The following is a 57,671-nucleotide window of genomic DNA, read 5'->3' on the forward strand; positions in this document are numbered from 1 at the left end:
GAATTCATTCGCACTATTCGCACGCTATGAATGCTCTGCAAATTTTACTCGTCAGAACAAGGTTGACTGAGTACTAGCGAGGTTTCAATCCCTTTCTTGCGCAGTTACCCCAGGTCGCGCTTCAGAAAGGAGCGGCCCCGGAACAAACCGGAGGACAGAAATGAACATCAGACCTTCAATATTCGTTGCAGTTGCTATGGCCACCATCATTTTACTGATAGGGTCCGTGGATGATGCTGTCGCCCGTGGTCGTGGCGGCGGAGGCGTTGCCCGGGCTGGAGGGGGCGGTTTCTCCCGAAGCGGGGCGGCGGCTAGCGGCAGCTTCGCGTCGCGCGGTTCAAGCTATCAGGGCGGCAGGACAGGCGCTGCATCCCGCCAGGCTTACGCCGGCTCAGCGCAACAGAGACGGCAGCAATTACAGCAGAGCCCCCCGCAATACGACAGGCAGCAATTGCAGCAGAGCCGGCAACAATACGGACAACAGACGCAGCAAAGCCGGCAACAATATGGACAACAAGCGCAACAGAGCCGCCAGCAATACGGACAAGAGGCACAGCAGAGCCGTCAAGCTCAGCAGCAACAGGCGCAGGACAGACGGCAACAAGCCGCGCAGTCTTATCCTCGTGGTTACTATCCACCTTCAGGCTATTATCCGCCGTCAGGCTATTACTATGACCATGACGACTGGGACGACGGCGAAGTCGCGGCCGTGGCGATCGGCGCGGCGGCGCTGGGCGCTGTCGGCGGCTATGCGGCGGGCGAATCATCGGAGCAGTATGCCGAGCCATCCACGATAGTGGTCCAGACCGCCCCTCCGCCCTCGGGCTATGCGAGTCTGCCTTGCGCTGCCACCACCAAGGTTGTTGTCGGTGTGACTTATTATCAGTGCGGCTCCACCTGGTATACCCAGGCTTATAGCAACAGCGGCGTCATTTATGTGCCCGTGCCAGAGCCACGCTAGATAACCCGAGCGGGAAGGAATTACCCTCTGCAGAAACGAATTGAAATTTATACCTCTGGACCTGCGTATTTAGCGCTTCTGCTACCGGTAGAAAGTAGGATTGGGCGATCTAAAGCCGTTTTAAAAATGTGGGGGCGACTTGTCGCTTGGACATAGGCGCCTACCAACAGTAGGCGAAGTCGCCCCCACAGGCATGCGTAGGTCCTATAACCCTGTGATCGGGCCGGGGCAATGTCCCTAGCCCTTTTTTCAGTTCATTGCATTTAATCTGTCACTGGAGGATTGTCATGAGACGGCTTAACCTTACTGTGCCAAGTTTATTTGCCCTGACCGTTCTGGTCGGATGCGCATCCGGCCTCCCTGTGGCTGCACGCCAGCCGTACATGGGCGAAGAGATCGACCGGCCCGACCGCATCATTGTTCATGACTTTGCCGCGACGTCCACCGATGTCCCGCCCGAATCCGATCTCGCCGGCCGAATCGCTGGGTACCTGGTGCCGCAAACGGCTGGGCAGATCGAGACAGGCCGTACATTGGGCGCTCAAGTTGCACTGAATCTGGTGGCGGAGATCCAGAATATGGGACTGCCTGCCGTACGGGCTGGGAGCCAACTGGCGCCGCAGCCCGGTGACCTGGTGATCAGGGGGTACTTCGTTTCCATCGATCAGGACAGCGCCGGCGAGCGTATGCTGGTTGGGTTCAGCTCTGAGACGGCTGATCTGAGAACAATAGTCGAAGGCTATCTGGGGGCGGATCAGGGGCAGCGCCGGCTTGAAACGGGACTGACCGGGGCCGGGAGCGAGAAGGTACCGTATAGTCTGGCAGATTTTACAACCCTTGCCGCGACCGGAAGTCCTCTTGATCTTGTCACGGGCGGCACGTCGAACTTAAAAAGAGAAAGGAAAGACCCGCCGACGATCAAGGACGCCGCTCAAGCGACCGCCAGTGAAATCGCCGATCAACTGAGGATGAAATTCAGAGAACAGGGTTGGATCTAACCGGATGACTGATGCTCATTTATCGCTCCGTAGCCTGACAGCCCAGGAAAACAAGACCATTCGAAAAAAGGACACCTTCCATGACTATAAAAACCTGTTTTTTCACGTTTTTCAAAACCCTGATAATGCTCGCAGCAGCCTTGGCGGCGACGTCCGAGGCTGCTGAGGAGGGCGCCGTCAAAAATCCCTGGGCTTTCAATCTCACGCTGTACGGCTGGCTGCCCGGCGTGGACGGCGACTTCTCCGCAGGCCGGTTTAGCAAGTCGGTCGATACCAGCTTTATCGATATTGCCGAAGAGCTAAGGAACTTCCCGCTGGCTTTTATGGGCAGGCTCGAAGCCCATTACGAACGGCTGGGGTTGTATGTGGATGGCAATTACATGGATCTGGATTTTGAGCCCAGATTCGACCAGGGAATCAGCAAGGGCTTGTCGAGCCAACTGGGAGTCATGGAGTACGGGGTCATGTACCGGCTGTTCGGCGCGCCGGCGGCGGAACAAGTCGGGCGCTGGACGGAAAAGACGCGGTCCAATGGGCTCGAAGTCTATGCAGGCGGGCGGACCATCTGGCTGGACAACCAGGTTGAGTTCAGGGGTGTAGGCAAAGCCTCGTCCAGCGAGAGCCTCACCAGTCCGCTCATCGGCGGGCGGTTCACGGTGGAATTCAGCCCGGAATGGTTCGTGCTGGTGGACGGCAACGGCGGCGGCTTTGGCGTGGACGACATCGAATTCGCTGGCTCCGTAATGGGCATGATCGGCTATCGCACCACTTTGTTCGGTGTACCTGCCTCGTTGGAAGCGGGCTATAGAGCTCTGCGCCTGGACTTGAAAAAACGTCTCATTGAAACCAACGTCACCATAAACGGGCCGTTCATCGGGCTGACAGGCTATTGGTAAAGGTCGACGTGGTTGATTCAAGGCATTGGTGCCGAAGTATTGAAGCAAGACTGTCATGCTATCGGTGGCACTGGATTTTAAGGAGTTTTGCAATGATCAAATTGATTGCTTTACCGGTGCATTGGGTCTTGATTATGACATTGTCCGGCTGCGCGGCCCTCCGGCCCCATTCTCCGCCGCCGCAGCAGGTCGAGGCGCTGGTCCGGATGCCGGGCATGCCGGAAGTGCGGGCCTGGGGCGATGAATTCAGCCCGGTATTCCAGAAGGACTTGATCGAATCCTTACGTCAGGAACAGCGAAGCGGCCTGTTCCGGGAGGGCGAAACTGTCGACATCCTGGCGATCTCAGGCGGCGGCGGGGATGGCGCTTTCGGTGCGGGAATGCTGTGTGGCTGGTCTGCCACCGGCAACCGCCCGAGCTTTAAGCTGGTTACCGGCATCAGCACGGGGGCATTGACCGCGCCGTTCGCGTTTTTAGGGCCGGCCTATGACGATAAGTTGAAGAAGGTGTACACGACTATTTCTTCGAAGGACATTTTCAAGCTGAAATCCTTCTTCGGTATGGTGCAGACGGACGCCATCGCTCTGAATGATCCTCTCGCCAAGCTCACCACGGAATATATCGACGAGAAGATGCTCAAGGACATCGCCGCCGAGCATCTCAAGGGGCGGCGGCTCTATATCGGCACTACCGCCCTCGACGCCCAGCGTCCCGTGATCTGGAACATGGGCGCCATCGCGGCGTCGGGCCGTTCTGATGCGCTCGAACTGTTCCGTAAGATCATGATTGCATCCGCCGCTGTGCCGGTAGCTTTTCCGCCGGTTTATATTCCGGTCGAAGCCGGTGGGAATAGCTATGACGAAATGCATGTCGACGGAGGCGTGACCAATCAGGTGTTTCTCTACGGTCCTATGTTGAACTTGCCGGCTGGCAGGAAAATATTGGGATATGACCAGCCCCTCCGAAAACCGCGGGTCTTCGTTATCCGCAACACGCGAATCAAATCCAATTGGCTTGCCGTGAAGCCGGTTATGCGTTCCATCGCCCCACGCTCTGTCGCTTCGCTCATCAAGGCCCAGGGCGTCGGAGATATCTACCGCATTTACGTCATCACCCAACGGGACGGGCTCGATTTCAATTTGGCCCATATTCCCGATGAACTGGATACGAACCGGAGCGATGAATTCAACAAGCAGGTGATGAACGTCTTGTTCGATACCGGCTACAACCTGGCTCGCTACGGCTACCGCTGGCAGAAGACCCCGCCGGAGTTCTTTCCCGAGAATGGGGCCGGTTATGAATAGCAGCCAGCCTGGTTCAGGAGCAACCAGTTAATTTCTTTCGATAAAGCGCTGAATCATCTGGGCAAATACCATGAGAAAGTGTATCGGCGAATTATCCTCATCCCCTTGATGTCGGCAGATTGTGATAATGATGGCTGAAAAAGCGATCGGAAACACTGAGTCCAGCAGCGGGCGCGCCGCTGTTTCACTTTGTCAAACAGGGCGGGATTAAACGCTTGTCGGTAAATGCTATCAGGTGAGGTTTGCCGTTTGATCCCGAAAAAAGGATTGCAACGACAATCCGCATCAATAGCCTTAATCAGTGAAATTATCCTTGATACTTGTCTGATGTTTAGTGGCGATAGGGATAGTATTTTATGGAATATATTATTACTTTATAACTGATGTTACGCATTAGTTGAATTAAGACAGGTTTAACAAAGTACCTCCAGCGCGGTGGTTATTTGAATTCAACTGTAGGGTCGAATTCATTCGACCCGAAACGCTTGCTATTCAGTTTAGTGCGAATAAATTCGCACCTACGCGTGCATGAACATTCAGGCGATGAGGTCACTGTCAGTTGAATAAAGATCGGTTTAACAACCTATCGCCAGCGCGGCAGGCAGGATAAAAACGGCCCATGCGTAACATCAGTTTATAAAATATCCTGAAATCCTTTGGGCAAGCCCGCATTAAGTTTTCAAAATAAAAGTGTATTTAAATAACTCAGATTAAGCATAATCGGGTTATTGGATGAAACTTTGTTGAATTAAGCTTATCCAATGTTTGCCAAAAAAAAGCATTAAAATCATTGGTTTATTGTTTTTAAATGCTATTGACGAGAGAAATTGGTAAAGACAGGCGCTGAACGAGGAAAACATTAAAACTGTTTAATAGATAAAATTTTATTAACGTTAATCTTCAGTAAGGGGAAATGTATGAAAAAAATAATAAAATTATCAATGCTTACCCTGGTTTTCAGTATGATTGCGGCTTGCTCGACTACTGGCAATATACAGTCGCAAATCGATGACTTGAATTCTAAAATTTCTCAGATATCATCCGATGCGGCCAGCGCGCAAGCTTCGGCGGCTGAGGCGACGGCAAGTGCCGAAGCCGCGGAAGCCGCGGCTAATAGGGCGGCTCAATATGCTCAAGATTCCAATAGAAAATTGGATAGCGGTTACATTAGGCCGACGATGAAATAACCTTGTTGTTCAAATAGCCCGATGAGAGCCTTTCCAGGCCTTCGGGCAATTTCTGGCCGCCTTCCGCAAATGCTGTCAAGTCGCATTTGCGGAAGGCCCGGTTGGTCGGAAACATCGGTTATTTAATTGGTTTTGTTATTTGAGGCGGCCTGTTTTTTATCGAGCTCCACGAAAACGTCCTTGGCTACCAGAATGGCATTGATGGCGGCAGGAAATCCAGCAAAAACGGCCATTTGCAGGATTACTTCGACAATCTCCCCGCGACTGCACCCGACATTGAGTCCGCCTTGAATATGCGCCCTTAATTCAGTAGTTGCATTACCCAGCGTCGTAAGCGATGCAATGGTAGCTATTTCACGTTCTTTAAGCGACAGAACACCGCGTGAATAAATGTCGCCGTAGGGAAATTCGATGATATAGCGCGCCAGGTCGGGCGCAATATCCTTAAGTGCATCCATAACGCCTTCGCCGATAGACCCATGAATGCTTGAGAGTGTTTCCTGGCCGCGTGTATAGCGATTCGTATCCATCAGCTTTATCCTCTCTATGGTTGATCATGCAAATTTGATATTTTTTTCCGATGCATAATTCATTTGAATGATTTCCAAGCCCGTCATTGTTCCGGGTAATTGGCGCCAACGCCGCCTGATTCATGCCCGGTTATAGTCTGTTAGAGGAGGGTGGCGATGATCCTCATCAGCACGTCCTTGATCGGGATCTGGATGGAGAACAAGGCGATGATGGGAATCAGGGCCGGGATCGCGATGACGAACAATGAGGTCTTGCCTATCGGTACCAGGCGCATCTTCCTGACCGCCTGATAAAGGGACAGAGTGTCGGCTACCGGCCCGAGTTCCGGCGCCTGCAGAATCGAATCGTCAACTTCAGTTTCGCCCAGAATCCAGCGCCGGCGCACCAGGCGCCCGTGGTCACCGACCAGGATGCCGTATTCCAGCAAGGCGCGGCGCCTGGCGATAACAAGCGGCCGGAAAAACATCAGCAGCGGTGCCAGGCAAATGCCGACGAGAGCGATCAGAAAAACCGTGAGCAGGGTCTTTAAGGACTGAACGTCGGCTCCGTGATACAGGACCTGATGAGCCAGGCGCGACGACAGCACGGCCGAAACGGCGAAGGCGAACAGGCTGAACGCCTTCGGCAAGTGTTCCAGGAAACCCAGGCCGCCGGCACTGTCCGGATGGGTGGGCACGATGTCGAGGTCGAGCCGGGCGATGCGTTTAAGCAGCACGAATATCAGGAACAGGCGCCAAAGCCAGGCCGCCAGGAAGGCGACGAAAACAGGGCGGCTTACATAGATGAACCACCAGCCGCCAAATCCGAGATGGTCGCCGATGGCGGCCCAGTTGACTTCATGTTCGAATTCAAATCCGCCGGCGGCCGTGTCCAAGGCGGTCCAGATAACGATGAGCGCGATGATCGCAAGCCAGGGCAGGGAGCTGTCGCGCAGGCGGGTCAGATCCCCGATGATGTCGGCGAAATTCTGTTTCTGGGCGGCCGGCACCACGCCGGAGCTCAGAAAATAGGGAATCAGCATCGTGCTCGTCTGGTGTGCTATGCCTTCGCCCGCTATGAACAGCGGTACGGCGAGCAGAAAACGCACATGCACACCGAAGTGCCGCAGCAGCGGATCATCCACGGTGCCGGACAGTATCCGGTCAGTCAGCAAAGCCCAAATGACGATCGGCAGCCAAGTGAGCACGGTGAAAAACACCACCCGCCGCATGATGCCCAATCCCTGTTCGGGAATCAGCCCCACGCGGCGCTGGAGCCGAAACGGCAGGTCATCCCGGATCAGGGAGAACGCCAGCGATGGGTCGACGCTTTGTTTCATGTTTGGCTCCTTATCCTGTATGTCCCAATGACTGTCGACGATGCAATAGCGTTCCATCGCCGACAATGACCGCGGCACTTGAGGCCGCGTCGGAAGGCGGCTTAATCGGACAAGTAATACTCCACGGTGGATACCACTCGGATTTTCTTGATATGCGGATTGTTTTTGTCTCTAGGCTCTATGGAGAACTGTCCCTGGGAGGCTTTTTTTATCTTGCCCAGCCTGCTGTTGGAGTCTTCAGCGAATTTGAGCGCCACTTCTCTCGCCTTCGTCGTGGTTTCCTGGATCATTTCCGGCTTGATTTTATTCAGATCGGTGAAAAGATATTCGGTCTGGTTTTGATAGCCCTCGCCGGTAAAGGCGATGCCGCGTTTGCCTAGTTCGGACAGTTCATTCATGGCTTGACGGACGGTGGAAACATTCGATGAATAGACCGTGACCGTCTGGATAGCCGCATACCGGAACTCGGCCTTTTGGCCGTTACCGTATTGCTGGGCCGATTTGTCGGTAATCGAGGGCAGGGAATGGGATATCTCGGCCGCCGTGATGCCCTTGGACACCAGAAATTCCTCGATGCTTTTTTTCGCGGCTTCGATCGAGTTATACAGGGCGCTGAGGTCGTTGCCGCTCTCGGTGAAAACGATTGGCCAAATCACGACATCCGCTGGCAGTTCCCGCTCGGATAACCCTTTAACGGTAACGCTGCGTTCATATTCCTTAAAATCGATGGCGGCCTGGCCCAGAAGGTATCCGAGCGCGGTCAGGCCCAAAAAAAACGATAACCCCAGGATCAGGGCGTTTGTTCTATTTGTTTGGTTCATCTGCTTGATTCAGGTAATTATCCAGGTCCGCTAGTTTATAGGATGATTACCGTCAAGCACCAATAAAACCTTGTTCTTCGTTATCGGCCAGAATTTACCGGCTGCGCGCCAAGATTGCCAAACAATCCTGGCCGGCAGTTTGTTACTCAGCCGGTCAGGATTGTTTAAAACGGCTGCAAATTATTCCGCCGGCGTTGAATGGTGCTGGATGTGTTCCGGTACGACATCGTTGCCGTGCTCGCTTATCTGGGCATCGAACCATTCGTGGAGCGCCTGGACATACTGGGGATATTCAGTGGAATAATGAATCTGAGCACCGTTCTCCAAGGCTTCATATTTAAATTGTATGTCGTCGGTGTCCGCCTTTTTTAATAGGGCGAGACCTGGCATATCGGGGCCGTGCATTTGTTCCGTCACGGAAAAATCGCCCTTTCTGAAGTCATTGGCCAGTTTTTGCAAATAGGCCTGGATCGATTTGATTTCGCGGGTATCGTCCGCCGACTTGGCGACAACATGCTGTACGCCGCCATGAACGGTTTTGGTAAACGTCTGTAGGGTTTTGTCAGGGGAATAGGGCACCAGTTGCTTCTGGCGTTGATTCACTTCAGCCATCTGGATAGGGCTGGCTTTTTCAAGGGCTGGCGCTGTTGCAGAAAAAAGCACAAGTCCAACAATCAATAAGGAGTAATGTTTCATAGTCGCACTTCACGTTAAGTTAAAACCAAATGAAAGACACCGTATCTTAAAACCGCACTATAAGAGACAGGGTTTTTATTGCTCAGGTTCAATATTCGATGCTGCTTAAAGATATAAAGATCAGCGAAAGAGCTCCGAATGCAGCAGGGCGGATGAAATTGGCTCATAGCCGGTAAACGCTTCCGCCGCCATCATGGCATTATTAATGCTCACCGATAACTTCATGAACTCATTATGAAATATTTGCAAGTAATTGAATTGCTAAGCCTTCGTGTGCTTCGTGTCCTTCGTGGTGAAATATTCAGGCTAATTCGTATTGCACGCTTTCGGCTTCGATCAAGACCATTGCGGTTTCTCTCTTGCTGAAGTTTTCATCGATGATCAGCGCACAGATCGCGCGCGATCATGCCCCACATGCCGTCGGTATCGGGTAGGGGCGCAATGAGCCTGCCTTTGCCATTGTGTTTGTTGATTTTGATCAGCAGGGGCTGGCCGTTCCCGTCCGCGACGCCTAAAAGTTCATCCCGGGGACCGACCGCCAGGCTGAATACTTGTTTGAAGCCGATATCGCCGATGATCTCGGCCTGACCCGAATGCGGATCGATCCGGATCAGCAAGTCGGTCGCTTCCTCAAGCGTATTGAGCTGCCTGGCGGTGCCGTACAAGGTTCCGTTCGGCAGGAAAACCAGGTCGCCCGATGAGCCCAGGTCATTCCCGTAAACGCCCACTTTGTTGCCTTGTCCGGTTTCAGTATCAATCGTGAGCAGCTCGCCATCCCGCGTCGCGGCGTATAACTGGCCGTCGACACTTGCCGCCAGGGCATTGATCCAGCGCTCCTCGCTCAAATACGCCTCGCCGATAATGTCGCCGACAAACTCGCCTTGTCTGGTAACGGTATCGATGGCGACCAGCCGGGTGAATGTCACGCCGAATAGTTTGCCATCGGGGAGAAAAGCGATATCGGTCATTTCCCTGATGCCGGTTTCGCCCAGGTTCAGAGGATAGGCCAGCTCAGTATTTCGCAGGTAAAGGTTAAGCACGTAAAGATTGCTGGAATCATCGCTCTGGCTGTGATCGTTGGCATAAAGAACATAACCGCTGCCGGGTTTGCAGCCGCTAGCTTCGGCGCCGAAACCGGTGCTTATCGTCTGAGAAAACAGGCTGGCAATAAGCAGGATGCGGGCTGAACACAGTAAATTGAACATGGGCGTCTCCTTTTCAAAATACTCGCAGGCTTGTAGTTCTTGTCAATTCATTTGTCGGCAAGACGCCGGATTCGCTGGTTGATGCGATTATTCATCATTTTGACTGACTGTCCATTCGCGCCATTACCTACGAGCAACAGCTCAGGAACGCGCATAAAACATTTTCCTCAAGTGCGTGGATGGATTTCCGGTGCAGGTGCGGATTTATTTATGCCCTATGGGTACTTGTGCCCTTCAGGGTATCCGCACAGTGCGAATAGTGCGAATACCCTTGCAGGGCACAAGTGAATTCGCACCTACAATTTATCCGTCATAATTAATTAAACAGGACTTACGCAAGCCTGTGGGGGCGACTTCAGTCGCCCCCACAGGTTTTAAACCCGCTTGTTTCGGCGGATGAACAGGCAAACTGCGTGAGCCTATTAAATTGACTGACTACTATGAGCGGGAGTGGGATGAAAATGGCCGCCAGACGGATTCAGGATGACTTTTCCATTTCATCCCGAAGCCAGCGCTCAAGTACGTTGATGATGTAAGCTTCCTGTTCCGGCGTTAGGGGGCGGCCTTTCGGGATTCTGTGCCATTTTTCCAGGCAGCCGCGGCAGCAGCAGGCGGTCGCATGCTGGGCGACAAAAACGGGGTGCCCCCGGAATGGGGTTTGTTTGCCGTCATTGGCAATCACGGCCGGGGCCAGGCGTTTGGCGATGAAGTCCCGGGCGTGATCGATGATCGTGGGCAGGCCTTTGGTCCGCAGATAAACGAGGTCCTTGCCCTGGAGGTGGAATTTGCGGCGGAAGGCCGACTTTGAGAGTGCCTCAAAGATTTTGTCTAAGTCTCGCATGTTGTGAATTTAAACCGCGAGGAGCACAGAAACAAGAAATTTCGGGACTGACGCACGCCTGTGGGGGCGACTTCAGTCGCCCCCACAGGTTTTAATACCGCTTGTTTCGGCGGTTGAACAGGCAAGCCGCATAAGACCCTGGTTTTTTACTAGGACTTTTCTCCGTGAACTTCGTGCTCTTCGCGGTTCATGTCTACTATAAATTTAACTGATGTTACGCGGTCAGTTGAAGTTAGTTTGATTTAATAAAGTGTCGCTAGCGCGACGATTATTTGAATCGGGTTTATCGCACCCGAAGGCGAGTTACGCTGAGAAGCCCATCCTTGGGCTTCTCCCTTCGGGTCAGCTAAAGCTGACCAAATTCGCTCCTGGCGAATTTGTCTTTGCGCGGCCAAAAGAAAGTAACCAAAGACAAATCTGCCTGGAGCAGATTTGGATGCGAAGCACGCGCAGCGTGAGTGCCTGGATGGCACGAGTCAGCAGGCCGCCCGTTGCCGCTTGCTCCCTGTGCTCCTCGCTTTCGCCGAGGGTTGCCAAAAGGGACTCCTGTCCCTTTGGCAACGCGCTTCATCCATGAAGCGCCCCTTCGGGCTGCTCACTCGGCACATCCCTGTGCCTCGCCCTTTGGGTGCGATGCATGCAAATCGGCTATCCTGCCGATTTGTCTCGGCGAAAGCTCCGGTGCTCGGCGCGGCAAACGGGATGAAACCGCCCGTGCGTAACATCAGAATTTAATGCGCCACGGCTTCCACCTGCACCAGGTTATCCGAAAACGTCGGGGCATGGCCCATGTTGACGAACTCGGCCGAGCTGATGATGTTGACCGTGCCTTTGTTCAATTGCCGCCAATAGCCCAGCGTGGCGACGACGATGCCGGGATTGACGTCGTCGGTGATGCGGGCGTCGCCCTCGAAGCCGCCCCGGTCGTTGAAGACGCGAACCTTGTCGCCGTCCTTGATGCCGCGCTCGTCGGCATCCACGGCATTGATCAGTACGAACTGCTCGCCCTGGCCGCGGATTTTCTGTTCCATGTTGGCATAGCAGGAGTTCAAAAAGCCGTGGCTTTTCGGCGAAATAATATTCAACGGGTATTTTCTGGCCAGCTCCGGGTTGGTCGCGGCGGTTTCCCGGGACGGCACGTAGTCGGGCAGGGTATCGAGCGATTCGCCGGGCTGGAAGCTGTCATACATCTGCCGGAAAGGTCCGGCCACGAAATTGCCGCGGGCGGCGGACTCGGACTTGAATTCGCACTTGCCTGACGGCGTCGGGAAATTGCCTTCTCTGTGCGGCGCGCGCGTATCGGGCGCGCCGATCTTCAGGCGCGCGTAGCCGTGCTTGCGCAGGTAGGCCAGGTCAATGCCCTCGCAGGCCGGTGAATTCCAGTCGATATAGTGTTCGAGACATTCCGCGTCGGACCATTTGAACTGTTCCTCCTCAAAGCCCAGGCGCGCGGCCAGGCGCCGGAAGATTTCGTTGTTCGGCACGGCTTCGCCGGGCGATTCCACGCACTTGGCATTGTAGGTCAGATAGAAATGACCCCAGGACAAAATGATGTCCTCCATTTCGGCGCCCATTGACGCCGGCAGGATGATGTCGGCATAGGCGGCCGTGTCGGAGATGAAATGCTCGGCCGAGACCAGGAACAGATCCTCGCGCAGCAGCCCCTGGACGATCTTGTCGGTCTCCGGCGCCTGGGTCACGGGGTTGGAATTCCAGCACATCATGGATTTGATCGGCGGGTCCAGCGGCAGTTCGCCGGTCAGCGCGCGGCCGATCTGAAGATTGTTGACCACGCGCGTGCCCTTGGGGATGAGGTCCGGGCGGCAGATCTGGTCGAATTTGTAGGGATGCTCCCACACCGGCATCTGGTAGATGCCGCCGCCGACATCGCGCCAGGCACCGGTCAGGGCCGGCAGGCAGCAGACGGCGCGGATGGTCTGGCCGCCGCCGTAATGGCGTTCGAGGGCGACGCCGATGCGCATGGCGGCCGGTTTCGTGGTCGCGTATTCGCGCGCCAGCGTCCGGATGTCCTCGGCCGCGATGCCGGTGATTTCGGCGGCCCATTCCGGCGTGCGCGTCCTGGCCCGTTCAGCCAGTTCCTCGTAGCCGACGGTGTAGTTGGCGACATAGTCCCGGTCGATCAGGCCTTCTTCGATGATGGTGTGGATCATGGCCATGGCCAGGGCGCCGTCGGTGCCGGGCCGGGGCGCGATATGCCAGTCGGCCTGCTTGGCGGTCTTCGACGCATAGGCATCGATGACCACGACCTTGGCGCCTCGCTTTCGCGCTTCCACGACAAAATGCCAGTGATGCAGGTTGGTGCTGACGCTGTTGCAGGCCCAGATCACGATGTATTTGGCATGGACGAAACTTTCCGGGTCCAGTCCGCCGCTCGGGCCGTTGGTCAGCAGCCAGGCTGTCGCCGAACCTTCGCCGCAGAACGTGCGTTCGCAAACCGTGGCGCCCAGTCGGTTGAAGAAGGCATCGCCGCCGTTCAGGCCATGGACAAGGCCCTGATGGCCCAGATAACTGTAGGGGATGATCGCCTCGGCGCCGTATTCGGCAATGATGGCTTGCCAGCGGCTGACGATTTCAGCTAGCGCTTCATCCCAGCTGATGCGCTCGAACTGTTTGCTGCCCTTGGGACCGGTGCGGCGCAGCGGATACAGTACGCGTTCGGGGTGGTAATGGCGTTTTTCGTAATCCTTTAATTTGACGCACAGGCCGCCGCGCGTCATCGGGTGCCCGGCATTGCCCGTGACGCCGGCCAGTTTCCCGTTCTCGACTTCAAACACCATGGCACAGGTGTCGGGGCAATCGTGCGGGCAGGCGCCCGGATGGGTTGTTTTTATTACTGCGGCCATTTTAAAACGTCCTCTTGCGTTATTTAAATTGTATCGATTCACGACAATTTCGGGATGCTATCACGAATCTTTCTAACGTCTCAACGATCGGCCGGACAGGAAGGCGAATTGCCCGAGACCGACCGTTCGTAAACCGCGAGGTCGCGGATCCAGGCATGGAGTTCCTTGATGGCAAGCGGCACCGTCCAGCCTATCTGGCTGAGCGGAACGTAACCGCCGGCGACTTGCAGGCGATCGCACCAGGAGGTTTTCTGGCGGCACAGATACCGTTTTGCCCGGTGCATGTGCAGATTGTCCGAGGCGATAATAATGCGTTTATGGTTTTCCAGGTGATGCAGGGAGCAGCTGATGTTCTGCCAGGTATTGCGCGCCCGGTCTTCGATGATCAGCTGATCCTGCGGAACGCCGAGCTCGCGCGCGAACGCGGCCATTATCTCGGCCTCGACATGGCTGTTATGGACGGCCGCGCCCGATACGATCAGCCTGTCGCAGGCCTGGTTCCGATACGCCGATACGCCGACTTCCACGCGCATGCGCTGCATCGGATGGAGGCTGCCGTCAGGATTCGCGGGGAACCCCGCCACCAGCACGGCGCAATTGCCCGGATCGGCTCCGGCAGGGGCAGGGCGGGAAGCCAGCCAGTAAGCCAGTTGCGAGAGCGCAAACAGGCCGATGAATACGGCTGAAGCCCGCTTCAGCCATTTGTTCAAGGCCGTGACGATCACCGTTATTCCTTGTCGGCATACAGGTCGTCAATGAGTTGTTTGAACCAGGCGGGCAGGAAAATAACGACAAACAAGCCGATGGTGCTGGTAATCGGAATGGGGCCGACGCCCAGCACTGAAAAAACCAGCAAGATCAGGGCGCATATGATTCTGACTCGGGTTGAGGTGTTCATAATGGCGTTTTCCTATGGGGGCCGATCGGGTTAAGGTTAAAAAGGTTTTACCACGAAGGTTAAGGAAAGCACGACGTTTTTTCTTCGTGACCTTCGTGGTTTAAATCAGTCGTAGGGTACGCAGTGCGTACCTTTTTAAAAAGCCGTGATGCGCTGGCAGATTTTAACAGGTCCGCAGTGCGTACCCTACGGCACGGGCAAATATTCACAATAAATTATTTTATCCCCAGCCGCCTGGCGAGACGGTGCAGGTTGCCGCGGTCCAGGCCCAGGCGGCGCGCCGCTTCCGACCAGTTTTGACCGGCTTCGGCCAGGGTGGCGAGAATGCGTTCTCTCTGGAAGTGATCGACCGCCTGGGTGAGTGATAGCTCGGCGGTTTTATTGACTGTCTCGTTCATCGGTTTTTCGTTGCTGGCTGTGATATCGAGGTCGCAAGGTTCAAGCATCACCGAGCGTCCCTGGATCGACGAGGCGCGCAGGACGGCCCGCAGGATGACATGCTCCAGTTCGCGGACGTTGCCGGGCCACGGATAGGTCCTGAGCCGTTCGATGGCCGCCGGCGCCATGCGAACCTGATCGAGGCCAAGGCGCGCCCGGGCCTGGGTCAGGAAATAGCCGGCCAGTATCGCGATATCGTCGATCCGCTCGCGCAACGGCGGTACATGCAGCGGGTACACGCTGAGCCGGTGGTAAAGGTCGGCCCGGAACCGGCCGTCCCTGACTTCCCCGGCGAGATGCCGGTTGGTCGCGGCAATGATTCTGACGTCGGCGCGGTGACTTTTGTCCGATCCCAGGCGCTGGATTTCCCCGAACTGGACCGCGCGCAGCAACTTGGCCTGGATCGCAAGCGGCAGTTCCCCGACTTCATCCAGAAACAGCGTGCCGCCGTTGGCGAGTTCGAACTTGCCGGCGCGATCGCCATTAGCGCCGCTGAAGGCGCCGCGTACATGCCCGAACAGCTCGCTCTCGGCCAGCGCTTCGGGCAGCGCCGCGCAGTTGACATAAACCAGGGGCTGGCCGGCTCTCGGCGAGCGGGCATGGATGACGCGCGCCACCACTTCCTTGCCGACGCCGGTTTCCCCCATCAGCAGGACAGTCAGGTCGGCTCCGGCGACAATGTCGATTTCGCGGTTCAGCTTCTGCATGGCCGGGCTTTCGCCGAGGGCCTGGTTGCTGCGCTGCAAGGTCTCGTTGACCAGTTCGCTGGTCACCAGTTGCCGGTGTTTCGCCAGGCGTTCCAGCGTGCTGATATAGGTTTCGTAGCGCAGCGACACGGTGGCGAGGGCAGCGAAAGTCTGGAACACCTGGTCATCGATATGATCGAAGGCGCCGGGTTCCATGGCATCCGCCGACAATACGCCGAACAGCGTGTTCTCGTTATAAAGGCTGCAGCCGACGCAGGCATGCACGCCCAGTTGGCCGCCGGGATCATTGGCCAGCATCGTATCGTAAGGATCGGGCCGGTTATCGTCGGCGGGGAACCGGACCGGGGTGCGCGACTGGATAATGGCGGCCAGGCGCGGATGCTGTTCCGGCCGGAATGCCTGTTCCTGGACTTCCGGCAGTAGGCCGAAGGTGGCGACCGGAATCAGCACCCCGTCCTGATAGCGCAGCAAGGCACAGGCATGATTGCCGGTGATTCTGGCGAAGATGTTCAGGAATTCGCTGTAACGGTCCTTCATGGAAAGGTTCGCGGTCAGGCTCAGCACGACCGCGCGAATCGCCTCTTCCATGGTTTCAAATTCCAGGGATTGAGTCATTTGTTCAGGTTGCTTGTAGTCAATTTGATACTGAGTGTGTCAATAAGACATCGTCATGTCCAGTTTTATTTAACCGGTGTTTACGCGCTCTTCCTCCTGTTTCCTTCGTAGTATATACACTGCGTGCGTTGTGCAAAGCCGTCTTCAGTCGGGCGGGGCATGCCGCTCCGTCCGAAACGATTGAAATTGAGTAAGCGCCTCCCGCCATTGGACGCAAATCTCGAAGGATTGTTAAGGACGGGGGCAAACCCCGCCCCGCCTGAAGGGTATGCAATGCAGATCCCGCGGCATTCGGCGCCCTGGCTAATCAGGCTGGCAACACCGCTTTTTTGAAAATTTTGCTGTCATTATGACAGCATTGCAATCTAAATATAAAAACAATACAACAAATTCAATAACTTATAAAATGGCATATATATTGCAATACCTGTGGAATCATCTTCACCGGCTTTTTACCGTGTGCATTATGTCTAATGTTTCTCGAACAGAGAATTCCTCAATCCTGCCTGGAGAAGAACAATGGCTTCTAAATTGGTGAACAAAACCGCAGAAAAAGTATTGGCTAACAGCCCCGGCAGCGTCTTTATCATGCTGTCGATGTTGCTGGTCATATTAAGCGGCTGCATGGCGGCGACAATAAAGCCGCCAGTTGCCGAGCTCGATCACATACGCACGGTGGTTGTCGTGCCGGTGGAATCGCCGCCGCTCGAGGTGACGCCCGATCTGATCGAAACCCGCATGCCGGTGTACGGGCATTTTAACAATATGGTGTTGCCGGCATTCCTGGAGGAAAAAATCTACAGCAACCCGGGCGGTATATTGATCGCGGGTTTGATCGGCGGCGGCGACGTTGTAACGGCCGCAACATTGCCGCGGGGACACGGCGCGGGCCTGGAAGCCGCGGCAACCTTACAGGAGCACTGGACGCCGACCCTGGAACTGGCACGGGAAGCGGCTTCGCAACTGAATGCGGGCGGCATCAACGCCACTCCCAGCAAGGACTATTATCGCCTGCCCATGGCGGCGGGCGATCGGAACGCCTATCTCGGTCACTGGCAAGCGGCCATCCAGCAATGGTACAGGCAAAATACATCGCCGGTCGATTATAGCGGCGTGGCATCAGCCGATGCCGTGCTGGAGATCGGCATCGGAACCTACAAAATTTTTGCCGGGCAGACCTCGCTGCAGGTTTTGATCAAACTGGTCGATCCAAAAAGCGGGCGTGTAATCGCAAGAACCGACAAGAAAATGTTCTCGGCCGAGGATTCCGCGCAAACCTTGCTGAGTCGTGAAGGCAAAGCGTTCAAGGGCTTGATCGCCGAAACCGGCGCGCGGCTTATCGATCAAGGCTTCAGCGAAATAGGCCTGACGCAGGCGCGTTTGGCTCAAGGATCTGGAGAATGAACGGCCTTATGACGACTGAAGCAAAGCCTGATACAACGCTTATGAAGCAGAACTGTAAAAACCATGAGGATATAGTTGTTGTATCGAATCGATATCTGTCGATACAATACTTAAGCACCGCCGGAAACAATGCCGAGGATCTTCAGCCCCTCGACTTGAAGGGCGGTGCGCTTGTACAGACGGAGAAACCGGGGATTCATGGCGATCATCTTCAGTAAACGGCTGCGAGGCTGGCGTTTTATCCTGTTCAACTTCTGCATGGGGGTCGGGCACGCTATCGTCATTTTCAATGCCGGCGCCTATATCGCCATGCTGCCCCGCGTGGCCGGCGGCCTGGGCATTCCGCCCAGTTTCGCGACCTGGACCCAGACCGATTACATGATAGGGCTGGCTCTGGCCTTTCCGGTGGGCAGCTGGCTGGCGCGGCGCGTCGGCGAGTACCGGCCGTTTGTGGCGGCCTTCGTCGTGTTCGCGCTGGCCTCGATGATCTGCGCCTACGCCACGTCGCTGTACAGCTATCTGGCCGGCCGCATCCTGCTCGGGTTTTCCGGCGGGCTGACGCTGCCCCTGGGGCAATCCATGATCCTGAAGGAATATCCCGACAAGCGCAAATCCCTGGGTATCGGGGTCTGGAGCCTGTTCACGCTGACGCCTTTTACCTTCGGTCCGCCGATCGGCGGCTGGATCGCCGACAACCTGGGCTGGCGCTGGCTGTTTATATTCAATATTCCGATTGCCCTGGCGATCGCCGGCATAGTCGGGGCGCTGTTGTACCAGCGTGGTTATCAGGCGATACAGCGCCGTTTCGACACGGTCGGCTTTGTGCTGCTGGTGATTATTCTGGGCGGCTTTCAGACCCTGCTGAATCAGGGCAACGATTGGGACTGGCTTAATTCAGCTTATCTGACCGGCTTGATCGCCATCATCGTCATTGCCTTGATGTACTGGGTCACCTGGGAATTGAACACCAAGCATCCTTTTGTCGATCTGACTTTATTCGCGCATCGGAATTTCACGATCGGCGTCTTGATCATGTTTACCGGCTTTCTGTGTTTTCAGGGGCTGTTGTCGCTGTTGATCATACAGCTTCAACTGTCGCTGGGTTATTCCTCCTGGCTGGCGGGACTGGTATTTTTGCCGATGGCGATTTTCGCGAAACCCGTAGCCGGGGTATTCCATGAAATCGTCAAACGCTTCGATGCCCGCCTGCTGGCCTTTTTTAATCTGCTGGGCTTTGCCGCGACTTATTTCTGGCTGAGCCGCTTCGATGTGCACGATGCGTATGACCAGCTGTTCTGGCCCAAACTGCTGGAAGGCGTCTGCCTGGGCAGTTTTTTCGTGCCGCTGACGGCGCTGCTGCTGCACGGGCTGCCGCCGGAACGCCAGTGGCGGGCCGTGGAACTGGCCAGTCTCATGCGCATCGCGGCCGGCGCCATCGGCATTACGCTGCAGGGCATTATTTTCTACCGCCGGGCGCCCTTCCACATGACCCGCTTCGCTGAGACGCATACCGTCTTTGACCCGCGTTATGACCAGTCGCTGAATATTCTGGTCGAGGCCGGCTTCACCGAGTCCACGGCCCTGATCAAGTTCGCGAAACTGGCGGCCCGCGATTCGGCCATTCGTGCCGTCAACGATGCCTACTGGATCGCCGGCTGCATTTTTGTCGGCCTGGCGATTCTGGTCTGGTTTGCCTATCCGACCAGGCGCCCTGTCAAACGCACGCCGGAACAGGCCCTGCGGCGCAGGGCTCAGGAACTACTCGCCGAGGAACCGTAATATGTTTATTTTTCCGCGCCGCGCTGCAAGCCGCGGCATGCTGTTTACTGTCTTTTTATCTATGCTGCCCGGCTGCGCCTGGTTTGGGGAAGAAACACGGCGCGCCGAGATGATCAGCCTGCCGTCCATGGAGCGGACCCTGTCGGCGGCGCATGACGCGCTGACGACCGACGGCCAGTGGCCTGAACAGACCTGGTGGCGGGTTTTCGGCAGCGCGGAACTGAATCGTCTGATCGAGACGGCCGTGGCCGACAACCCGGATTTCAAGGCCGCGGCGGCGCGCCTGCGGCAATCCCAGTCCATGGTCGATGCCCAGGCGGCCGAACTTTATCCGACGGTCGACGCCAATGTCAGCTTCAGCGCGCAGCGCTTCTCGGCCAACAGCACCGAGGCCAAGCTCGCCGGCGAACACTTCCGGAAACTGGTGATCAACCCATTTGTATTGCGCTATCACATCGACTTCTGGGGGCGGGACAAGGCGGCCCTGGAAGCGGCCGTCGGCGAGGCGCTGGCCGCCCAGGCCGAATTGGCCGACGCCAGGCTGTTGCTGTCCGTGGCGGTCGCGCGCGGCTATTTCGATCTGGCGGCCGCCAGCGAAAAACAGCGTATTGCCAGGGAGGTCGTGGCTTATCGTGAAAATCTGCTGAAACTGGAGCAGGTACGTCTGGATACGGGCCTCGTTTCCACGGCGCCGTTGCTGTATGCGCAGACGCTGCTGAGCGCGGCGCGCGAGATCGAAGCCGCCGTTCGCGCCGAGGTCGATCTGCAAAAGAACCTGCTGGCCACGCTGGCCGGCAAGGGACCTGACTGGGGGCGGGACATTGTGGCCGAACGCGGGTTTTTACCCAAACCGTTGGCGCTGCCCCGTGATTTGCCGTTGCGCCTGCTGGCGCACCGGCCGGACGTCACGGCCGCGCGACTGCATGCGGAGGCCGCGGCCCAGGACATCAAGGTCGCCGAAACCGCCTTTTACCCGGACGTCAACCTGATCGGTTTCGCCGGTCTGCACAGCGTCAGTCTGACGGACGTATTGCTGCAGGGCTCCAGCCTGGCTTATGCGGTCGGTCCCTCGATCGATTTTCCGATTTTCGAGGGCGGCCGGCTGCGCGCCAATCTGAGTTACCAGGAAGCGGCCTATGACGCCGCCGTGGAACGTTACAACGGCAGCCTGCTGCACGCGGTCCAGGAAGTGGCCGATTCCCTGACCCGCTGGCGCGATATCGACACGCGCCTGGCCGAACAGCGCCAGGCCGTGGAGGCCATCGCCGAAACCAGCCGACTCGCGCAAACGCTGAATCGTACGGGTCTCAATGACCGCAGCGAGTTGCTGGAAGCGGGCGCCGCCGAATTCGAGCAGCGCTTCCGGCTGGCCGTGCTGGAAGGCGAGCATTTCAAGGCGGCCGTCCATGTCATCAAGGCCCTGGGCGGCGGCTATGTCGATGGCAAGTCTCATTAAAACCCGATATGCAAAATCATAGTCATTCAAAAGAAATCATGCGCCGACGGAATCGCCGGCTGAAGCTGACCACCTTGTTCATACTGAAGGGCGTCCGTCCTCGCCATCAGGGAACCCGACGGTGGCTGACCCGGCGTAAGGCTCGTTAAAATTCAGATATGCGGAACAATACTATTCGACCCAAAGAAATCATGCGCCAGCGTAACCGCCGGCTGAAGCAGGTTACGTTGATCATATTGCTGGCCAGCCTAGGCTATTTCGGCTATCACTGGTACGCCAACCGGAACTGGGTGGCTACCGATGACGCTTTCGTTATCGGCCATCTGGTCACGCTGAAAGCCCAGACCGAGGGGACGGTCGTCGAGATTCTGGCCGAAAATACCCAACATGTGAAAAAAGGCGACGTACTGGTCCGGCTCGACGGCAACATCGCCCAAATCGCCCTGCAACAAGCGGAGGCGGAACTGGGCCAGATCGTGCGCGACATCGTCACCCAGACCGCGAAAATCGACACGCTGAGCCAGCGTATTGTCGCCAGGCAGGCGGCGTTGACACAGGTGCGGCACGATCTCAAGCGCTTTATCGTGGCCGCGCGGGACGGCGCGGTTTCGGACCAGCAGGTACAGAACACGCGGGACAAGATCCGCGAACTGGAAGCCGCGATCCAGGAAACCCGTGCTGAAAAGGCCGGCGTCGAGGCGCAGGTGAAAGGTGTGGCGATCGACCATCATCCGGCCGTTGACAAAGCCAAGAGCCGTGTGCGGCGCGCTTTTCTGGATTACCATCGCCGTAACGTGGTTGCGCCGGTATCGGGCTATGTCGCCAAGCGCCGCGCCCAGGTCGGCGATAACGTCAAGGCCGGCGCCACGCTGCTGGCGATCGTGCCGCTGGAAGATCTGTGGATCGAGGCCAATTTTCTGGAAACCCAGATTGCCGGAATCCGTCCGGGGCAATCGGCCGAGATCAGGGTCGATGCCTACGGCAGCGAGTTGGTCTATCATGGCACGGTCGAGGGCCTGAACCCCGGCACCGGCAGTACCTTCGCACTGCTGCCCACCGACAACGCGACCGGCAACTTCATCCACATCGCCGAACGCGTGCCGGTGCGCATCGGCCTTGATCCCAAGGATTTGCAGGACAATCCCCTGCAGCCGGGGCTGTCCACGCTGACGCGCATCAACATCAGCGAAGCGGGCGAGCCGCTGCTGACGTCTTCGGCCCGCGCCGACGGCGACGCTTACCGGACCAGCATTTACGACAACGAACTGGACGGCGTGGAAGCGCGGATAGAGCGGATCATTGCCGAAAACAGTGCATTATTTCATCAGACGGGAAACAAGTAGGCTTTATGGCATGCGGGCAGGGCGGCAGGATTGCGTCTGGACCGGAAATCGGGGCACGAGAGGACCGTAGGTGCGATTACGCTGCGCTAATCGCACCTACGGGCTAAAAATAACATCCCGATGTCATTTTTTATGATCTCCTGTGGGAGCGATGCCCTCATCGCGACTTGCGGCGTCTTTAGTCGCGATGAGGGCATCGCTCCCACAGGCGCCGTTTAAAATAAGACAGTTATTGATTACCGAATCCTTAATCAAGGCTTATTTTTCCCCCCACATCGAAAAAGGGTGAGAATTTCCCGAAGCCGGAAAAAACGGGGAGAAAGAGGCTTATGGCAAAGGCGGTTTTGGGAGCGCTTTATCCGTGACGAAACGGATTATCGACAGCACGTCGATTACATCCATTGGAATCCGGTGAAGCATGGATACGTAAAATGCGTTAAAGAATGGCCTTATTCCAGCTTTCACAGCTATGTCGCGCATGGGATTTATCCTGAAAATTGGAGTGATGCGGTCGAGTTATTTCCGGCAATGGCTGGGGAATAACTCGATCGATGCGGTTCAGCGTAATTCGTGTCTTGCATCAGAGCATGGAATGCGAGCGGCATTTAGCTTGATGCCGCTTTGCCGCTTTGCCGCTCGCCGCTTTTGTAGCCAGCGGATCACGCCGGTGACAAACAACACTGGACAAATCAGCCCTGACAAAAACACCAAAATCCGCCCTGTCATACCAAACGCTTGCCCTGAGTGCAATGGCCATTGCCAATGCGTAAATACCTCGCCTGCCGTGCCAATTGCAGGATCGTCAACATCAAGGATTGTTCCGCTGTAACGGTCGATCACCACGCAACGCCGATGTATCAAACTGCCCGGTTCTTCCACGCCGTCCTTACAAACGGTATAAGTCCCGGTCGGTTCGGTCGCGCCATAAATCCAATCGGCTCGCCCTGTGGGATAGCGTTTTTCGGCAATGTTTACCGCATCCGCCATAGTAATCGAAGATTTCTCGGGCGTTGGCTTTGACTTAAACCAGTAACGATAAGTCACTGGCGAAAATAGCTCCAATACAGGTACGACATACTGAGGTATGTTCATATAAATACCGGAAAACAGTACCGGGATAATCACGACTGCCGAATAAAACCCGAAAGTCTTATGTAAATCGAAGTTCAACCTTTCAGTGCTGGCCTTGAATTTGATCGTGACGGCCTGCCGCCATTTTCCGGTCAGCGGCCACCAGACGATCAGTCCGGTCAGTATAGAAATGATCAACAAAGCGCCCATGATGCCGACAATCAGATAACCAGAATCTTCGCCCAAAAATAGGGCGTAATGCAGCTCGAAAATAAAGCCTATAAAGGTCTTTGGGAATGGGGTGTCGGAAGAACCCATCAAGCGTTTGCCAACGATTTGCGTGGTATAAGGGTTGACATAGACCTCCCAGCTTTCGATCACGCCTTCCTGTTTCCCCGTCAATGGCAGGGAAAAATGCAGTTTAAAAGCCGCTTCATTATTACGGGGATAATTGGTAAAGGTATGTACGGCATTTTTGGGCATCGCTGCCTGACCCGCCTGGAAAATCTCAGCCAACGGTTTGTAAACAGGGTTAGCTTCGGGCGCTTTCACTGTCAAAAGATTCGGATTCAACAGTTCATTGATTTCGGCATGAAAAACCAGGATGCTACCGGTAATGCCGAAAATGGACAAAAACAAACCCAACGCCAAACCCAACCACAAGTGTACGTCCAGCCAATGCTTGCGGCGGGCTTTAAGTTTTGTCAGGCGGTTTCGTTTGGCATCGGAGCTTTTCACAGCTTCGCCTTGCGGTAAATTATAGTCGAATAATTTCATGGTTTTGCTTATAGCACTAATATTCAACCCTAATCGACCCAATCGCCGTCAACGGCGCACCGGGAGCAATGGCTAGTCTTGGCGTAACATTAGAGTCGGGGTCGGTCGATTCGTAATACGTCTTATCCAACAAATTACGGATGTTGAACTGAGCAGTGACTTTGGTTGCCCCTACTTTCATTTTATAAGCTGCAAAAGCGTCCATCCTGACATAACCCGGTAATTGGAAGGTGTTGGCAAAATCGCCTTGCCGTGCTCCAGCAGCGACACCACCTACGCCGAAGCTAAGGCCATCCTGTGACTCGTAGCCGTTGACATCGTATTTAACCCACAAGCTACCTGCGTGTTCAGGCACGTTTGGCATTCTATTTCCGGCAGTATCTCCGTCATGATCGACAAGCACCTTTGCATCGGTAAAGGCGTAACTACCGATGAGACTAACTTGATCGGTAATCTGCCCCGTTACGTCTAATTCAATCCCTTGGCTGCGTTGCTTATTGGAAATCATGTCGAAAAGAAAAGCCGTAGTGTTATCCGGCACAAGTATGTTGTCCTTAGTCAAATGGTAATACGCCAAGGTAGCCAGCAGCCGGTCATCAAATAGCTGGGTTTTTAAACCGGCTTCAAACTGTTCGCCTTTTTGTGGATCAAAGGTCGAACCGTCAGCCGCCGGAGCATTATTGGCACTGAAAGAGGTCGTCCAATTACCATAAATCCCCAGCCATCCGACGGGTTGGTAAAGTATGCCGACCCGAGGGCTAAAACCTTCATCTTTATTGGAAGGCAGGGTAGCTTCGGATAGATCAAAAGATATCGTATAAGAAGAACCTGACTCTGCCCAATCGTAACGACCACCGCCTAAAATATGCAACTTGTCCCAGAGCGTAATGTGATCTTGGAAATAGACGCCGTACCATTGGTTATTGAAAAACGCAAAATTGGAATCAGCACAGCAATTAGCTGGGCGCGACAAGGTGTCTTGAATAAGGGCAGAATCAATGCCATAGCTGGGCCCGGGATTAAAAATATCAATATCAAGTGCTGGATTCGGATCGTTGAATTCACCAAAATAATGGTATTTGTTAGTAGACTTGAAATAGTCAAAGCCCACCAGAACTTGGTGCTTGGAAAATCCTAACTGGAATTTTCCGGTTAAATCGAGATTCGTAGCATAGTTTTCAGAATAAGCTTTATGACCAAAAACATTACGCCTAAGAATTCCATTCTGAAGTAATGCCTCCTCACTGGGGCCAAAAGCAGGAGCTGGATTGACAAAACTGGAAAAATCGTCTTTGAAGCCAGCAAGAAAACGGTTATGTATCGCCCAATCATCATTAAAACGATGATTTATCTCGGTGCTGACTAACACGTGGGATAAGTGATCCACCGGACTATTGGGATCGTCAAGCGAGCGGCTTATGGGTATAGGGGCGGGACGTGCGCCTATCGCGGGAATACCGAAATCCACCTGATAATCCTGATCTAAACCTTCGACACTCAGCGTCAGATCAGTATTGTCGGTAGGTCGCCAAGTGATGCTGGGATTGACCATAACCCGATCGGTAAAAACAAAATCCCTGAACGAATTATTGCTTTGATAGGCGCCGGTGAAACGATATAGCAACGACTTGTCATCAGTCACAGCCCCCGTTGCATCCCATTGGGTACGGTAGTAATCATAAGAGCCGAACTGTTGTTCAAGCGAATAATAAGGCATATCCAAAGGCTTTTTTGTGGTGATATTAACCAATCCACCGGGTTCGATACGGCCAAAGAGAACAGCCGCTGGCCCTTTGAGCACATCGATGCTTTGCAAATTGCCGGCATCAAATTCAGATGGATAGCCATCGGCGTTAGTCAATAAGCCATTGCGGTATACCCTGTTATTGAGAAATCCACGAATGATAAAGCCGTTGCCATACCCTAAGGTTGGCTGAGCCCGCACGCCACTGACGTTTTCCAACGCGTCTTTGACCCGTGTCGTTTTCTGGTCGTCCATTATTGTCCTTGGCACGACTTGCACTGACACCGGAGTCTCTATTAGCGGCGTGTCAGTTTTCGTGGCAGTAGAACTGTTGGTCACGGTATAGCTTTTGTTATAAGGATCATTCACATCTAGCTCCGCAGCCCCCATCACCATCATTGACGGCAAAGTCACAGGACTGGCTTGACTTTGTTGCTCTGCAACTTTCAATGTCACCGCATTACCCGCGGTAAAAACACGAACCAATCCACTACCCGCCAATAGCTTTTGGAAGCCTTCTTCCACCGTGTATTCACCATTCAAACCCGGACTGCTTTTACCATCGGTCAATCGGGCATCCGCCGATAACAGGATGCCTGCGCTCCCGGCAAACTGGCTGAGCGCATGGCTTAACGAGCCGCTACTGATGTGGTAATGGCGCTTGGTGGTGTTATCGCCATTGCCTTCCGCCATGGCGGAAGGTACGACGATCAAAGCAGAAGCCAATAGCAAGCCGTTGATGGTTTGCTGCAAGCGGGACGATTGTCGCCCGAGGCTCCGGTTGTTTTTTCGCTTTGACATGGTGTTTTCCCTTTTAAAAATGTTGCTCTCATCCCTATTGCCAATCGAAAACGAAAAAGGGGAACTCAAAAATGGAAAAAATTTTAAATAATTTTTAACCTATTGGTTTGGCTTGAAAAATAATTTCAATTTTTTGCCTGAAATCTTGGCTAACTGGCCGGTAAACCTGGTTTTAAAGAGTTGATAGCTCAGCAGAAGAATGGCAAAAAAAGTGTGAGCCGCCTGGTCCGAGACTGTCGGATTGATTCGCGGCAGGGATGGCGTCAAATTGTGCGCCTTAACGAGGCAACACGGATATTCAGAGCGGTAATGGTTTTGAAAGTGGATGGGGGTGCTATAAACGTTAGGCAATGGCTTGTCAGTTCAATGGCGAACTGGCGGCCATTGCCGCGCGGTATGAATCAAAGCCAAGATCCATACGGTTTTCTGCTGGATCTCATAGACTATCCGGTAGCTTTCGTGTGGAATTAACTCACGGGTTCCTGGGATTTTTCCTGATTGGCCTAGCTGAGGAAAATCGGCTAGCTTGGCTACCGCATTGCTAAAAAGCTCATCCATGCGAATAGCTGCTTGCGGGTTGTCCAGCACGATGAAGTCCCAAATCTGTTCACGATCTTGTTGGGCTTCCGGCGTCCAAAAAACCTTCACATTTTGCCTTCAGCTTGAGCGCGGCGTGCGGCAAAGTCGCTTTCAACGCTGTCATTGGTTGCGCCTATGCCAGCGTGCATCGACGCGCGGGCCGTTTCGACTTTATTGCGCAAAAACTCGCCATATTCCCTTGCTTCACGCTGGTGCTGAATAAACTGACGCATTAATTCGCGCATTATTTGAGATGCCGGCCGATGAGCAGCTTCTGCTTCAGCCATAAACTCGGCGCGTAACTCGGGTTCCAGTTTCATTGTAAAGACCGCTTCTTTCGACATCGGATATCTCCTAGGAAATTACATACTGACTTAGTATATACCTTTTTAGTATAAATGAATGCCCTAACGAGGCAACACTTTTACCCACAGCGGCAGTGGGTTTGAGATTCTGACCGGCAGCGTTTCTTCCAGCATGGCCAGAACACGCTCGGTATCGTTGAGCGGAAAGGCACCGACGATGCGCAGAGCGGCAATCCGGGGATCGCAGGTGATATAGCCGTGCTGATAGCGATTGAGTTGCAGGAGAAATTCGCTGAGAGGCATGTTGTCGGCCAACAGGAAGCCTTGCGTCCAGGTAGGACGGTCAGCACGCATGGCGGTTACGGCCTCGATCTGTTCCGTATTGAAACGCGTGGTTTGTCCGGCATGCAGGGTTAGTTTGTTTGATTCCAGTTTGCTCGGTTGAATCTCGACGGCATCGGCAAATACGCTTACTTGGCTATTGCCGGGTAGTTGCCTGACGCTGAAACGCGTGCCTAACGCACGAACTCGGCCTTCCTGGCTATCGACGACAAAGGGTCGATGTAATCCGGCATTATCCGGCGCGGTTTCGATGTAGATTTCGCCGGATACCAATTGCAGTTTGCGTAGGTCAGGTGTGTATTCCACATTGAAGGCGCTGTCGGTATCCAGGGTAACTTTCGAGCCGTCGGCCAGGGTAATGGTTTGTGTGGCGCCTACCGTCGTTTGGTAATCCGCTGTCCAGGCCTGTAAATAGCGGCCTTGGGAAATTTGCCAGCCGAACAGGCCAATAGCGCCAAATATTGCCAAGGCTTTTAGTGTACGTCGCCGGTAAAGGTCGGGCTGATTAAGGGCGGCAGAGGCTGCCTGCGATGGCAGGTTTTGCAATTTGTGGGTAAAAAACTCGACCTTTGACCACGCTGCCTGATGGTCGGGGTGGGCGTTCAACCATGCCTGCCATTGCTCAATTTCGGTTTTGGACACTTGGCCTGAACCTAATACTGCAAACCACTCGGCGGCTTGCGCAAGAATGCCGGGATGAATGTCTGTGCGGTCGGAATTCAACACTTGGTTTTTTAAAATGTCGTGGTCAGAAGATGGAGCATGGCGCTGGACATGTATTTTTTGACCATGCGATCCGTTACGCCCAGTTGCTTGCCAATTTCGACATAGGTCAGGCCATCCAATTGTGCCATTAAAAATGCCTTGCGCACCTTGGTCGGCAGTTGATTGAGCAGATCATCCATTTCTTGAAGCGTTGCAAGGATAATCGCATTCTCTTCAGGCGATGGCATCAAGGCTTCGGGATAGGCGGCGATCCTCTCCAAATAGGCCTGTTCTATCGCCGATTTGCGCCAATGATTAATGAGCAAGCCTTTGGCGATGGTGATTAAGTAGGCGCGCGGCTCGCGTATGTCGTGAACACCGTTTGAAGCGATAACACGCATGAATGTATCGTGGGCATGATCCTCGGCCTGCAAGCGGCACTGTGCCCGCTTCTGCAACCAGCCGAGCAGCCAGGAATGATGCTCGCGATAAAGCTGGGTCAGCGCATCATTGGCAACTAATTCAGTCGTCATTGATAATGCCCGTCCATGGTTGAAACACTTGATTTGAACGCATAATACCGATTATTGATCATGATTCTCGTTGTCCTGCTTCGTTCTGTTGATTGCTGATTTGGCTGTCCTCGGACAATTTGAATTTTGAGCAAAAAACATTCCATGTATTTGCTGTCGCGTTTTACTCTTGAGTGCGCCTTGGATATTTGTTTAAAAAATCAATTTATTACAATATTTTTGGCATTAAAGCGAATTGGCCGTAGCAACGATTTTCTAGTCACAGCCGAAAAAAATTAATAACGAAAAAGTGTGCCATATCCCCTATTTTTTATTTAAAAATAGGGGATATGACGCAAATGTTGAGCGAGGTAGGATGCCGGTGAGGCACGAACCGCATCGTTCGAGATGGTTTTTCACGGTGAACCTGGCCGAGCGCCACGACAACCGCCTATTGATAGGACCGTAGGTGCGATTAGCGCAGCGTAATCGCACGCATATTCAATCATCGCCATCAACGACAGCATTAATATCGCCACACCAATTAGCGGGATAAATGCCTTTTGCCACATAGCGGTGAAACGTTGAATAAGGCCAGTCAATTACACGCTCAACATGACCCTGTTTTAATGGGTTTACATGCACATAATCCACATGCTTTTGGTAATCCAAATCATCGCGGATGCGATGTTCCCAGTCATGTCGTTGCCACTTGTGCCCTGTGGGTAAATGCCCCTTTCGCCATTTTTAATCCGTACCTTGGAGCGATATTCCGTGTTCGGCATCGCCCTCGAAAATCCGCTTTTTATTAGCCGCCACCGGTTGCTGAAATCGGTATCGTTTGGCGGTAATGTCCAAACACAATGTATGTGGTCAGGCAGTACAACCCAAGCATCAATATGAAACGGATATTTGGTCCGTACTTTGTTGACAGTCTGCCTTAATGGGTCGATGTTGCGGATAAGTAAATCGTTTTGATGTCTTTGCAGGAGATTTACCGTAAAAAGCCACGCTCCACCATTAATATAGGCGCGTCTATAATTGGACATGGATTTGGGAGTTTACCGGTGCGGCTAGCATAACTGGAGGCATATTTAACCTGCGTTGGCGACGATAAAAACATGCGTGCGATTACGCTGCGCTAATCGCACCTACGGTCCTGTTCACTCTCGATTCCTCCGATTTCCAAATTGACTCTCTTCATCATTTTTCGATGCTTTTCCAAAGATATGCGTCGTTTTTGCAACCAGCGGATGATACCGCTGATATAAAGCACCAACGGTGCGAAACCCATTGCACACCATAAAATACGGCCTGCAAGCCCGAGGGCTTCGCCGTTATGAAGCGGCCACAGCACATTGAAAAACGTTTCGCCGGCGGTAAACTGATTAGGGTCTTGTACGGACAATACCTTACCGCTGTACTGGTCAACCCACACTTTGCTGCGCGCCCAACGGTGGTTGGCTTCTCCTGGTTGCCGCTTGGTAATAATGTAAACACCCTCCTCACCGCCGGGCGTTTCCACTCGGCATAGTTTGGCTTCAGGGAACACTGTGTCGGCGATTGAAACGGCCTCCGCTATGGAAATTGACTGTGCATTAGTCATAACCTTAGATTTAACGCCGGGATCTTTTAAATGTTTTTCCTTGACAGCGGAAAAACCGCGTATCAACGGCTTGATATAATCCGCATAACTAAACGAAAACCCGGTAAAGGCGATAATCAGCAAAATAATTGAACTGTAAAACCCCGTAGTTTTATGCAGATCATAATAAAACCGCTCAGGACTTGCCCCCCGTTTAATAGTCACTGCTTTTTTGAATTTCCCCCAGCGCGGCCACCACAAATAAAGCCCGGTCAATGCGGAAATAAATAAAAACAAACCAAGAAAACAGATCGTATCGTTTCCGATTTGCCCGATCTCGACACCCAATTTACCTGTCAGCAAACTGGCATGGACTTCATAAATGAACGTCCACAAGGTTTGCCCCCAAAAGTACTCCGAAATTATTTTTCCGCTGTATGGATCAACCAAAACCTGGAACGGCGCGAATAATTGATCGGCGGTTTCTTCAGGCTTCGGATAACGCGCCCAGACGTAATCATTGCCATAGCCTGGCGCAAGAAGCGCCCATCTCCCTTGTCTTTGAGGATGAGCGGCTTTAACGATTTGCAGAATTTCATCAAGGGGAAGCGGTCGCGCATTGGCTTCCTGACGCACAGGCGGCAAACTGAACTCTTCCAGTTCAACATAGAAAACATTGCAAATCCCCGTTAGTCCGAGAATGACAAAGACAAAACCTATCGTAAGGGCGATATACAAATGCACCGTTAGCCAGAAATGACGGAAACGCCTCCATTTGAGGGGGGTATAAGAATGTTGATTCATTATTTTCGAAAGCCTCGGTGCAACGGAGTGATTGAAGTCTGCATATGGCCTATCCGAACCAGTCTAATATTCCACTCGTATCGAACCAATTGCTGTCAACGGCGCCCCCGGATAGACTCCAAACCGTGGCGCTACATTGGCATTCGGGTCGGTTGATTCAAAATATTCCTTGTCGAGCAGGTTGCGAATATTGAACGATGTCGTCACTCGCGTTGGCCCCACGTTCAGTTTATAGGCCGTAAATGCATCCATCCTTACATATCCGGGGAGCTGGAAGGTATTTTCAACATCGCCTTCCCGCTTGCTGGCCAGAACACCGCCTAAACCAACCGACCAGCCCTCTTGGGCGTCAAAGCCGTTGAAATCGTATTTCAGCCATAGACTGCCGGAATGCTCAGGTACGTTGTTCAAGCGCTTACCTTCATAGCCGTTTAGCACGCCATTCAAGGTCCGGTTGTCCTTGGTAATCCGTGCATCTGTAAAGGCATAGCTGCTAATAATGCTAAGGTTATCATTAAGGTGACCTGTTATATCCAACTCAATGCCTTGGCTGCGTTGTTGACCGATTGCCGCACTATCGTTGGGATCAGGCGTTGTTAGATCGGGGGTGAGCAGATTATCCCTAGTCAAGTGATAGTAAGCCAGTGTTGTCAATAAGCGTTGATCGAAGAAGGCGGTTTTAATTCCGGCTTCAAATTGCTCGCCTATCTGCGGTTTGAAAGGTTGATTGTTGCTCGAAATTCCGTTATTCGCGGCTAGAGAGGTTGTCCAGTTGCCGTAAACCCCCAGCCACTGCCACGGTTGATAGAGAATGCCAACTCGAGGATTGAAACCTTCATCTTTGCGAATCACGGAAGGTGTCGAGTTTTCCAAAGCATTATCAGACTCTGAAAAGGAACCGCCGCGGCCTCTGCCGGTTTCTATCCAATCGTAACGTCCACCGCCCATAATGTGCAGTTTATCCCACAAGGTGATGTGATCCTGAAAATAAACGCCATACCATTCGTCCTTGAATGTCGAGAAATTCCGGCCTATTTGTGTGGGTTCGACTGCCAATATTGCGTTACTGAAAACGGAGGGATCAATGCCGTAACTCGGACCCGGATTATGAATGTCAATGGCGAATGCCGGATTGGCGGTGTTGAAAAATCCCTGAATGTTGTACTGGGTAAATGAACGCAGATAGTCAAATCCGAGCAAAATGTCGTGCTTAGTACCTGCAAGCTGAAACTTGCCGGTCAAATCGAGATTGGTGGTGTAAGCCTCGTTGTCGTAGCGCTGAGCAAAGACGTTGCGTTGCAGAATACCGGTAGCTTCATTTAGGGCATTGCCGAAAGCCGGTGCGGGATTAAGGAAGGTTTCTCTACCATCGCCCCAACTGGCCAGGAAACGGTTATGAATTGCCCAATCGTCGTTGAAACGGTGATTAAGCTCCGTACCCAATTGAACTTTAGAAATACTATCGATAGGATCGTTAGGATCACCGCCAACCGAACGATTGAGCGGAATGTTTGCAGGGCGATTGCCGACAACAGGAATACCGAAATCGGCCTGGTAATCTTGATCGACACCTTCGACATTGACGGTGAAATCCGTCGCATCGGTAAGCCGCCAGGTCAGGCTTGGAGCAATCAGCACGCGATCATTGCTTACGAAGTCCCGGAACGACTCGTTATTTTGATAGGAACCCGTGAAGCGATACAGCAAGGACTTGTCATCGGTAACCGGACCGCTAGCATCCCATTCAGTACGATACAAATCATAGGAACCGAAGCGCTGTTCAAGTGAATAATACGGTATATCCAAGGGTTTTTTGGTGGTGACATTAATCAAACCGCCGGGCTCACTACGACCGAACAACACGGATGCAGGGCCTTTCAATACCTCAACACTTTCAAGATTGGCTGTGTCGAACTCGGAGCGAAAAGAGTTGGGAACAGCCATCAGGCCATTGCGATAGATTAAAGGGTTGCGAAAACCGCGAATAATGAAACCGGTGCCGGTACCCAAGGAAGACTGGGCGCGAACGCCACTGACGTTTTCCAAGGCATCTGTGATGCGTGCAGTTTTTTGATCGGACATGACGGCCCTAGGTACCACCTGAATCGACACAGGCGTTTCCATAATCGGCGTATCGGTTTTAGTGGCGGTAGAGCTGTTAGTGACTGTGTAGTCTTTGTTATAAGGATCATTCGGATCATCTTCCATCTTGCCAACCACTGTCATCGCTTTCAACGTGGTGACTGATTCGGCTTCAGGTCTGCCGGCAACTGTAATCACCGAGTTATCCACCACTTTGTAGTCAAGGTCGCTCTCGCCCAGTGCAATAGCGAGCGCTTGCCGAGCCGTGTATCTGCCCTTCACCGGAGCTGCGGTTAAACCTTTCACCGTTGAGTCGGCATAAAGCAGCTGGGTATGGGTCGATTCGGCCAGAGTGTTCAGCGTCGTGGATAGAGGCTGTGCGGGCAGGTCAAAGATATGAGTTTCGTCGTCGGCATAAGCATTTCCCATCAGCAGCGGAGCGATCAGGACGCCATGCCGGATTAATTTACAGATTTCAAGTCTGTGCTCAATACGCCCGGCATTGCTGGTAGCGATAGTCGGTAAGCTTTTAACCATGTTATTTTCCCTGTTTTGGTTTGAGTCAAGATTCAACGTTTTTAGTCGTCTTAACTTTAATAACAAAGCAAAGCCGTCGAACTGGTCATTTTTTGAAATTATTTTCTGATGTTGCGCAATGCATAGGAAGTCCATGAATGTGCTAGTACTCAGTCAGTCTTGTTCTGACGAGTAAAGTTTGCGGAGTATCCATGGCATGCGAATAGTGCGAATACCCTGAAGGGCACAAGTACCCATGGGGCATAAATGAATTCGCACCTACAATTTACCCGCCATAATTAAATTGACTGAGTACTAGGCGTATCCTATGTAAACAGGGACATTGTTGACGACTAAATTCTTAGTCGCAATGAGGGTATTACTCCTGCCGGCCACCTATTAAACTGTGTTATTTAACGTATAACTATGTCATATGACATAGTTATACTGGGCCAGTCTCAAGATTCTGTTGGCGCAACGCGATTGTCCTCCTGGTTTTTGCCGACTAATGAGCATCAAAAATAATCTAGCGCATCACCTCATGCTTTAGGCTTTCGTTAATAAAATCAATGTGTCCTGGCATCCTGATCGAGTGTTAGCGTCGATGCTAAACAATAAAACGTTCCGCAATGGCAGCCGAACCCATGCTTGTGGTGCAAAAATTGCTTGGCTTAAGCGGAACCATTCGAAGCTTTTGCGATACAGCTTCGCAGCTGAGTAAAACAATTTTCTGAAAACCTGAGTTATGTCAACCCTGCCGCCGCTCACCAACGATCAGATTTGCCAACTGTTTCAAGACCATCGTAAATCGCTGTCCCAATTCCTGGTAAACAGGGTTCGCTGCCCTGAAACAGCCCAGGATTTATGCCAGGAAACATACCTGCGTTTGTTGCGCGATAATGCGGTGAAGCATGACGAAAACCTAATCGGCTTACTATTCCGTGTGGCCGACCGCCTGGCCATCAATTATCTGAAATGGCAGCAGCACCCGAGAAACAGCGGAATTGCTCTCGATGAAACCTTGGTTTGCCCAAGGCATCTTCCGGATGAAGTAACGGCGTTGCGTCAACAATGCGAGCTATTGTTGGATGCCATCCACTCGATGCCGAGAAAATACCGGGATGTGTTCTTGCTACGCAAAATCGACGAATTAAGCTATGCCGACATTGCCTTGAAAATGGGGATCTCTGAAAAAACGGTGCAAAGGCGTTTAGTCAAAGCCATGCTGCATTGCCACCAATACATGGAAAAATTCTGACAAACGGTTTGTAAAAATCCCTGATGAGTTCATCTTCTTCATACAACGAAAGGCAATTGAAACAGGCTATCGAATGGTTTGTGCGCTTGCAGGCAGAAAAATGTCCCGCGGAAGACAGGCTTCGCTTTGAAGCCTGGCTGGCAAAAGGCGAAAGCCACCAAGCGGCTTACGCGGAAGCCGAAAGAATCTGGGCCAATATGGATGATATCAAGTTTATGCCGGTGTCCGGATTGGCTGAAGCTCGCTCGGCAAAACCGCGAAAACCGGCATCCGTATTGACATCACTGGCTTTTTTTATTGTGACGACTGCCTTGCTCGGCGGCGCATGGCTAGAATATAGCGCAGAGACCGTTAGCTATGTGACCGGCATGGGCGAGCGCCGGCGCATCGATTTAACGGATAATTCTCATATCGACTTGAATACCGATACCCTGGTTTCGGTCAGAATCTCTTTATTGCAGCGTAGCGTTGTGTTGACACAGGGCGAGGCGCTGTTTGAAGTTAGTCACGACCGTCTGCGTCCATTTACCGTACAGGTAGGCGATTTGCATATTCGCGATGTTGGTACCCGCTTTAATGTCCTAAAACAACCGCAAGGCGCGACCGTTTCGGTATTGGAAGGCGAAGTGGAATTGAATAACGGTCAAGATGTGGTCGATGTACATCTTAGCGCAGGCGACGAGAGTCGTTATACAGAGGCGACCGGTTTAGGCCGGCTGCAAGCTGTGGAAGCCGATCAACTGACCGCCTGGCTGCATGGGCGATTGGTCTTTAAACGCACGCCATTGCGTGAAGTTGCGCTTGAATTGGAACGTTATCATCCGGTCCGATTTATTTTCGCCGATCCCAAACTCGCGGAAGAGACGCTCAGCGGGATTTTTAATTCGGATGATATTGATTTATTTCTGCATGCCCTTGAGGATATTCTGCCTCTCCAGGCCAAGCGGGACGGCCAGCAAATTCAGTTGCGGCGAACACGGAGAAAATAAACGGGGCGGTGTTGAACCATCACTTGTTTACGATGTTTGGGCGAACTAAAAGGCGACCAGGAAACCGGGGGGCGGATTATGACGAACGCAAAGGGCTTTTCCCAGGCGCCTGGTTTTGCGGGTGGCGCGAGCATACAAGGCTATAACAGTTTATTCAGGCATTTTCTTGCTCGGCTACGTCGAAAATCAAAGTGATACAGCAAAAGCAAAGTTATGCTTAAACGGAACGGTGAGTTAAATACCATACTTAGGAACGTGAATTTTATAACTCCCGCAACTGACTTGTCTTTCTGTCCCTCTTCGGCGTTGCGCAAACAGTTACATAGCTTGCTATGCGCCTGTTTGCGCGCCTTGAATATGAACAGAAATCCTGCCTCAATTGCGGGTCTTATTTCATTCCCGTTCCTTAATTAACAATGCCGATGAAATATTACAGCACGGTATTTACATCCTGCTGTTTAACGTACGGTATCAGCCTAAGCATCCACCGCTTACGCTATTGTTTCCTTCATTATTAAATTCGTTAACCTGATTATCGGAGTCAACTGTAATTCTGAAAGAGCAATCAGGGCTAAAGCAGTTTGCTGGCACGTTGACCAGAAGGTCAGTCGATCCGCCCGCTGGAATGGGCGGCGTATCAACGGTAACGGAGCCAGTATTAAAGGCGACTGTTGTCCTTGAAGCGGCTGCATTCCCATTGCCTTGATTCCTGACTGAAACTCTCAGCAGCGTTCCCGACTGCTCCATTCTGCAAAAGGCCAAAGGGTCTGTACCGAGAGGACTGAAAGGCACTAAATCCGGCGCCAGAGCGGAAGTAACTGGCTTAAAACCCAAGATGGTGACCTTGTGAGAATAATCATGTATGGGATCACTGTTCTTGTCTTTCAGTATGGATGATAACGTGTATTTCAATGTTCCTGTGGGGGTGTTCGGGGTCTTGTCGTAATGGATCTCGTCCAGCCATGCTCCCAGATCGGTTACATGCTCATCGTCACAAGGATAATACAACTCCCATCCCGTGAGCATAGGGATCGCGTATTCGAAGGGAACGTTATCAACGACGACTTGCTCTGTTTTTACGCCTGCCGGCGGCGGCGCACCAAGGCATCCCCCGAAGGTGCCAGTATCCTCGCGCGGCAGGATTGAATAAGGTGGTTGGATCACGCCAACATCGTTTCCGCCGAGTCCGGACACCATCTCGCCAAATCCGTAATCTCTTCTCGCATCGTTGTCCTTGAACATGGCATAGGTATCCCAGCTTGCAAAGCCGGAATCGACCTGGTTCATGGTGCTTGCCGGGGGCGGTTGGGGAACCGGCACCGGGGTCAGATCTTCAACGCCTTTCTTATATTTTTTTCCGTTCTCGACAAAGATTTCGCTATGATCCAGATTGACCCCGACCTGAAGCAGGTGGTGGTCCGTTTCGCAGTCGGCGCTCCACTTGAAGCCGAATCCGCGCGGGAGTATGGCAACCGTTTTGCCGGATGCGAAATTGGGGTTGAAGATGAAGCTGGGAAAAGCAGAAAGTGCGGTTTTCGTGCCTGTGTTATCGGTTATGAAGAAATTCGCCTCAGCAGGGTTTCGGGAATCACAGTCCTCATCTTTATGATCGACAACCAGATCGAGATTGGAAGGATTCCAGGCGACTACTGTGTAGTGATAACACCATCGGTAAGCATCATCAAAATTGTCGTCCGAAAGCACGCCGGCCGCCTGCCATTTCAGGGTTTTATTTTCCAGCCGGATATGGCTGATCATGGTTCCAAGCCCTGCCACATGATGATCGCTGCTAAGGTAATTCATGCGCCAGCCGTTAAGAAATACAGTAGCATCCGCGGCGTATGGCGGAATCTCAAGACTCTCTTCAATCTTTAACACATCCTCTGTTCCAGAGTTCTTGGATTCTGCGCAGGCCGATCCATGGTAGGCGATAATCGTCCCTGGATCTTCAAGTATGACGCTCCGGTTTGAAGACATCGCCTCGGCATCCGGGATACCACCGATCAAATCACACATGTTGGTATAGGTGACACAAGGCGTGCACGATGCCAAAAAAATCGGCATTAAAATGCCATGAGAAACCAAAAAAGTATGTCGAAATAGTATGTTCTTGGTATACATTTTTGTTTCTCCTTACAGCAGAGGATAGGGTATGAGCCAGCAGCAATCGCCTTGACTCTCCTAACGCATAGAAAGATCTTGTGATATATATGACATCTATTGGCTGGTTTTGTCGCAAAGTTTGGCTCAAGGCGAAGAATGCTTGTCCCGGAGCAGAATTATCCTGCTAAAGCCATAAACTGATGATAGGCCGGCATGCTGTCATCATTAGCCCGGAGATTTCATCCGCCCGATACTCAATCGCTACCATTCATTACTCAGCTGACTCGATCTGTGCGAGCGCCTGGTTCGTGCGTAATATCAGTTCATCAAATGATGGCCACGGTTCTATGGTTAAACAAAAGGAGAACATCATCATGGTTCAAGGTCTTCAATCTGGCAGCCGCCCCGCTCCGCCCGTTGTCGCTCCGATAGAGCACAATGGAATTCGTTATGAACAAGATATGCAAAGTTACGGCCACGGCGGAGATCAACCCGGAGGATATCTGACTGCTATTAACGTGAAGACTGGAGAACGCCTTTGGATGCTGAAAGCTTATGAAGTATCGGATCTGTCCGAATCCGGTGTTGATAGCATAGGTATTTATTTCAAAAGCATGGCCCTGGTGTCGGGGCGTGATGCGCTAGAAATTGAAGATGAAACTGGCAGACGCTTTATTTTTGATCTCATCAATAAAACTTCAGCTCAAGTTTCCGAGACCCCGACAGATACGTTGGGGCCGATTAAAATTCCTCAATCGTACCTACGGTCCTAAATTGAGCAGCAGGAAAATTGATCATTGGCTTCATCCCGCAGGGATGTTTCCTTATTGCTTGTGGCCTCAGTCCATCGCAAGGAACACGACATTCTGGATGTGGAGGCCTTCGCGCGGGCGCTGGTTTACACTCCGATTATCACGGAGATAAAAGCACGCGGCGGCGCCGATCCCGAGGAGATAACCGAGACGCTGACGAAGGTGCTGATAAGAGAATATGGCTCGAATCCCACGCGCTATCCGATGCAAGCCATACTGTTTGAAGCGGAAAAACCCTGAGTGTTAACGCGTCGGTGTCCGGCGATACCGGCGCGGGAAAATGAAAGAGGGGCGGGTCTTGGTAAGCACGCACCCTATTGACTGCTATATTGCAGGATCTGACCCTGTTTTATTCCGTAACCCACAGGTATAACTGATGCCTAACGAATAAGGTTAGCCATGGCACTACTACTCGTGCAGCATTCGCATTAACAAAGCGAGCTCTGGAACTTCTTTGAACTGCTTGATATCAGACGAAACTGGATGCCAGCTAGAAATTGAACTCGTACACAAGTGAGCTACAACCTTTGCCTTGAGGTCAACGGGGAATAAACCCACCGGAATCCAGTACAAATCCAATCCTCTCAACGGGTTTGGCAAGGTAGATCCACACTTCCTGCAGAAATCCGACCTGAAACCTGTCTCTTTGACCCATGAGCCTATGTGATTAGAAGCCTTCAAGAATCTGAAATTATCACTTTTGACTATCGTTGCTGAATTCGAACTTGAACCACTTTGCTTTTTACACAATGAGCAGTGACATTGATAGATATTAAATTCATCCCCATCAACCTCGAATTCAACGCTACCGCACAAACAACTTCCTATCATTATTTTTTCCTTTTGCTAACGTAAAGCATAACCCGCGTAGTGAAGCGAACTCGGGTTAATGCGTTGGTTAAGGTTTTCACGAGACGGCCTCAAACAAACCGATTGCAAGGCCGTAGGTGCGATTAGCGAAGCGTAATCGCACCTACGGCTTATCGATCGCGATGGCGACGGGAGCCACCATCTGCTGCGCGGCACAGCCGTTGACGATCCGCCAGGAGCGCCAACGCATCACCGCGGCATCAGCGCGAACACACCCCAGCCCAGGTATTCACGCGTGTAAGCGGCGTAGCGCTCGGGTTCCGAGGTCAGTTTGGCTCGAACATCTTTCGCGAGCTCGTCGCCGGGATTGGCTTCAAGCCATCGGCGCATGGTGAGCCATTTGGCCGCCTCGTATCTATCCCAGCCGTCTTGGTCAGCCAGAACCATTTCAACGACGTCGTAGCCAAGGCGGCCGAAAGACGCGAGAAGTTCTGGAAGCATGAGAAAGTCGGAGATTGAGTTGGCAAGACACCCTTTGGCAACATCTTCCGTCGGCGGTAACTGCCGCCAGTAGGGTTCGCCGATGAGGATGATCCCTCCGGCGCGCAGGCTCCGCGCCAGAAGCTCGATAGTGCCGACGACTCCACCAGCGATCCAAGTGGCACCGACACAGGCTGCCAAATCGACCTTCTCGTCAGAGACGTAGCCCGCAGCATCGCCATGGATGAACTTGACTTGATCGGCGACACCGAGTTCTACAGCACGGAGTTTCGCTTGCTCGGTGAACAACTGGCTCATGTCGATGCCGGTGCCGATGATGCCGTGATCGCGTGCCCAGGTGCACAGCATTTCCCCAGAACCGCTGCCGAGGTCGAGCACTCGAGCCCCCGATTCCAGACGCAACGCCGCTCCGAGAGTGGCGAGCTTTTCGGGTGTGATCGGGTTGTGGATGCGGTGAGCACTTTCAGTGATGTTGAATATTCGTGGGATGTCCACTGTGGAAAATCTCCTTACGGGGTGAATAGATTCGGTCAGGGGCTAATGCCGCATTCAGCGGCTTGTCCGCAGCAATGCTTTGTTAAACTTCTCTTCGTTCAAGCCGGTTTCTGCGGCGCGCAGGACCGTAGGTGCGATTAGCGCAGCGTAATCGCACGCATATTCAATCATCGCCATCAACGATAGCATTAATATCGCCACACCAATTAGCGGGATAAATGCCTTTTGCCACATAGCGGTGAAACGTTGAATAAGGCCAGTCAATTACACGCTCAACATGACCCTGTTTTAATGGATTTACATGCACATAATCCACATGCTTTTGATAATCCAAATCATCGCGGATGAAATGTTCCCAGTAATGTCGTTGCCAAATGCCCCTTTCGCCGTTTTTAATCCGTACCTTGGAGCGATATTCTGTGTTCGGCATCGCCCTCGAAAATCCGCTTTTTATTAGCCGCCATCGGTTGCTGAAATCGGTATCGTTCGGCGGTAATGTCCAAACACAATGTATGTGGTCAGGCAGTACAACCCAAGCATCGATATGAAACGGATATTTGGCCCGTACTTTGTTGACAGTCTGCCTTAATGGGTCGATGTTGCGGATAAGTAAATCGTTTTGATGTCTTTGCAAGAGATTTACCGTAAAAAACCACGTTCCACCATTAATATAGGCGCGTCTATAAGTGGACATGGATTTGGGAGTTTACCGGTGCGGCTAGTGTAACTGGAGGCATATTTAACCTGTGTTGGCGACGATAAAAACATGCGTGCGATTACGCTGCGCTAATCGCACCTACGGTCCTAACGCCGCAAATCACCGGCAAATTGGAGCAACGTGAGGCTTGTGGCATTCGCCACAAATGAACGTTGCGGAAATTTGTCCGAGTGAATTTGCTTTGTTAGGTGAAACACTCTCTCAGCCTTCGATAATCTTGCAATAGGCCCGAAATTACCGGAAGAAATGAAGATGCCTCGAACCCATATGAACCTTCCCACTCGGACTCACCTGTTTCAATTGGATATCTATATAGAACACTAGGAGTTGGACGCTTATTTTCTTTTAGAACCTCAATTTCCTCTTCAGACATCCCCGGATATTCTGTTTGGAATGGCATATCAAAGTAATATTTTTCTTCTCGATATATTTGGCAGTACTTTTCAAACAGAGCCTCAATATTATGATGCCCTATTTTGGCTCTCGAATCGAATTTGAATATTGCGCCTTTAATAAAAAGCTCAACCGAGTGAACTGATAGCATTAATACTACTGCGGCATTTGGCCAAGTAGCTTCATTCTTATCAAACGCCATTTTCTCTGCGAGAGCCTTCGCGCCATTTGCGTATGATTCTGCGTATTCAAAGAATCTATCAGGAATACCAAGTTTCAATAGTTCTGAATCTACCACCATTCTGTAATTCATAATTCACCTAACAAGTGATTCTCTAGTTCAACATATCTTACATGCTGGCCCACAGCATCAAAACAATTTTTCTGCACACATTGTGGTTTCTAAGCGGGATAACATACATAATTTTCACGGTAGACAGATCCAGATAACTCCACTCAGGATGGTGTTTCGTCCCGCTTTACAGTATCTTTCCGCTTGCCGTTGACCGGGGCAAATTGTTGTAATACCCGGTTTTTATCGATAATAAGCACTTAAATTGACAACTGTATAAAAATGCACAGATGGAAGTTTTAGTTCAATACAGAGGATTTCATTGATGTCAGGATTTTTTTCGAAACAGCGTACCGTCGCCAAGCCCGGCTATAACCGCTGGATGGTGCCGCCGGCGGCCTTGTCGGTTCATCTTTGTATCGGCCAGGCGTACGCTTTCAGCGTCTTTAATAATCCGTTGACGCGGGTGATAGGCGTTACCGAGTCGACTCCGGACGACTGGAAATTAACCACACTGGGCTGGATTTTCAGTCTGGCTATCGTCTTTCTGGGACTTTCCGCGGCTTTCGGCGGCAAATGGCTGGAGAAGGTGGGCCCGAGGCTGACGATGTTCGTGGCGGCCTGCTGCTTCGGCGGCGGTTTCTTTATTTCGGCTCTGGGCATTTACCTGCATCAAATCTGGTTGATCTATCTGGGTTATGGCGTGATCGGCGGCATCGGCCTGGGTCTGGGCTATGTTTCGCCGGTTTCGACCCTGATCAAGTGGTTTCCCGACCGCCGGGGCATGGCGACCGGCATGGCGATCATGGGCTTCGGCGGCGGCGCGATGATAGGCGCGCCGCTCTCGGTACTGCTGATGGATCAGTTTAAATCCGCCGCCTCGGTCGGGGTCATGGAGACCTTTTTGGTCATGGGCGGTATTTATTTCCTGTCCATGTTCATAGGGTCATTGACCATCCGGACGCCGCCCGAAAACTGGCAGCCGGCCGGCTGGGTGCCGCCGGTGGTCGAGAATAAAATGATCACCAAAAAGCATGTGCATATCGACCAGGCGTTAAAAACGCCGCAGTTTTATCTGCTCTGGCTGATACTGTGCCTGAACGTGACGGCCGGCATCGGCGTGCTGGGCCAGGCTTCGGTGATGATTCAGGAAATGTTCAAGGGTGCGGTAACGCCCGCGGCGGCGGCCGGTTTTGTCGGACTGCTCAGCCTGTTCAATATGGGCGGCCGGTTTTTCTGGTCTTCCGCATCGGATTTCATCGGCCGCAAAAACACCTATTTTATTTTCTTTGTGCTCGGCATAGCGCTTTACGCCACTGTTCCTTCGGTGGGCGCGGCCGGCAGCATGGGCTTGTTCATCGCGTTGTACGCGGTCATCCTGAGCATGTACGGCGGCGGGTTTTCGACGATTCCCGCTTATCTGGCCGATATTTTCGGCACCCGATACGTGGGCGGCATTCATGGCCGGCTGCTGACCGCCTGGTCAACGGCCGGCGTCCTGGGACCCGTGCTGGTCAATTACATTCGCGAGTTTCAGATTGAACAGGGCATTGCCAGGGCGGACGCCTATAACGTGACGATGTATATCATGGCGGGCATTTTGTGCCTGGGCTTTATTTGCAATTTGATGGTCAGGCCGGTGCATGAAAAACATCATATGCGGCACGAGGAGACCGATGAAGAGGGCGGGGTTTCCCGCGCAGCGACTGCCTGTACGCGCGGCTGAAACCGGAACAGTCAACCCTTGGCCGATCAATAACATTCTGGAAACGATATGAACCAACCAAAGTCCTTTAAACCGCTTGATTTTTTATTCCTGCTGCTCTTCTGGCTGTATGTCACGGTTCCGCTGGCATGGGGGATCTGGTCGACGCTGCGGAAAGCGCTGGCCTTGTTTAACTAAGGAACGCTCACAAAATAACTTCCTCAAGTGTGCGGATGAATTTCCGGTGTAGGTGCGGATTTATTTATGCCCTATGGGTACTTGTGTCCTTCAGGGTATCAACACAGTGCGAATGAATTCGCACCTACAATTCCCTGATTTATTCCATGCTCTACTACAAGGCCAGTATTTTTTCGAAGTCGGCGGCAAGCGGAGGCTTAAACGTGTCGGGCGGGCGACAGGCTCCGTCCCTGACGTTTTCATCGCGATCAGACACGGCTGAATCAACATTCCGTCAAGTTCACCGCCAGACCGCCGCGTGAGGTTTCCTTGTACTTGGTTTTCATGTCGGCGCCCGTTTCACGCATGGTTTTGATTACTTTATCCAGCGACACGAAATGCGTTCCGTCGCCGCGCAAAGCGATACGCGCGGCGTTGATGGCCTTGACCGAGCCCATGGCGTTGCGCTCGATGCAGGGTACCTGAACCAGGCCGCCCACTGGATCGCAGGTTAGGCCCAGATTATGCTCCATGCCGATTTCGGCGGCATTTTCGACTTGTTGCGGCGTGCCGCCCAAGACTTCCGCCAAGGCGCCGGCCGCCATGGAGCAGGCGACGCCGATTTCACCCTGACAGCCGACTTCGGCGCCGGAAAGCGATGCGTTTTCCTTGTATAAAATGGCAATCGCGGCGGCCGTCAGTAAAAACCGGATCACGCCGTCTTCATCGGCGCCTTTACAGAATCGCCAGTAGTAATGCAGTACCGCCGGGATGATGCCCGCCGCGCCGTTGGTCGGCGCGGTCACGACCCTGCCGCCGGCGGCGTTTTCCTCGCTGACGGCCAGCGCGAACAGGTTGACCCAGTCCAGCGTGCCTACCGGCAGGCTGGAGGTTTGCCGGGGGATCTGGCCGGTCAATTGCTGGTACAGATTGGGCGCCCGGCGTTTAACCTTCATGCCGCCCGGCAATGTGCCTTCCTCGCGCATCCCTCTTTCCACGCAGGCCTGTATGACCTGCCAGATTTTGAGCAGATTTTCCCTGATATCCTTTTCGCTGCGCCAGGCTTTTTCATTGTTCAGCATCAGTGTACTGATCGGCTTGTTATGGGTAGCGCAAAGTTTCAGTAACGCCGCAGCGGATTTAAACGGATACGGCAGACAGGTGACGTCATCGGACAAACGGTCTGCCGCCGCCGTGTGTTCCGTGACCACAAAGCCGCCGCCGATCGAGTAATAGTCTTTTTGCATCAGTTCGGTTTCCGAGGAATCGAAAACGGTAAAACGCAAGCCATTTGCATGATAGGGCAGGGCCCGGCGATGAAACAGCAGATGCGCTTTTTCCTCGAATCGGACCGGCCATCGCCTTAACAACCGGATCTGTCCGTTTTGCCTGATGACTTCGAGACGTTCCTGAATGATCGAAGGATCGATCAAATCCGGCGCCTCGCCCTCAAGTCCCAGCATGACGGCTTTATCTGTCCCGTGGCCTTTCCCCGTGGCGCCTAAAGAACCGTATAACTCAATCGTTATGCGGTTAATTTTGTCCATGCATCCGGATTTTTCCAGATTAACGGCAAACTCCATTGCCGCGCGCATCGGACCCACGGTATGGGAACTCGACGGGCCGATGCCTATTTTAAAAATATCGAAAACACTGATGGCCATAAAACGAATCCTGTGACAGATGATTATTGCATCCCGAAGCATAGCAGGATGATGGGTATTGATTTAAAAGCACGGAGTCAGGTTTTGCAATCGAATTCTGAGAGGGGAACTGCGGAGACGCCGGGCTTAAAGACGTTTTCCCAGCTCTCAGTAATGGGCATGGAATAAACCAGGGAATTCGCACCTACAGCGGAAATTCATCCGCGAACTGGTTTCAGGCAGTCATTTTCAGCCAAATCCTTAGGCCCGTGACAGGAAACGGGCGGTTTATAAGGCAAATGCCACCAGAAAAATAAAGCCGGCCACGGCCAGCGAGCCATGAAGCAAGGCCAGCCATTTGGGGATGGATTTACCGGTAATGTCGAGGACGCTGATGGCCGCGCCGCCGATCGCGGCGATAATGAATAAAGCCAGGCTGGCTATGGGCGCGGGCCTGTATTGAAAGGAATAGATGATCAGAAGAATCAGTCCGATAGCGGCTACCGGGCCATGAATAAAAGTAACGGCTTTGGGCGTTTCCTTGTTTTTCAGTATAAACACTAAAAGAAAAACGCCGAGTAGGGCCGCAAATGCAAATAAGTCAATGGCGGTAATGATCATGCCCGATGCTCCGCGAATTATGGCAGGTTGTTGGTTTCTTTTTTTGGCAAGTCCGCGATGGCCGGTCCTTCGATCACCTGGCCGTCAACGGTAAAACGGCTGCCATGACAGGGGCAATCCCAGCTTTTCGCTTCCTCGTTCCAGTTAACGATGCATTTCATGTGCGTGCAGACGGCTGAGACCAGATGGAGTTCCGCGCTCTCATCACGGTAGGCGGCGAATTTCTCGCCTTCGATTTCAACGGTTTTGCCTTCGCCGGGCACGATGCTGGAAACCGTTTCAACGTCGGCATGGTAAGGAATATCCTTCAAGTACTGGGCAAAGACATTAACGTTTTCCTTGATGAAGCGGCCCGCTGTCTTGAGCGGGTTATGCCGGTGGGGGGCATAAACTTCCGACCACGGGTTTTTGATGCCCAGGATCAAATCGCTGATGATCATGGCGGCCAGCGTGCCATACGTTAGCCCATCCGCAGCGAAGCCAGTGGCGATATAAACGCTGGATTTCGGGTGGAGGGCGCCTATGTAAGGTAAGCTGTCGGCCGCTTTATAATGCTGCGCGCTCCAGCGGTATTCCACGGATTTAACGTCGAAACGTCTTCTCAGGTAGGCTTCCAGGCTATCAAAGCAGGCTTCGTTGGCTTCTTTCTGGCCGACCTTATGCGGTTCGCCCAGGACCAGCAGATAGCTTTCCCCGCTTTTGCTGGTATAGGTGCGTATGGAATAGTGATGAGGCTTATTGAGCACCCAACAAATGCCTTCGGGGTAATCCCCCGAATTCAGCTTGGCCGCGAGCACATATTCCCTATAGGGTCCCAGCAGGCTGTGGACTGCCATGATGCCTTTCGGCGAATGCGTCGCATGGATGATGTTTTCGGCTGTCACCGAGCCGTTTTCCGTATACAGGATATTCGGCGAGCCTTCCTTGATGCTGACGACCTTGCTGTGTTCGAATATCGCGCAGCCGGTCCCCTGGATATGCGTGGCCAGCGCCTTGACATACTGCATGGGATTGAATTGCGCCTGGTCATCGATGCGAAGCGCGGCGTTGATATAGAAAGGCACGGGAGCCATGGTGTCTATGTAGGCTTCCAGGCCGGCTTCCAGGCAGGCCTGGTATTCCCTTTGCAGGGTGCTGGTGTCGTCTTCGGTTTCCGATATCAGGCGAAAAGGCGTTCTGTGGAAATCACAATCAATGGAAAATCCGCGAATGATGTTTTCAACTTGCTGGATGGCGGCAGTGCGCGAGGCGGCCACGTCATGAATGGTATCGGTATCGAACTTGGATTGGAGTATATAAAGCCGCTCATCGACAACGGCATAGAGATTGCCGGTGGAAAAACCGGTGGTGCCGCCGCCGATTTGCTGCGCTTCAAGCACGGCAACGCTTTTGCCGGCATGCGCTAGCAGATAGCCGGCGGTTATGCCGGTAATGCCGCCGCCGATAATCGCGACATCCACGTTTAAATCTGTCTGCAGAGGACTGTAATGACTGGCTTCGGCATCGTCTTTCCAAACGGAAGTTTTTTTCATAAATACCTCTGTCCATGGTCTGATCAAGAAGAATTTATCGAAGTTTAACGGTTAAAAAACAGCTGTATATGACAAAAGTCAGGGAAAATAGCAGAGGTGGAATTATTCTCATTCAGTATCCATGCTTCTCAAAAGGTACGCACTGCGTACCCTACATTTTTGTGGCTTTGTGGCTTTGTGGCTTTGTGAGCGGCGTGTTTTCGGTGTGCTTTAAATCGGTAAGGGCACGTGCTTCCAGCCCAGTTCCGCGATGACGCGGTTGTAGGCCTGATCGAGCGGAGCGGTGATATTCACGGCGGCGCCGGAATAGGGGTGGGTGAATGTCAGGCCGGTCGCCGCCAATAACAGTTGATGACAGTCGAAATGGTTTCTGAAAAAATCGTTATGCCGGCCGTCGCCGTGCGTGGTGTCGCCGACGATGGGGTGGAAGATATGTTTCATATGCCGCCTGATCTGATGCTTGCGTCCGGTTTCGGGCGTTATTCGCAGCAGGGAATAACGGCAAGTCGGGTAGCGTCCCACGGCATGAGGCAGCTCGGTTGTCGCCAGGCGCTGGTAATGCGTGACGGCGGCCTGGGCCGGCTTGTCCGGGTCGGCTTTGGCATCGGTCATCTTGTCCAGTTCTTCCTTCAGCGGATAATCGATGGTGTCGGTTTCGGCGGTGTGGCCGCGCACCACGGCCAGATAGGTTTTGCCGATGCCGTCGCCCATGAAGACGGCCGTCATTGCTCTTGCCGCGTCCGAATTTAATGCGAACAGCAGCACCCCCGCGGTCGGTTTATCGAGCCGGTGCACCGGAAATACGTGGCGGCCAAGCTGGTCGCGCAATATCTGCACGGCAAACCGGGTTTCACGCCGGTCGATTTCGGAGCGGTGCACGAGCAGGCCGGCCGGTTTGTCGATGGCAACGAAGTGGTCATCCTGATAGAGAATTTTCATGAAGGCATAGCGGTAATCTGGTTCATGGCCGAGGCAAGCAGTTGCAGTTTCTCGGTACGGGGCAGTTTCTTGATGGCGCTTTCGCGTTTGCTGGCGGAGCTGCGGTCATGTCCGGTTTCGACATAAACCAGGGCTTCGGGCTGGCGCCCGCGAAAATATTTGGCGCCCAGGCCATCGGTATGTTGCTGAAAGCGTCTTTGGACATCATTGGTGATGCCCGTGTAAAGCGAGCCGTCACTGCAACGGATCATATAGACACACCAGGGCATTACGCGACAGTGCCGAAGAGAGAGCCGACGAGGGCTGTCAAACCCATGGCCAGCGCGCCCCAGAAGGTGACGCGGCAGGCACCCTTGACCAAGCTTGAGCCGCCGGTTTGGGCCGCCAGCATGCCCAGCAGAGCCAGGCACAACAATGATGTTGCGATGACGGAGGCCATTAAATGGACAGCGGGGGCAATCAATACGATCAGCAGCGGCAAAAACGCGCCCACGGCAAAGGTGGCGGCCGAGGTTAACGCCGCCTGGACCGGGCGGGCGCTCACGGTCGCCGAGATGCCCAGTTCGTCGCGCGCATGGGCTTCCAGGGCATTGTGCCGCATCAGTTGCTCGGCAACCAGCTCGGCCAATGACGGCTCCAGTCCGCGCATGACATAAATCGCCGCCAGTTCCTTTTTCTCATGGGGTTCGTCAGCGTCGAGTTCCCGGCGTTCGCGGGCCAGATCGGCCGTTTCGGTATCGGCCTGGGAGCTGACCGATACGTATTCGCCTGCCGCCATCGACATGGCGCCGGCCACCAGGCCCGCCGCGCCGGCCAGCATGATCTCGGTATGGGCGGCATTGGAGGCGGCGATGCCGACGATCAGGCTGGCGGTGGATACAATGCCGTCGTTGGCGCCTAAAACGGCGGCGCGCAGCCAGCCGATGCGATGCGTGCGATGTGTTTCCGGGTGAGGGCTGGGCATGGGATGTCCTTGGAAAAATACGATTGGTTCAAGTTGGTTCAATGGGGTAATTGCCCCGGCGGGGTATGTATTGGTGCTATTGAATGCCTTCAAAACGCCACTAAGGATTTGGTCATAAATAATTTCCCTGTTTAAACATAGGATGTGCCGACGGCAGGAGGCGCATCGTTCGCGAGCGATGCGCTTCACTGCGTCACCTGGAGCGCCTACTTTGGGTCAGCACATCCTAAGATTTTGAAAAGATGCACGTTGCGTCCCCTGCGGTTTCTTGAATGATCAGGCCGCCGCAGGCTTACAACGGCTCGGTCAGGGGTAAAACGACTTCCACGCAGAATCCGCCCAAGTCGCGGGAGCGATGAAATTTCAGCTCTCCGCCATGGTGTTTAGCAATGGATTGCGCCGTGGACAGGCCGATGCCGTAATCGCCGAGGCCTTGGTGCGGGAGCATATTGGCCGGAGTGTGCTCAAGCATATCGGTGTCGGAAATGCCCGGTCCGTCATCTTCAATTCTCAGGTAAATGGCCTCATCGATTTCAAGGCTCAGCTTGACTCTGGACTGGGCCCATTTGCAGGCGTTTTTGAGCAGACTGCTGGACAGTTCCAGCATATCTTCACTATCGATCAATAAGACATCGGTTCTCGGCATGATAAAGATAATGTCCAGATTCTTATCCCGGTACATGCTTTGCAGGGCGTTGATCAAGGTCAATATTTCCTGCTCAATATCAAGTTTCATCAGCGAAGGTTCCGGATCCTCCAGGAATGACGACTCCAGCGGGCAACCGCTGCCGGCGGTTTCTTCCGCTAAAGGCTGGCTGATTTCAGGCTCGGTTTGCAGGGGCTCTTCGTCAGGCAATTGCGGCAGTTCTTCCAGCGATGGTTTTAACGCCTGAGCCAGATCATCAAGGGCGTTCTGCGGGCGCTGCACGCGTTGTTCCAGTGCCTGCAGCAGCCAATTGATCTCATCGACCAGCGCCGATACCTCTTTGGGCGCTTCGGTCGTATCGAGTCGGGTGATCGTGCCTCGTTTCAAAGCGCTGAGTTGGCGCCGCATGGACTTTAACGGCTGAAATACGGTGCCGATAATAAGGGTCTGCATCACTATCAGCAGCAGCAATAGGGTCACCGCGATGATCAGAAAACGCAATTGAAACGGTTCGATGAACGCCAGTGTCGGCGACAGGTCTTCGGCAACAGCAACGACGATGGTCCGGTCGTGCCGGTCATAACCATAGGCCATGACCAGCAAGGACTGCTGCTGCGGGCCGGACAGATAAAGCCGGCGCTTTTCGCCGGCTGCCAAATTCGGAATGGACAGGTCCATATCCCATAACGAACGCGAGCGCATGATCTCGTTATCGCTGTATAGCTGGTAATACTGACCTGAAAAGGGTTGCTGGTAGGCCGGGTTGATCTGTTCCTTGTCGAGCCCGATTTTTTTGGTGTTATCGATCCGGGTTGCCGCCAGCACATTTTCGGCTTCCTGCGCCAGACGCGATGCGACATGCTTTTCGGCGATATCCTGTAGGGTGCCGTCGGTCAGCCACCATAAAGCCGTAAATGTGGCTGTTAAACTGATCAATAGAGCAACGCCGAGACGTTGTTGCAACGATTTCATACGGATTGTTCCTTCAACTGGTTAAATCCCGTCTATTTTCAATTAGTGGCGGTTGCACGTTTTTTAGAGCCCTTCTTTTTGGCCAGAACCAATTCAGGTTGTATTAATTGACCGGATTGCGCGTTAATGGTTAAAGTTTTCACGATACCGTTATTGTCGGCGATGTCAATTTTATAAAAGATCAGCTTGTTTTTCCTTTCCAGTTTGATATCCATGACCGGCCCCGGGTATTTTTCGACATACAGATCCAGGATGGTTTCAAGCGGTTGCACAATGCCGTCGTCGAGCAGTTCCTTGGCCCGGTCATGATCATCGCTCATGGCCATGCCGCTGGTGCTGAACAGCATGAACAAGGCGCCGAGCAACAGCAGTTTTCTCAACAACTGGAAAATACTCGGCAGATAGGAATGAAGGCCTGCGTGCAGGCGGTACAGGTGTTGTTGCCGAGAGTGTGACCTAGTAGAGGATAAAGTAATCATTATCATTTTTTTAGTCCAATCTCATAAAGTTGACAGTATTCTCTCTGACGGGAGCGCTGAACTACACGACATTAATAGTCAGAGAGGGTTTTCGGCGGTATCGCCGCCCTTAAGGCATTCAATACCGCAAAGACATCAATAATCTCCTGGGTAATGGCGCCCGCGACCGGCGTCAGATAGCCCAGGCCTGCCGCTATCATGCCGATCACGCTGAGCGACATGCCGCCTATGGCACTCTGCAGGGCAATCGCCCGCATGCGTTCGCCGATATGGAACAGTTCGTCGACTTTCAGCAGCGAGCTGTTCATAATCACGGCATCGGCGGACTCGCCGGTAATGTCGCTGTTCTGGCCAAAGGCAATGCCGATGGTCGCGGCGGTCAACGCCGGGGCGTCGTTAATGCCGTCCCCCAGAAATACGGTTTTCGCGGCTTTGGTTTCCCGGCGTACGATATTCAGTTTTTGTATAGGACTCTGTCCGAAGTACACATGTTCAATTCCGACCTGTTCCGCCAGATAACGGACTTCCGATTCCCGGTCGCCCGAAACCAGCATAACCCGGTCAAACAGATGGCTGGGATGCAGGTGATTGATGAAGGATGAACTGTCGGCGCGTACTTCATCGCGAAATTGCAACGTGGCCGCGTAGGCGCCATCAATCAGTACGATGCATTCCAGACCGCCACAAACGGGCGGTAACCGCGCTTCCGGCTGAAGGGCAAGCAACTTCTGGCGGCTGGTGACCTGGACCCGTTTTCCATCCACTTCGCCGCTCAGCCCTTCTCCGGGCAGTTCCATGATATTGCTAACCTTGAGTAATGGCAAAGCGGATTTTTCGGCGGCTTTGATTATAGCGCCGGATAACGGATGCTTGGAATAGCGTTCCAGGCTGGCAATCAGTGACAGCACGGCCTGTGCGCTATGGCCGTGGCCGGGAATCAGGGCAGTCAAGGCCGGGCGGCCGTAGGTCAGCGTGCCGGTCTTGTCGAAGATAGCCGTGCGGCAGGTGCCCAGAGTCTCCAGAATGGCCGGGTTCTTGATGATGATCTCGCGCCGTGCCGCCAGCGAAATGGAGCTGATGATGGTGACCGGTATGCCGATCAGCAAAGGGCAGGGCGTGGCGATGACCAGCACGGCCAGAAAGCGGATCACGTCGCCGCTGGCCGACCAGGCCACCAGCGCGAGCGTCAACGCCACCGGCGTGTAGACGGCGCCCAGCTGATCGCCCAGGCGCCTGAGTTTGGGCCGGTGCTGCTCGGAGGAATGCATGACCTCCATGATCTTGGCATAACGCGAGTCGACGGCCAGTTTATCGGCGCGAATGGTCAGCGCCGTTTCGCCGTTGATCGCGCCGGACAGCACTTGCGAGCCGTTGACTTTCGACATCATGTACGGCTCGCCGGTCAGATAGGATTCGTCCATCGTGCCGGTGCCTTCCACGACCGTACCGTCGACAGGACAGATTTCATGGGGCAGGATCAGCAAGATATCGCCGATAGCAACCTGCTCGGTGGTGATGTCGGTCATCGTATCGTCCGTTTTGCGGTGCGCGATGGACGGCATGCGCCGGGCAAGCGCTTCCAGCACCGAAGACGCCCGGCGGACGGCCTGGGATTCCAGTACCGCGCCGCCGGCCAGCATCAGCACGACCAGGCTGCCCGCCAGGTATTCATGCAGCAGAACGGCCGTGACGATGGATATGCCGGCCAACAGGTCGGCGCCCAGGTCGCGCCGGAACAGCTTGCCGAGCAGCTGGTAAAGCAACGGCACGCCGCCCAGTATCAGCACGGCGATCAGCGGCAGTTCCTGTTGCAAAATACGAAAACTGAACCGGCCTGAGTACGTGTCGGCGCGCGGCGAGGTCAGGGAGGCATGGCCCGACAGGGTATAGAACTCATGGCCCGCGTCGAGGGCATAACGCAGTATCAGATAGGCGCCGATGCCGAGAAGGCTCAAAACGGAAATGAGGGTTTCCGGTTTTGAAGAGAGTTGTGGGTTATGGGCCATTTTGTCTTACTGATGTTGCGCAATTAAATTGTAATGACAGCGGTTTGGCAAAATACCGTTAGCGCGACGGTATTCTGAATCGGGTTCGGCCTGCCGGATGGTGCGAATTTTCCGGCCGGTATATCACTGTATATTAGCAGTGCCTTAAAAAAAAACCGATTATATCATTGCAAATTGCCCGGTTGGGTTGCGTTTTGACTGCTGAGCAGGCGTTCAAATGCCTCGGCGGGCAGCGGTTTCGAGAACAGGTATCCCTGGCCGTAATCGCAGCCGACGGTCGTCAGCAGGTCGCGTTGCTGCGGTGTTTCCACGCCTTCCGCGATGACCTTGATGCCGAGCTTGTGCGCCATGACGATGATCGCCTCGCACAGCGCCATGTCGTCGGAGCCATAGGCCAGGTTGCTGACAAAGGACTGGTCGATCTTGAGGTAGTCGATGTCGAATTTTTTCAGGTAGGACAGTGACGAATAACCGGTGCCGAAATCATCGATCGCCACTTGTATGCTGGCGTCGCAAAATTCGAGCAGCTGGTCGGTGACGGCCGTGCTGGCATCGAGCAATACCCCTTCGGTGATCTCGACGACGATGCTTTGCCCGGAGAGTTCCTGTTGCTGCAGATGCTCGAACCAGGCGGCATGGTTGCTGTTTTCGTTATGGAACTGGATGGGCGATTTGTTGACGCTGATCTGGAAATCCGGCCGGTACAGCTTACGCCAGTGTTTGACCTGGCAGGCCGCTTCGCGGAACACCCAGTCGCCGATGTCGATAACCAGGCCGGTTTCCTCGGCGATGGTGATGAACTCGGCCGGACTGATCGGGCCGCGGATCGGGTGCTGCCAGCGGATCAGCGCCTCGGCCTTATGAATCACGCCGGTCGCCATCTCCACGATCGGCTGATAGGCCATGCTGAACTGGCCGGCTTCGAGCGCGCCGCGCAAGTCGTTGGCCAGCCTCATGCGGTTGTGGGCGGCTTCCTGCATGGACGGCGTGAAATAATTGTAGCGGTTGCGGCCCTGGTTTTTGGAGGCGTACATGGCCTGGTCGGCATTCTTGAGCAGCGTGTCGATGCCTTCGCCGTCATCGGGATAAAAGGTGATGCCGATGCTCGCCGAGACATAAGCCACTTCGTTTTTCATGTGAAACGGTTCGATCAGTTTCTGCAGGATCGTGCGCGCGATGCGTTCGACGATGCTGATGTCGTCCACTTCGGTCAGAATAATAGTGAATTCATCGCCGCCCAGGCGCGCGACGGTGTCGGTTTCGCGCACGCAGCCGCGCAGGCGTTGTGCCGCATCGATCAGCAGAATGTCGCCCATGTCATGTCCCAATGCATCGTTGACTTCCTTGAAGCGGTCGAGGTCCAGAAATATCACCGCCAGCGGCAGGCCCGTGCGGCGCGATTTCTTGCAGGCCTGTTCCAGCCGGTCATAAAGCATGCGCCGGTTCGGCAGGCCGGTCAGCGGATCGAAATTCGCCTGCTGCCAGATCAGAACCTCGGCTTCTTTACGCTTGGTGATGTCGCGGGTAATGGATAATTGGACCAGTTTCTCGCCCGGCTTGCTCGAGAATGGCACGGCATGGGTTTCCATCCACCGGCGCGTGCCGTGCAGACCGATGATTTCGTATTCGAGCGTGTCTTTCTGCCCCTGGCAGACCCGCTCGTTTAGCTCACGGAAGGCATCCCGATACTCGGGGGCAATGACGGGATAAACGTTTTGCCCGACAACGCCGGCCTCGTCGTCGGCTTCGATCATTTTAAGGCCGGCTGCGTTGATCGCTAGCAGTGTGCCATCCTTGTCAATCAATTTCACGCATTCGGGCGAGGTTTCGATGATCGTACGCAGATATTGCGAACTCTCGCGCAGCGCATCGCTGGCCAGTTGTCTTTCAATCGCGATGCCCGCCAGCTTGGCGGACTGCTCGAGCAAGTCGATTTCAGCGGCATCCGGCGCTTTGGCGGCGCTGTGGTAAATGGAAAAGGTGCCGAGCATTTTGCCGGCCGCGGTCATGATGGGTTCCGACCAGCATGCGCCCAGGCCGGCGCTGGCGGCCAGGGTTTTGTAGGACTGCCAGTAGGGGTGAGAAGCGATATCCTCGACAATGACGCGCCGGCCCGTGCAGGCCGCGGTGCCGAAAGAGCCCGCGCCGATGCCGACAGGTGTGCCGTGAATGGCTGAATTATAGTAATGCGGCAGACTGGGCGCGGCGCCGGTCAACAGATGCTTGCCGTCGCCGTCCAGCAGCAGGAGGGAACAGCGCATGGCGGGATTTTGCGCCTCCACGCTCAGCGCCAGGGTTGCCAGAATGTCCGGCAGAGGCAGGCCTTTCGATACCTGCTCCAGCACCTGGCTGTGCGAGCGATTCGCCATTTCCTGCCGCTTGCGTTCGGTAATGTCGGTTTGCGTGCCGATCAGGCGCAAGGCCTTGCCGGAGGCGTCGCGGCTGACTACCATGCCGCGCGTCAGCAGCCATTTCCAGCTGCCGTCGCGATAGCGGGCGCGGTGCTCGTTGTTAAAATACCGGGTCTTGCCGTCCAGGTGCGCGTGCAGGTCCTGCATCATGCGCGCATAGTCCTCGGGATGGATGGTCGATTGCCAATGCCGGTATCCGCCTTGGCGTTCTTCCTCCGTGTAACCCAGTATTTCATGGCAGCGTTCGGAGAAGAATATTTCGCCGGTCCGGAAATCCCAGTCCCATACGCCATCGCCGGCCCCTTCCAGGGCAAATTTCCAACGTTCCTCGCTAGTACGCAGCGCCGCCTCGCTTTGCCGCCGCTTGAAAATGGTCAGCGCCTGGGTCATGCCGACTAGGGTCAGCACGATCAGGTAGAGCCAAAAGTTGCTCAGGTGGATCTGGGGGAACTCACTGGCGAAATACCCGACTTTGTGAATCGAGCCCAGCAGACCTTGCAGCGCCGTGATGCCGATCACCAGCAGCACGCCGTGACGGCCGAAACGGGCAGCGCTCCAGGTGATGAAAGGGAAGATTAAAAAGGCTTTCAGCGAATCGCCCACGATGTCGTGAAACCAGCCGAGGAAGATAATCTGGCCGGCAATAAAGGTCAGGCCGAAACAGCCCGCGGCCTCCAGCGCGCGTTGCTGCCCAAGCCAGTAGGGGGGCGCCCTGCGCCAGATTAATATCAGCGGTGTTGCCAGTATGATGCCCAGCATGTCTCCCTGCCACCAATGCAGCAGGCCGGGCGCCAGCGTTTGCCGGGTCAGGAATCCGGTCAGCAGCAAGGTCGTCGTCCCGGTCAGGGCGCTGACGCAGGCGCCGGCGGCGGCCGCCAGGGTCAGCCAGAGGAAATCCCGGGGATGGGTCAAAGCGGTATCGAAGTGCCCGGAACGGGACAGCACCTGCAGGCAAACGAATGCCTCCAGTGTATTGCCGGCGGCAATAAACGCGGCGACCCAGGCAGTGCAGCCGGCCATCAGGGCGCCGGCGAGGGCGCCGGCAAAAATACCGGGCCAGTACTTTCGGCCGCCGAGCAGCAGCGCGGCCAGCGCCAGGCCGCTGGAAGGCCATATGACA

General features: G+C 53.7%; 49 protein-coding genes (1 of these 49 running past the window's edge). 16 read left to right on the forward strand and 33 right to left on the reverse strand.

Translation table 11 applies throughout. The features are described from left to right. Window positions 1-160 precede the first annotated feature (160 nt). From EK22_RS11435 to EK22_RS11455, 5 genes are all read left to right on the forward strand, one after another. On the forward strand, window positions 161-961 hold the full coding sequence (locus EK22_RS11435) for a hypothetical protein (protein WP_152565081.1): 801 nt from the start codon (window positions 161-163) through the stop codon (window positions 959-961). Between the two features lie 287 nt (window positions 962-1,248). Beyond that, complete coding sequence (locus tag EK22_RS11440) at window positions 1,249-1,959, forward strand: DUF4410 domain-containing protein (RefSeq protein ID WP_081917857.1); 711 nt, start codon at window positions 1,249-1,251, stop codon at window positions 1,957-1,959. Window positions 1,960-2,039: 80 nt separating this feature from the next. Continuing rightward, window positions 2,040-2,855, forward strand: coding sequence for a porin family protein (locus EK22_RS11445; protein ID WP_036251051.1), 816 nt, complete (start codon window positions 2,040-2,042; stop codon window positions 2,853-2,855). A 92-nt stretch (window positions 2,856-2,947) separates the two neighbouring features. Next, on the forward strand, window positions 2,948-4,159 hold the full coding sequence (locus EK22_RS11450; RefSeq protein ID WP_051961860.1) for a patatin-like phospholipase family protein: 1,212 nt from the start codon (window positions 2,948-2,950) through the stop codon (window positions 4,157-4,159). A 917-nt stretch (window positions 4,160-5,076) separates the two neighbouring features. Then, the gene (locus EK22_RS11455; protein ID WP_020161457.1) at window positions 5,077-5,346 is read left to right on the forward strand and encodes an Lpp/OprI family alanine-zipper lipoprotein; all 270 of its coding nucleotides are present in this window, start codon (window positions 5,077-5,079) and stop codon (window positions 5,344-5,346) included. 122 nt (window positions 5,347-5,468) lie between these two features. Here EK22_RS11455 and EK22_RS11460 read toward each other — a convergent pair whose 3' ends face one another. From EK22_RS11460 to norR, 10 genes are all read right to left on the reverse strand, one after another. Continuing rightward, a complete protein-coding gene (locus EK22_RS11460; protein ID WP_036251052.1) occupies window positions 5,469-5,876 on the reverse strand; it encodes a carboxymuconolactone decarboxylase family protein in 408 nt (135 codons plus the stop codon). Window positions 5,877-6,016: 140 nt separating this feature from the next. Continuing rightward, complete coding sequence (locus EK22_RS11465) at window positions 6,017-7,195, reverse strand: hypothetical protein (RefSeq protein WP_036251207.1); 1,179 nt, start codon at window positions 7,193-7,195, stop codon at window positions 6,017-6,019. A gap of 101 nt (window positions 7,196-7,296) precedes the next feature. Then, entirely contained in the window at window positions 7,297-8,016 is a 720-nt protein-coding gene (locus EK22_RS11470; protein WP_036251055.1) for an SIMPL domain-containing protein, read from the reverse strand. A 180-nt stretch (window positions 8,017-8,196) separates the two neighbouring features. After that, window positions 8,197-8,712, reverse strand: a complete 516-nt coding sequence (locus tag EK22_RS11475; protein ID WP_036251058.1) for a hypothetical protein — start codon at window positions 8,710-8,712, stop codon at window positions 8,197-8,199. A 371-nt stretch (window positions 8,713-9,083) separates the two neighbouring features. Further along, window positions 9,084-9,917: an SMP-30/gluconolactonase/LRE family protein gene (locus EK22_RS11480; protein WP_036251061.1), complete on the reverse strand. Its 834-nt coding sequence runs from the start codon at window positions 9,915-9,917 to the stop codon at window positions 9,084-9,086. 478 nt (window positions 9,918-10,395) lie between these two features. Continuing rightward, the gene (locus EK22_RS11485) at window positions 10,396-10,758 is read right to left on the reverse strand and encodes a DUF4186 domain-containing protein (RefSeq protein WP_020161449.1); all 363 of its coding nucleotides are present in this window, start codon (window positions 10,756-10,758) and stop codon (window positions 10,396-10,398) included. 731 nt (window positions 10,759-11,489) lie between these two features. Next, window positions 11,490-13,622, reverse strand: a complete 2,133-nt coding sequence (locus EK22_RS11490) for a molybdopterin-containing oxidoreductase family protein (protein WP_036251063.1) — start codon at window positions 13,620-13,622, stop codon at window positions 11,490-11,492. An 80-nt stretch (window positions 13,623-13,702) separates the two neighbouring features. Continuing rightward, the gene (locus tag EK22_RS23185; protein WP_020161447.1) at window positions 13,703-14,347 is read right to left on the reverse strand and encodes a YdcF family protein; all 645 of its coding nucleotides are present in this window, start codon (window positions 14,345-14,347) and stop codon (window positions 13,703-13,705) included. Window positions 14,348-14,349: 2 nt separating this feature from the next. Next, on the reverse strand, window positions 14,350-14,520 hold the full coding sequence (locus tag EK22_RS24925; protein ID WP_020161446.1) for a hypothetical protein: 171 nt from the start codon (window positions 14,518-14,520) through the stop codon (window positions 14,350-14,352). 215 nt (window positions 14,521-14,735) lie between these two features. Continuing rightward, on the reverse strand, window positions 14,736-16,280 hold the full coding sequence (gene norR / locus EK22_RS11500; RefSeq protein WP_020161445.1) for a nitric oxide reductase transcriptional regulator NorR: 1,545 nt from the start codon (window positions 16,278-16,280) through the stop codon (window positions 14,736-14,738). Between the two features lie 519 nt (window positions 16,281-16,799). On the opposite strand from norR, the gene EK22_RS11505 reads away from it, so the two are divergent. From EK22_RS11505 to EK22_RS11525, 5 genes are all read left to right on the forward strand, one after another. Further along, complete coding sequence (locus EK22_RS11505) at window positions 16,800-17,684, forward strand: hypothetical protein (protein WP_036251066.1); 885 nt, start codon at window positions 16,800-16,802, stop codon at window positions 17,682-17,684. Between the two features lie 8 nt (window positions 17,685-17,692). After that, window positions 17,693-17,902, forward strand: a complete 210-nt coding sequence (locus EK22_RS25270; RefSeq protein ID WP_020161443.1) for a hypothetical protein — start codon at window positions 17,693-17,695, stop codon at window positions 17,900-17,902. Next, window positions 17,883-19,463, forward strand: coding sequence for a DHA2 family efflux MFS transporter permease subunit (locus EK22_RS11515; RefSeq protein WP_036251069.1), 1,581 nt, complete (start codon window positions 17,883-17,885; stop codon window positions 19,461-19,463). The genes EK22_RS25270 and EK22_RS11515 overlap by 20 nt, the downstream gene beginning before the upstream one ends. Window position 19,464: 1 nt before the next feature. Next, window positions 19,465-20,919 (forward strand): efflux transporter outer membrane subunit, encoded by a 1,455-nt coding sequence (locus EK22_RS11520; RefSeq protein ID WP_036251071.1) that lies wholly within the window; start codon window positions 19,465-19,467, stop codon window positions 20,917-20,919. 191 nt (window positions 20,920-21,110) lie between these two features. Continuing rightward, complete coding sequence (locus EK22_RS11525; RefSeq protein WP_235209294.1) at window positions 21,111-22,262, forward strand: HlyD/EmrA/EmrK family protein; 1,152 nt, start codon at window positions 21,111-21,113, stop codon at window positions 22,260-22,262. 558 nt (window positions 22,263-22,820) lie between these two features. On the opposite strand, the gene EK22_RS11530 is transcribed toward EK22_RS11525, so the two are convergent. The 8 genes from EK22_RS11530 to EK22_RS11570 form a co-directional block, all read right to left on the reverse strand. Continuing rightward, window positions 22,821-24,110 (reverse strand): PepSY-associated TM helix domain-containing protein, encoded by a 1,290-nt coding sequence (locus EK22_RS11530; protein ID WP_051961862.1) that lies wholly within the window; start codon window positions 24,108-24,110, stop codon window positions 22,821-22,823. A 16-nt stretch (window positions 24,111-24,126) separates the two neighbouring features. Continuing rightward, window positions 24,127-26,655 (reverse strand): TonB-dependent siderophore receptor, encoded by a 2,529-nt coding sequence (locus EK22_RS11535; RefSeq protein WP_081917861.1) that lies wholly within the window; start codon window positions 26,653-26,655, stop codon window positions 24,127-24,129. A gap of 363 nt (window positions 26,656-27,018) precedes the next feature. After that, window positions 27,019-27,303 carry a type II toxin-antitoxin system RelE/ParE family toxin gene (locus EK22_RS11540; RefSeq protein WP_036251077.1) on the reverse strand — a complete coding sequence of 95 codons (285 nt, stop codon included), beginning with the start codon at window positions 27,301-27,303 and terminating at the stop codon, window positions 27,019-27,021. Continuing rightward, entirely contained in the window at window positions 27,300-27,578 is a 279-nt protein-coding gene (locus EK22_RS11545) for a hypothetical protein (RefSeq protein WP_036251079.1), read from the reverse strand. The genes EK22_RS11540 and EK22_RS11545 overlap by 4 nt, the downstream gene beginning before the upstream one ends. A 63-nt stretch (window positions 27,579-27,641) precedes the next feature. Continuing rightward, window positions 27,642-28,607, reverse strand: coding sequence for a FecR domain-containing protein (locus EK22_RS11550; protein ID WP_051961863.1), 966 nt, complete (start codon window positions 28,605-28,607; stop codon window positions 27,642-27,644). Window positions 28,608-28,615: 8 nt separating this feature from the next. Next, on the reverse strand, window positions 28,616-29,119 hold the full coding sequence (locus EK22_RS11555) for a sigma-70 family RNA polymerase sigma factor (protein ID WP_036251084.1): 504 nt from the start codon (window positions 29,117-29,119) through the stop codon (window positions 28,616-28,618). A 1,120-nt stretch (window positions 29,120-30,239) separates the two neighbouring features. Beyond that, window positions 30,240-31,487 (reverse strand): PepSY-associated TM helix domain-containing protein, encoded by a 1,248-nt coding sequence (locus EK22_RS11565; protein ID WP_081917862.1) that lies wholly within the window; start codon window positions 31,485-31,487, stop codon window positions 30,240-30,242. A 63-nt stretch (window positions 31,488-31,550) separates the two neighbouring features. Beyond that, the gene (locus EK22_RS11570; RefSeq protein WP_235209301.1) at window positions 31,551-34,106 is read right to left on the reverse strand and encodes a TonB-dependent siderophore receptor; all 2,556 of its coding nucleotides are present in this window, start codon (window positions 34,104-34,106) and stop codon (window positions 31,551-31,553) included. Between the two features lie 724 nt (window positions 34,107-34,830). Between EK22_RS11570 and EK22_RS11575 the strand changes: the two genes are divergently transcribed. Next, on the forward strand, window positions 34,831-35,343 hold the full coding sequence (locus tag EK22_RS11575; RefSeq protein ID WP_036251087.1) for an RNA polymerase sigma factor: 513 nt from the start codon (window positions 34,831-34,833) through the stop codon (window positions 35,341-35,343). Between the two features lie 23 nt (window positions 35,344-35,366). After that, entirely contained in the window at window positions 35,367-36,332 is a 966-nt protein-coding gene (locus tag EK22_RS11580; RefSeq protein ID WP_036251089.1) for a FecR family protein, read from the forward strand. Between the two features lie 471 nt (window positions 36,333-36,803). Here the strand turns inward: EK22_RS11580 and EK22_RS11585 are convergent, their stop codons facing one another. Next, window positions 36,804-38,453 carry a CARDB domain-containing protein gene (locus tag EK22_RS11585; protein ID WP_081917863.1) on the reverse strand — a complete coding sequence of 550 codons (1,650 nt, stop codon included), beginning with the start codon at window positions 38,451-38,453 and terminating at the stop codon, window positions 36,804-36,806. A gap of 290 nt (window positions 38,454-38,743) precedes the next feature. Here EK22_RS11585 and EK22_RS11590 point away from each other — a divergent pair, with 290 nt between their 5' ends. After that, window positions 38,744-39,208: a hypothetical protein gene (locus EK22_RS11590; RefSeq protein WP_152565082.1), complete on the forward strand. Its 465-nt coding sequence runs from the start codon at window positions 38,744-38,746 to the stop codon at window positions 39,206-39,208. A gap of 24 nt (window positions 39,209-39,232) precedes the next feature. After that, window positions 39,233-39,487 carry a hypothetical protein gene (locus EK22_RS11595; protein WP_036251098.1) on the forward strand — a complete coding sequence of 85 codons (255 nt, stop codon included), beginning with the start codon at window positions 39,233-39,235 and terminating at the stop codon, window positions 39,485-39,487. Between the two features lie 168 nt (window positions 39,488-39,655). Here the strand turns inward: EK22_RS11595 and EK22_RS25575 are convergent, their stop codons facing one another. The 4 genes from EK22_RS25575 to EK22_RS11610 all read right to left on the reverse strand — a co-directional run bounded on the left by EK22_RS25575 (window position 39,656) and on the right by EK22_RS11610 (window position 42,477). Then, entirely contained in the window at window positions 39,656-40,078 is a 423-nt protein-coding gene (locus EK22_RS25575) for a GFA family protein (protein ID WP_081917864.1), read from the reverse strand. A gap of 228 nt (window positions 40,079-40,306) precedes the next feature. Next, window positions 40,307-41,053 carry an SAM-dependent methyltransferase gene (locus EK22_RS11600; RefSeq protein ID WP_036251101.1) on the reverse strand — a complete coding sequence of 249 codons (747 nt, stop codon included), beginning with the start codon at window positions 41,051-41,053 and terminating at the stop codon, window positions 40,307-40,309. Between the two features lie 163 nt (window positions 41,054-41,216). Beyond that, on the reverse strand, window positions 41,217-41,747 hold the full coding sequence (locus EK22_RS11605) for an REP-associated tyrosine transposase (protein WP_036251104.1): 531 nt from the start codon (window positions 41,745-41,747) through the stop codon (window positions 41,217-41,219). Between the two features lie 208 nt (window positions 41,748-41,955). Beyond that, complete coding sequence (locus EK22_RS11610; protein WP_152565083.1) at window positions 41,956-42,477, reverse strand: hypothetical protein; 522 nt, start codon at window positions 42,475-42,477, stop codon at window positions 41,956-41,958. 304 nt (window positions 42,478-42,781) lie between these two features. On the opposite strand from EK22_RS11610, the gene EK22_RS11615 reads away from it, so the two are divergent. Beyond that, window positions 42,782-44,182 carry an L-lactate MFS transporter gene (locus EK22_RS11615; RefSeq protein WP_036251108.1) on the forward strand — a complete coding sequence of 467 codons (1,401 nt, stop codon included), beginning with the start codon at window positions 42,782-42,784 and terminating at the stop codon, window positions 44,180-44,182. Between the two features lie 48 nt (window positions 44,183-44,230). Continuing rightward, window positions 44,231-44,359 (forward strand): MFS transporter small subunit, encoded by a 129-nt coding sequence (locus EK22_RS25455; RefSeq protein WP_020161421.1) that lies wholly within the window; start codon window positions 44,231-44,233, stop codon window positions 44,357-44,359. A gap of 263 nt (window positions 44,360-44,622) precedes the next feature. On the opposite strand, the gene EK22_RS11625 is transcribed toward EK22_RS25455, so the two are convergent. The 10 genes from EK22_RS11625 to EK22_RS11670 form a co-directional block, all read right to left on the reverse strand. Then, the gene (locus EK22_RS11625; RefSeq protein ID WP_036251114.1) at window positions 44,623-46,002 is read right to left on the reverse strand and encodes an L-serine ammonia-lyase; all 1,380 of its coding nucleotides are present in this window, start codon (window positions 46,000-46,002) and stop codon (window positions 44,623-44,625) included. A 267-nt stretch (window positions 46,003-46,269) separates the two neighbouring features. After that, window positions 46,270-46,602, reverse strand: a complete 333-nt coding sequence (locus EK22_RS11630; protein ID WP_020161418.1) for a hypothetical protein — start codon at window positions 46,600-46,602, stop codon at window positions 46,270-46,272. A gap of 17 nt (window positions 46,603-46,619) precedes the next feature. Continuing rightward, complete coding sequence (locus tag EK22_RS11635) at window positions 46,620-48,134, reverse strand: FAD-dependent oxidoreductase (RefSeq protein WP_020161417.1); 1,515 nt, start codon at window positions 48,132-48,134, stop codon at window positions 46,620-46,622. A gap of 210 nt (window positions 48,135-48,344) precedes the next feature. Next, window positions 48,345-49,073: a tRNA pseudouridine(65) synthase TruC gene (truC, locus tag EK22_RS11640; protein ID WP_020161414.1), complete on the reverse strand. Its 729-nt coding sequence runs from the start codon at window positions 49,071-49,073 to the stop codon at window positions 48,345-48,347. Beyond that, on the reverse strand, window positions 49,070-49,324 hold the full coding sequence (locus EK22_RS11645; protein ID WP_232216414.1) for a GIY-YIG nuclease family protein: 255 nt from the start codon (window positions 49,322-49,324) through the stop codon (window positions 49,070-49,072). The genes truC and EK22_RS11645 overlap by 4 nt, the downstream gene beginning before the upstream one ends. Window positions 49,325-49,341: 17 nt before the next feature. After that, window positions 49,342-50,037: a VIT1/CCC1 transporter family protein gene (locus EK22_RS11650; protein ID WP_036251116.1), complete on the reverse strand. Its 696-nt coding sequence runs from the start codon at window positions 50,035-50,037 to the stop codon at window positions 49,342-49,344. Window positions 50,038-50,329: 292 nt separating this feature from the next. Continuing rightward, window positions 50,330-51,655, reverse strand: a complete 1,326-nt coding sequence (locus EK22_RS11655; RefSeq protein WP_020161411.1) for a sensor histidine kinase — start codon at window positions 51,653-51,655, stop codon at window positions 50,330-50,332. Between the two features lie 38 nt (window positions 51,656-51,693). Further along, on the reverse strand, window positions 51,694-52,140 hold the full coding sequence (locus tag EK22_RS11660) for a PepSY domain-containing protein (protein ID WP_152565084.1): 447 nt from the start codon (window positions 52,138-52,140) through the stop codon (window positions 51,694-51,696). A 65-nt stretch (window positions 52,141-52,205) separates the two neighbouring features. Next, on the reverse strand, window positions 52,206-54,140 hold the full coding sequence (locus EK22_RS11665) for a heavy metal translocating P-type ATPase (RefSeq protein ID WP_036251118.1): 1,935 nt from the start codon (window positions 54,138-54,140) through the stop codon (window positions 52,206-52,208). A gap of 164 nt (window positions 54,141-54,304) precedes the next feature. Further along, a protein-coding gene (locus EK22_RS11670) for an EAL domain-containing protein (RefSeq protein WP_051961865.1) crosses the window boundary here: on the reverse strand, window positions 54,305-57,671 show its 3' portion. It continues 119 nt past the right edge of the window; only the last 3,367 of its 3,486 coding nucleotides appear in the window; the start codon falls outside the window, past its right edge — the gene reads right to left on this strand; it ends in the stop codon at window positions 54,305-54,307.

The organism is Methylobacter sp. BBA5.1, assembly GCF_000746145.1.
Taxonomy (GTDB): domain Bacteria; phylum Pseudomonadota; class Gammaproteobacteria; order Methylococcales; family Methylomonadaceae; genus Methylobacter; species Methylobacter marinus.

Bases quoted from the DNA above. Each gene is read 5' to 3' on its own strand.
- EK22_RS11435 (WP_152565081.1), top strand. From the start codon at position 161: ATGAACATCAGACCTTCAATATTCGTTGCAGTTGCTATGGCCACCATC.
- EK22_RS11440 (WP_081917857.1), top strand. From the start codon at position 1,249: ATGAGACGGCTTAACCTTACTGTGCCAAGTTTATTTGCCCTGACCGTT.
- EK22_RS11445 (WP_036251051.1), top strand. From the start codon at position 2,040: ATGACTATAAAAACCTGTTTTTTCACGTTTTTCAAAACCCTGATAATG.
- EK22_RS11450 (WP_051961860.1), top strand. From the start codon at position 2,948: ATGATCAAATTGATTGCTTTACCGGTGCATTGGGTCTTGATTATGACA.
- EK22_RS11455 (WP_020161457.1), top strand. From the start codon at position 5,077: ATGAAAAAAATAATAAAATTATCAATGCTTACCCTGGTTTTCAGTATG.
- EK22_RS11460 (WP_036251052.1), bottom strand. From the start codon at position 5,876: ATGGATACGAATCGCTATACACGCGGCCAGGAAACACTCTCAAGCATT.
- EK22_RS11465 (WP_036251207.1), bottom strand. From the start codon at position 7,195: ATGAAACAAAGCGTCGACCCATCGCTGGCGTTCTCCCTGATCCGGGAT.
- EK22_RS11470 (WP_036251055.1), bottom strand. From the start codon at position 8,016: ATGAACCAAACAAATAGAACAAACGCCCTGATCCTGGGGTTATCGTTT.
- EK22_RS11475 (WP_036251058.1), bottom strand. From the start codon at position 8,712: ATGAAACATTACTCCTTATTGATTGTTGGACTTGTGCTTTTTTCTGCA.
- EK22_RS11480 (WP_036251061.1), bottom strand. From the start codon at position 9,917: ATGTTCAATTTACTGTGTTCAGCCCGCATCCTGCTTATTGCCAGCCTG.
- EK22_RS11485 (WP_020161449.1), bottom strand. From the start codon at position 10,758: ATGCGAGACTTAGACAAAATCTTTGAGGCACTCTCAAAGTCGGCCTTC.
- EK22_RS11490 (WP_036251063.1), bottom strand. From the start codon at position 13,622: ATGGCCGCAGTAATAAAAACAACCCATCCGGGCGCCTGCCCGCACGAT.
- EK22_RS24925 (WP_020161446.1), bottom strand. From the start codon at position 14,520: ATGAACACCTCAACCCGAGTCAGAATCATATGCGCCCTGATCTTGCTG.
- norR (WP_020161445.1), bottom strand. From the start codon at position 16,280: ATGACTCAATCCCTGGAATTTGAAACCATGGAAGAGGCGATTCGCGCG.
- EK22_RS11505 (WP_036251066.1), top strand. From the start codon at position 16,800: ATGGCTTCTAAATTGGTGAACAAAACCGCAGAAAAAGTATTGGCTAAC.
- EK22_RS25270 (WP_020161443.1), top strand. From the start codon at position 17,693: ATGACGACTGAAGCAAAGCCTGATACAACGCTTATGAAGCAGAACTGT.
- EK22_RS11515 (WP_036251069.1), top strand. From the start codon at position 17,883: ATGGCGATCATCTTCAGTAAACGGCTGCGAGGCTGGCGTTTTATCCTG.
- EK22_RS11520 (WP_036251071.1), top strand. From the start codon at position 19,465: ATGTTTATTTTTCCGCGCCGCGCTGCAAGCCGCGGCATGCTGTTTACT.
- EK22_RS11525 (WP_235209294.1), top strand. From the start codon at position 21,111: ATGCGCCAGCGTAACCGCCGGCTGAAGCAGGTTACGTTGATCATATTG.
- EK22_RS11530 (WP_051961862.1), bottom strand. From the start codon at position 24,110: ATGAAATTATTCGACTATAATTTACCGCAAGGCGAAGCTGTGAAAAGC.
- EK22_RS11535 (WP_081917861.1), bottom strand. From the start codon at position 26,655: ATGTCAAAGCGAAAAAACAACCGGAGCCTCGGGCGACAATCGTCCCGC.
- EK22_RS11545 (WP_036251079.1), bottom strand. From the start codon at position 27,578: ATGTCGAAAGAAGCGGTCTTTACAATGAAACTGGAACCCGAGTTACGC.
- EK22_RS11555 (WP_036251084.1), bottom strand. From the start codon at position 29,119: ATGACGACTGAATTAGTTGCCAATGATGCGCTGACCCAGCTTTATCGC.
- EK22_RS11565 (WP_081917862.1), bottom strand. From the start codon at position 31,487: ATGAATCAACATTCTTATACCCCCCTCAAATGGAGGCGTTTCCGTCAT.
- EK22_RS11570 (WP_235209301.1), bottom strand. From the start codon at position 34,106: ATGGTTAAAAGCTTACCGACTATCGCTACCAGCAATGCCGGGCGTATT.
- EK22_RS11575 (WP_036251087.1), top strand. From the start codon at position 34,831: ATGTCAACCCTGCCGCCGCTCACCAACGATCAGATTTGCCAACTGTTT.
- EK22_RS11580 (WP_036251089.1), top strand. From the start codon at position 35,367: ATGAGTTCATCTTCTTCATACAACGAAAGGCAATTGAAACAGGCTATC.
- EK22_RS11585 (WP_081917863.1), bottom strand. From the start codon at position 38,453: ATGTATACCAAGAACATACTATTTCGACATACTTTTTTGGTTTCTCAT.
- EK22_RS25575 (WP_081917864.1), bottom strand. From the start codon at position 40,078: ATGATAGGAAGTTGTTTGTGCGGTAGCGTTGAATTCGAGGTTGATGGG.
- EK22_RS11605 (WP_036251104.1), bottom strand. From the start codon at position 41,747: ATGTCCACTTATAGACGCGCCTATATTAATGGTGGAACGTGGTTTTTT.
- EK22_RS11610 (WP_152565083.1), bottom strand. From the start codon at position 42,477: ATGAATTACAGAATGGTGGTAGATTCAGAACTATTGAAACTTGGTATT.
- EK22_RS11615 (WP_036251108.1), top strand. From the start codon at position 42,782: ATGTCAGGATTTTTTTCGAAACAGCGTACCGTCGCCAAGCCCGGCTAT.
- EK22_RS25455 (WP_020161421.1), top strand. From the start codon at position 44,231: ATGAACCAACCAAAGTCCTTTAAACCGCTTGATTTTTTATTCCTGCTG.
- EK22_RS11625 (WP_036251114.1), bottom strand. From the start codon at position 46,002: ATGGCCATCAGTGTTTTCGATATTTTTAAAATAGGCATCGGCCCGTCG.
- EK22_RS11630 (WP_020161418.1), bottom strand. From the start codon at position 46,602: ATGATCATTACCGCCATTGACTTATTTGCATTTGCGGCCCTACTCGGC.
- EK22_RS11635 (WP_020161417.1), bottom strand. From the start codon at position 48,134: ATGAAAAAAACTTCCGTTTGGAAAGACGATGCCGAAGCCAGTCATTAC.
- truC (WP_020161414.1), bottom strand. From the start codon at position 49,073: ATGAAAATTCTCTATCAGGATGACCACTTCGTTGCCATCGACAAACCG.
- EK22_RS11645 (WP_232216414.1), bottom strand. From the start codon at position 49,324: ATGATCCGTTGCAGTGACGGCTCGCTTTACACGGGCATCACCAATGAT.
- EK22_RS11650 (WP_036251116.1), bottom strand. From the start codon at position 50,037: ATGCCCAGCCCTCACCCGGAAACACATCGCACGCATCGCATCGGCTGG.
- EK22_RS11655 (WP_020161411.1), bottom strand. From the start codon at position 51,655: ATGAAATCGTTGCAACAACGTCTCGGCGTTGCTCTATTGATCAGTTTA.
- EK22_RS11660 (WP_152565084.1), bottom strand. From the start codon at position 52,140: ATGATAATGATTACTTTATCCTCTACTAGGTCACACTCTCGGCAACAA.
- EK22_RS11665 (WP_036251118.1), bottom strand. From the start codon at position 54,140: ATGGCCCATAACCCACAACTCTCTTCAAAACCGGAAACCCTCATTTCC.